Raw genomic sequence first — 57,671 nt, 5'->3', positions numbered from 1 at the left:
TCATGATATTTCTGATCTTAACATGTATGAGCGGGCACGGCTAGGAATTGTGTACCTGCCACAAGAACCGTCTATTTTTAGGGAGCTTACAGTTGAAGATAATATTTTAATTGCTCTTGAGAGGCGAGAAGATTTATCTCAAACTGAGCGTAAAATGGAACTTGTAAATCTGCTTAAAGACTTTGAAATCAAGAGAATACAACATCAAAAGGCTTATACTCTCTCTGGTGGAGAGAGAAGGCGGACTGAAATAGCTAGGGCTTTAGCAGTAAGTCCATATTTTTTATTGCTTGATGAGCCTTTTGCAGGTATTGATCCTATTGCTATTGGAGATATAAAAAATATAATAAAAATTTTGAAGAGCAAGAATATTGGAGTTTTAATTACTGATCATAATGTAAGGGATGCTTTTGATATAATAGATAGAGCTTATATTATTTATCAAGGGCAGGTGCTTGATGAGGGAAATGTTGATTATATTATAAGTAGTGAAAAAGCTAAAAAGCTTTATTTAGGTGAAGAATTTAGATTATGAGAGTAATAGAGAGTGAACTTTATTATGAGTTTGAATTAGATCCTAGCATTAAATTGATCTATACTAAAAAGCCTTTTGATTTAAATATAAGAGATATTAGTATTGATAATTTAAGTTTTATTCCTAAAGATAAAAAAGTCAAATATTTAAAACAGTTACATACGAATATTGTTTATGAAGTTTCTGATGATTTTGTTAATTTTCAGGAGGGAGATGGACTTGTCTCTTCTTCCTGCAATGTTGCCCTTCTTGCTTACTATGCAGATTGTCTTCCAATATATATATATGACGAATCAAAAAAATATATCGGACTTGCTCATAGTGGATATAAGGGTAGTTTCAAGCTCATTATTTTGAAAATGTTATTTATGTTTGAGAGTATGGGTTCAAATTTTGAGGATTTGAAAATTGTATTTGGGCCTTATAATAGATTATGTTGTTATGAGGTTTCATCAGATTTTTTATCAGAAATGAATTTAAAATTTAGTAAGAAATTATTAGATATGTCTTTTTATAAAAAGGATGATAAAATATATTTTGACAATGCCAATTTTAATTTGGGATTGATTTCTAATTTTAATTTAGATGTTGAGGATTCAGGGTTGTGTACTTATTGTAATTGTAATCTTTATTCCCATAGAAAATTTAAGGGCAAGAGAAGTTACGCTGTAATTTGGAGAACTTAATTTGACTGTTAAAGAATTATCGTTTAATTTGGATGAAATGTTTAAAGTAAAGGATTACAGGAATATTGATAAGAGTCTTAATGGACTTCAAGTGGGTAATTTAGAAGTTGAGGTTAAAAGAGTTGCTTTTGCTGTTGATGCAAGTATGGCAACTTTAAGAGAAGCAAAAGATTATGATTTTTTAATAACTCATCATGGTATTTTTTGGTCAAAATCGGAAAGAATTGTTTCTGGGATACATGAAAAAGTTAAATGGCTTATTGATAATGATTTATCACTTTACTGTGTTCATTTACCGATGGATGCTCATCCTGTTTATTCTCATAGTAGAGTATTATCTGATTTTTTTGGGTTTCATAGTCCTATTCCCTTTGCAAATTATAAGGGGATTAATTTAGGGATTATTTCTATTGCTGGTTTTAATTTTTCTGAGATTTTAAAAAAAATTGAAATTCATAATAAACATATTCTTTATTACAAAAAATTTAAGGAATATGTTGAAAAGGTAGCTATTGTTAGTGGTTCTGGGTATTCTTTTTTTGAAGAATCATTAGAACATGGTGTTGATTTGTTTATAACAGGGGATACCTCTCATCAGATATATTCTTTAGCTGAAGAGTATGGTGTGAATTTGATATTTGCTGGTCATTATTTTACCGAAACATTTGGCTTAATAAAATTGATGGAATATTTTAAAAGTCAGGAAAAATTAGAGGTTAATTTTATTTTGAAAAATACTAATTTATAAGGATTTCATATGAATATAAATAGAAACAGATTAATTAACAATTTTATATTTATCTCTATTTTGGTTTTTTTTGATCAATGGTCTAAGTATTTAGTTGTTAAATATATCAAAATTGGAACTGAATATTTATCTTTTTTTGGAGATTTTTTTAAGATAATACATGTAAGAAATACTGGTGTTTTATTTTCAATAGGTTCTAATATTGATCCTAGCTTGAAGAGTTTGTTTTTTCTTATAATTCCTATTATTGTTTTGATTTTTGTTTTTTCTTTTGCTTTGAAAGAAATTAATAAAATAGTTAGAATTGCTCTTGTATTGATTTTATCTGGTGGTATTGGGAATATTATCGATAGACTTTTTAGACCGTTAGGGGTTGTAGATTTTTTGGATGTGAAATTTTTTGGTATTTTTGGACTTCAAAGATGGCCAACTTTTAACTTTGCAGACAGTTATGTTGTTATAGGAATAACTTTATTTATAATTTACGACTTGTTTGCTAAAAATCAAAGTACTAAAAATCAAAGTACCAATTTATGAAGATTTTATACTTTATTTTATGTTCATTAATTAATTTGTCTTTAATGTTTTTGGTTTTTTTTCTTGAATTTCTTTTTATTGCTAAACTAAATATTATTGTTTCGTCTGTTTTTCAGCTTATTTTAGTTTTTTTTATGATTATTATTGCAATTGTGATAAGCTATTTTTTATCAAGTATTATTTTAAAAAATATTATTTCTAAGTTTTTTAATCTGGATAAATAAAGAGAGAGGGTTTCGTGGGTTTGCGGATTTTGATTGCTGGGGAGGTTGTAGGTAAGCCTGGCATTGTTGTGATAAAGAACTTTTTATCTTCTTTTAAACAAAAAAAGGGAATTGATTTTGTGATATCTGGTAATAATTTTACTACAGGGTTTCGTGGTCTTTGTAAGAGACATGCATTTTTGCTAAAGAAGTATGGTGTAGACGTTTTAACTTTAGGAGAAAATGCGTTTGTAAGAGCTGGACTGAGTGATGAACTTGATAAATATAATTTTATTTTAAAACCTTTAAATTGTCCTACTAAATTAAAAGGTTACTCTTATTTTATTTACAGTGTTAGTGGTAGTAAGATTGCCGTAATTAGACTTGTTGGACAGACGGGAATTACAAAATATAATTTTAATAATCCTTTTTTTGCTTTTGATTATTTTTACGAAAAAATTAAGTTGCACACTAATAATATAATTGTGCTTTTTGATTCAAATACTACAGCTGAGGTTAACGCTATGTTTTTTTATCTAAAATCCAGAGTTAGTGCTTGTTTAGGTATTGGTAAGAGGATATTAACAGCAGATCTTAGGATTTTTGATGCTACTGCAGTTATTACTGATCTTGGTAGAGTTGGTAGTCTAAATAGTGTTATTGGATACGAGCCTAAATTTGAGATAGATAAATTTTTAAGAGGTTTTTTGAATAATCGATTTACTGAATCCTGGGATGGACTTGGCTTTAATGGTGTTATAGTTGAGATTGATAATGGTAAAGCTGTTATGGTTGAAATTGTAAGAGAATATATCGATTTTGATGGTCATCTTAAGAATAGTAATGATCTTTAAAGAGATACTTTTGATTTTCTAAAATGTGTTTTATGTATACAAGTTTTGTTTAGTGTGGAGGTAATAATGTATAGCTATCTTGTGGAGGGTGGTCTTAAAATAGGTGGAAAGATAACAGCTAGTGGAAATAAGAATGCGGCTTTGCCTTGCATTACAGCGACATTACTTACAGATGAGGAAGTTATTTTAGAAAATATTCCAGATATTAAAGATGTAGAAGTTATTTTAAGCATTTTAAAGGACATAGGGGCTGAAGTATTAAGGGAAGGTGATATTCTTAAAATTAAGGCTTTAAATGTTGTTAAGACTGAGATAGATTCTTCTTTGACGGATTTAATTAGGGCCTCGATTTTGTTTTTGGGCCCTATGCTTGCTAGATGTGGTAGAATCGATATTGCTCCTCCTGGTGGAGATGTTATTGGTAAGAGACGTCTTGATACTCATTTTTATGGACTTGGCAAGCTTGGTGCTAGGTTAATAGAGAGTGAACGTATTGTTTTAGAAATAGATAAGTTGGTTGGTGCTTGTATGTTTTTAGATGAGGCATCAGTCACTGCTACTGAAAATATTATTATGACTGCTGTTCTTGCTTTTGGTGAGACTGTGATAATTAATGCTGCATGTGAACCGCATGTGCAAGATTTGTGTAACATGTTGAATTCTATGGGTGCTGATATTTCTGGTATTGGTTCTAATATTATTAGAATAAAGGGTGTAAAAAAATTAAGTGGTACTAGATTTCGCATAGGTGCTGATTTCATGCAGGTGGGTTCTTTAATTAGCCTTTCTGCATTAACGGGTGGTGAGCTTGAGATTAATAAAGCTGATCCTAAAAATTTTGTTTTAATAAGACATGTATATTCAAGGCTTGGCATTAATTTTGAGTATGACAACGAAAATATATATGTTAAAGAAAAGCAGGATTTGAAGGTAAAATTGGATTTTGGGGGACATATTCCCAAAATTGATGATGGGCCTTGGCCAGCCTTCCCAACAGATCTTATGAGTATAATGATAGTAACTGCGACTCAAGTTCACGGAACTGTTCTTATTTTTGAGAAAATGTTTGAATCAAGAATGTTTTTTGTAGACAAGCTTATTAAAATGGGTGCTCAGATCGTCCTTTGTGATCCCCATCGTGTGGTGGTCACAGGAAAAACCATTCTTAAGGGAAATAATGTATCTTCTCCTGATGTTAGAGCTGGCATGTCTTTGCTTATTGCAGCTCTTTGTGCTGAAGGTGAGAGTCGTATTCAAAATGTTTATCAAATTGAAAGAGGATATGAGGATGTTGTTGTCAAGTTAGGTGCTTTAGGAGCAAAGATTACGAAAGTTGAAGAGAGGTGAAAATTTTATTTTTATTTGATTATAAGCAAGCTTGCTTTTTTAAGAAAGGCAAGATAAAAAAATGTTATTGTTAATATTATTCAGATTTATGGATTAGTCTATATGTTTTGCATTACAAAACATGGTGTTTCATGCATTTGTATATCTTTAGTATTTATTGAAGAAAAAAATTTTTCATAATTTTTTAATCTGTTTTATTTATTTTTTTAGAGTTCAATAAAAGCATTTTTTTTATATAATTTGAAAATTTATCAGTATAATAGAATTCAAGGTGTGTTTTTTATGTTATTAAGTAGAACTAAAACGAGGGAATTAATACTAGAAGGCAATTTATATCGAGTATTTTTAGTTATTAGTTTTCCTATTGTGATAACTAATTTTCTTCAGGCTTTTTATGAGCTTGTAGATATGTTTTATGTTGGGAAGCTTGGAGCTATGCCACTTTCTGCGTTATCTCTTACTGGTCCTATTAATTTCTTTATTATGGTTTTTGCTATGGGAATAGCTATAGGAAGTGTATCATTAATGTCTAGATGTATTGGAGAAGAGACTTTTGCTAAGTTTTCAAAATATGCAGGGCAATTAATATTTTTGAATTTTGTATTGTCTTTGTTTGTTGCAGTTTTGGTTTTAATCTTTATAGATTCAATTTTAGATATTATGAGTGTAAGTGGTGAACTTAGAGAACTTACAAAATCTTATTTTTATGTCGTAATTTATGCAATACCAGTAATATTTTTAAGTGTTTCCGTTGTGTATATATTAAATGCTCAAGGAGAGACTGTTATTGCAATGATGCTGATTTTGGTTGCGAATGTTATTAATTTTATTCTTGATCCAATTTTAATGTTTACTTTTGGTTTAGGTATTGCTGGTGCTGCTTGGTCTACTCTTTTTTCAAAATTAATGACAGTTTTTTCTTATTTTTTTTTTACTTATAGATTAAATTGTGGACTTAAAGTGCGTTTAAGAGACATCGTTCCAGATATTATTATAATAAAAAATATTATTAATTTGGGATTTCCGGCGATTTTTGGACAGATGATGGCGTCACTGTCTTTTTTTATTTTTAATTACATTGTAATTCAAATCAGCTCAAAGTTTTTAGCTGCTTATGGTATAGTTAATAATATTATTTCTTTTTTACTTCTTCCTGGAATGAGTATTGGTACTGGAATTATTGCGATTGTTGGGCAAAATCTTGGTGCAAAGAATATTGGCAGGGTAAAAGATATTTTAAAAAAGGGATTTTTTGTTACCTTGATAATAATGATCACAGTTGCATCATTTTTAATATCTTTTAAAGAGATTATAATAAAAACTTTTACAAATGATTTGGAAGTTGTTGGTTATGCTAATAGTTATTTTTTATTGGCATCGATTGGAGCTGTTGGATTTGGATTGCAACAAGTTTTTTTTGGAGGATTGATAGGAGCAGGCTTTACAAAGCTTGTTATGATTGTTATCTGTATTCGTCTTTGGATTATTCGTTTACCAGCTGTGTTTATTTTGCAATATTTTGGATTTATGGAAAATTCGTTGGGATATGCTTTTATAATTTCAAATTATGTGGCTTTGATTATTTTGTTATGTTTGATTTTTACTAAATATTGGGCAAAGACACAATAAGATCGATGTGCAAATTCGGATTGGTTCATTTTACGTTAGTTTGATGTTAATCTTATTGGAAACCAAAAGTAGATAAATTGGTTTTAGTAAATAAAGAAATCATACAAAATTGACCATTAATAGATCTTGATAAATTAATCTTGTTTTAGAAATATATAAAATGTGTTTTTTTGTCTCTTATTGATGTTAATTTTTAATTTAAAGGTTTTTTCTTCTCCTGCTTTAAGGGCTTCTTTAATTATATGACCAGTTTTATTTCCTTTCTTAAAAATTGCTAATGAGTTTTGTTTTATAGCTATTTTTTTATTGTTTTTAAGAGTAATGATTAATTCATTTTTATTATTAGTATGAAATTTTACGATTTCAATCTTTTCTGTATTTTTCTTTATACTAATAATGTGGGTAAGCTCTCTGCTAATTTCTTTTGATTTGATAGAATTATTTTTTATACATGATGTAGTTATGGATACAACGAATATTATAAAAATGTTTAATAGTCTTTGTTTCAAATTGTGTTGTGACATATTGTTATTTTATTGTAACCTTTTTAATGATAAGCATAAAATGATTGATAGATTTTAATATTCATATTATTTTTTCTTAAAATTTAAATTATTTTTATGATTGTCAATTGTGTATTTGTGAAATGTTGCTTATTTTTAATATTTTTATATTAAAATATTAAATGTATTGACTATATTCTAAATAATATGTAAACTAATGGAGTTATTAAGGATTCTTTTAGAAAAACACGAAAATCGGGTCAATTTCTAAAAAGTTATGTTTTTGTAAATATAGTAGTTTTACTTAGTGTGTAATTATTGTATCTTTCTATAAAGAAACAAAATAAAGTTCTTAACAATAAGAGTTTTGAAGAATAGATAAAGATTTAGATTACAAATTTTGGGAGGTGATTCATGGCTAAGGAAGTCTTTCAGAGAACAAAACCGCATATGAATGTGGGCACAATAGGGCATGTTGACCATGGTAAAACAACATTAACCGCTGCTATTAGTATTTATTGCTCAAAGGTAAATAAAGATGCTAAGGCGCTTAAATATGAAGATATTGATAATGCGCCTGAAGAGAAAGCAAGAGGAATAACAATAAATGCCAGACATATTGAGTATGAAACTGCAGGAAGGCATTATGCTCATGTTGATTGTCCTGGCCACGCTGACTATATTAAAAATATGATTACAGGTGCAGCTCAGATGGATGCTGCGGTATTGTTGGTTGCTGCTGATAGTGGAGCAGAGCCGCAGACAAAAGAGCATTTACTTCTTGCTCAGCGAATGGGAATAAATAAAATAATAGTTTTTTTAAATAAACTAGATTTGGCAGATCCTGAACTTGTTGAACTTGTTGAAGTTGAAGTTTTAGAGCTTGTTGAAAAATATGGATTTCCTGGTGATACGCCAATAGTAAAGGGTTCAGCTTTTGGAGCTATGTCAAATCCTGATGATCCTGAAGCTACAAAATGCATAAAGGAACTTCTTGAAACTATGGATAATTATTTCGATCTTCCTCAAAGAGATATTGATAAACCATTTTTACTTGCTGTTGAAGATGTTTTCTCTATCTCTGGACGTGGTACTGTTGCTACTGGTCGTATTGAGAGGGGTGTTATTAAGGTTGGACAAGAAGTTGAAATCGTTGGGATTAGAGAAACTAGGAAGACAACCGTTACTGGTGTTGAAATGTTTCAAAAGATTCTTGAGCAAGGTCAAGCAGGGGATAATGTTGGTCTTTTATTAAGAGGTGTTGATAAAAAGGATATTGAAAGAGGTCAGGTTATTGCTGCTATTGGTACAATTACTCCTCATAAGAAGTTTAAAGCTTCTATATATTGTCTAACTAAGGAAGAAGGCGGAAGACACAAACCATTCTTTTCAGGATATAGACCACAGTTTTTCTTTAGAACAACAGATGTTACAGGTATGGTTAGCTTAGAGGGTAAAGAAATGGTTATGCCTGGGGATAATGTTGACATTGTTGTTGAACTTATATCTTCAATAGCTATGGATAAGAATGTTGAATTTGCTGTTAGAGAAGGCGGTAGAACTGTTGCTTCAGGAAGGATTCTTGAAATATTGGAATAGTGTAGGGTTAGAGGTTTGTGTATCTCTAAAGTTTAGGAGAATAAATTGATTACTAAAGATAAGATACGGGTAAGACTTTTTAGTTTTGATGTTAAGATATTAGATCAAAGTGCTGAGTCTATTGTTAGGGCTGTTCAAAAATCTAAGGCACAAATTAAAGGTCCTATTCCTTTGCCGACAAAGATAAAAAAATATACTGTTTTGCGTTCTCCTCATGTTAATAAAAAATCAAGAGAACAGTTTGAAATGAGAACTCATAAGAGGCTTATTGATATTTTAGAACCTACTTCTGCTTTGATGGACTCTTTAATGAAATTAGAGCTTCCTGCAGGAGTGGAGGTTGATATTAAGCAGTAAATAGATTTTTTAAGTTATGAATTTGAGGTGTTTTAATGTTGGGATTGATTGGAAAAAAAGTTGGCATGACGCAGGTCTTTCAAGGCAATGGAGTTGTGGTGCCTGTTACGGTGATAGAATTTGAGCCCAATTATGTTATAGGAAAAAAAACGGTAGAAAGAGATGGATATGATGCTTTGATAATGGGTTCTGTCGATCTTAGGAGTTCTAAAATTTCAAAGCCTGTAAGAGGTCAGTATAAAAATTTAAAGAATGTTGAACCTAAAAGATATGTGGTAGAATTTAAGGGTCTTAAAGGTTATGATTCTGGCGATGAAATCGGACTTGATGCTTTCAGGGAGATTAAGTATGTGGACATTACTGGTACTACTAAGAGTAAAGGTTTTCAAGGGGCTATGAAGAGGCATAATTTTAGCGGTGGTCCATCTTCGCATGGTTCTAAGTTTCATAGACATCTTGGTGGTACGGGTCAAGCTACTACACCTGCTAGAACCTTTAAGGGAACTAAAATGGCTGGTAGAATGGGTGGAGAGCAACAGACTATTCAAAATCTTGAAGTTGTTTTTATTGATGAAGAAAAAAGAGCCATTTTGGTAAAAGGAGCTGTGCCAGGCGTTAAGGGTTCTTTTGTTATTGTTAAAAAGGCAAAAAAAGTGGGTGTTTAGTATGGAAAGAAAAGTTTTTTCTAAGGATGGACAAGAACTTCGAACTATAAATTTAGAGGATGGAGTTTTTGATATAGATATTAGTTATGGTTCTATATATAATGCTATTAATAATGAACTAGCCAATCTTAGGGTCGGAACAGCTTCAACTAAAACTAGGTCTGAGGTTAGGGGTAGTTCAAAGAAGCCTTGGAAACAAAAGGGTACAGGACGTGCAAGGGTTGGTACGAAGAGAAATCCCGTTTGGGTTGGTGGAGGTGTAGCTTTAGGGCCAAAACCAAGGGACTATAGTTATAGGCTTCCAAAGAAAGTTAAACGACTTGCTTTTAGATCTGTTCTTAGTCTGTGTGTGTCTGTAGAAGATAGATTAAAGATTGTTGAAAATTTTACTATTGAATCAGGAAAAACAAAAGATCTTGCTTTAATAATGAAAAATTTTATAAAGATTAATGGTAAAACAGTAATTTTATTGGGTAATGATGATCAAATGGTTAAAAGAGCAGGAAGAAATATAAGAGATTTAAAGATTTTATCTTTTAATAGACTTAGAGTTGTTGATTTATTTTATGCTAAAAATTTAATAGCACTTGAGTCTGCTATTAATGGGCTTAATGAGCTTTATGTTAAATAAAAGGGATAGTAAGGATGAGTTATGAAAGCTTATGATATAATAATTTCGCCTATGCTTACTGAGAAAACTAATATTCAAAGAGAGAATATGAATGTTTATGCTTTTAAGGTTAGGAAGCAAGCAAATAAGAAAGAGATTGGCGTTGCGATTAAAGAGCTTTTTAATGTTACTCCAATATCATGTAATTTGCTTAATGTTAAGAGCAAGGTTAAAATGGTTGTGTCAAGGAAAGGTTATCCTATTGGTAAGGGAAAAACTTCTTCATGGAAAAAGGCGTATGTTTATCTTAAAAAAGAAGATAAGATAGATATTTTTTAGTGGTTTTGGAGAAAAATATGGGTATTAAGACTTATAAGCCAAAAACTTCATCTTTACGTTATAAGACAACTTTATCTTTTGATGAGTTAAGTAAGGGTAATAGTCCTTTGAAGTCTTTAACTAGAGGGAAGGTATCTAGGGCTGGAAGAGATTCTTCTGGAAGAATTAGTGTTAGAAGAAAAGGTGGGGGACATAAAAGACGGTATAGAGAGATTGACTTTGGCAGAAGGGATAAGTTTGGTATACCTGCTCGAGTTGTGTCTATTGAGTATGATCCAAATAGAAGTTCTAATATAGCTTTGCTTGTATATAGAGATGGGGATAAAAGATATATTATTGCTCCTAAAGGAATTAAAGTTGGTGATATTTTAGAGAGTGGTCCAAATGCTCCAATAAGGATTGGCAATGCTTTACCATTTGAGGACATTCCTGTTGGTAAAGCAGTGCATAACATTGAGCTTAATGTTGGAAAAGGTGGACAGCTTGTAAGAGGTGCTGGAGGATATGCGATGGTGCTTGCTTCTAAGGGAGATTATGTAACGGTTAAGCTTCCATCAGGTGAAATGCGCATGATCTTTAAAAAATGCATAGCGACTCTTGGAGAAGTTGGCAATGAAGATTATATAAATGTTTCTATTGGTAAAGCTGGTAAGAATAGATGGCTTGGTAAAAGGCCTAAGGTAAGAGGTGTTGCGATGAATCCTATCGACCATCCACATGGAGGTGGTGAGGGTAAGACTTCTGGGGGTCGTCATCCTGTATCTCCTTGGGGACAGCCAACTAAGGGATATAAGACTCGTAAGAAAAATAAGTATTCAGATAAATTTATCATTAAAAGAAGAAATAATTAGGAGTGTGTAGTGGCAAGATCTATTAAAAAAGGACCTTTTATAGAAAAGAGTCTTTATCAAAAAGTTTTAGCCTCTTCTGGCAGAGAGAAAAGGGTGGTAATTAAAACCTATTCTAGAGCCTCAACAATAATTCCTGAGATGGTAAGTCTTACTATATCTGTTTACAATGGAAAATCTTTTATTCCTGTATATATTACTGAAGATCTTGTTGGGCATAAGCTCGGGGAATTTTCACCTACAAGAATTTTTAGGGGACATGCTAAATCAGATAAGAAGGGAAGGAAGTAGAGTTTATGTTTGTAAATAGAAGATATACTGCAAGAGGCAAAAATTTGCCATCTTCTCCAAAAAAAGTAAGGCCTATAGCTGATAATATACGAGGGAAGCCTTACAGTGAAGCTATTGCGATACTTTGTTCTATGCCCAATAAATGTGCTAAACTTTTAGGTAAGGTGGTCAAATCGGCTGCATCGAATGCTATGTATCATAACAGAAATCTTTCTGAAGATATGATATTTATAAAAACAGTCATGGTAGACGATGGGCAAAGGCGTAGGAGCATTTGGCCTAGAGCTAGGGGTAGAGCAGATAGGCTTGTTAACAGAAGTTGTCATATTTTTGTTGAAGTTTATGAAAAGATGTATGGTGGAGAATAAGATATGGGTCAAAAAGTACATCCTTACAGTTTAAGAATTAAGATCAATAGGGATTGGAAATCAAAGTGGTATTTTGATAAAAAATTATATTCTGAGATTCTTCACGAAGATTTTTTAATAAGACGGGAAATTATGAAGTTCCTTAAAGGAATTAGGTTCGATATTTCTGACATAGAGATTATTAGAAATAATCTTCAAAGAGTAACAGTAGTAATTTCCACTCCAAGACCTGGTTCTGTTATTGGTGTTAAGGGCGCCAATCTTGAAAAAATTGGACAATTATTAACTAGAAAAATATCTAAAAAAATTAATATTAAAATAAAAGAGATTAAGAAGCCAGAATTTGATGCACAAATTGTTGCTAATGGGATAGCAAAGCAACTAGAAAATAGAGCTTCTTATAGAAAACTTTTAAAGTCTTCACTTTTATCTTCTATTTCTAAAGGTGTTCAAGGTGTAAAAATTAAAGTTTCAGGCAGGCTTGGTGGAGCTGAGATTGCCAGAAGTTTTGAAGTTAAAGAAGGAAGGATTCCTTTACATACTCTTAGAGCTAATATAGATTATGGTTTTGCCGAAGCGCAGACAACTTATGGTGTTATTGGTGTTAAAGTTTGGTTGTTTAAGGGAGAAGTTTTAGGAAAACAGACTAATTCAGATGCTGGTCAGGTAATTAATAAAAAAACTTCAAGAGAAAAGAGTGAGCATTTTGACAAAAATAGAGTAGATGATAAGAGTAAAAAAGTTGTCAATGACGATAAATTTTCTAAAAAAAAATTAGAATTTGGATCTAAATCCAATAGTAGTTTTAAAAAGAAAAGTGGTTCTGATGTCTAGAATCTTTAAGGAGCGTTAAATGTTAAGTCCTAGAAAGGTTAAATATAGGAAGAAGCAAAGAGGAAGACTTTCTGGAGAGGCTCAGAAGGGTAACGAGATATCTTTTGGAGAATATGGACTTGTTTCTCTTGATACGTATTTTATTACTGCACGGCAGATTGAAGCAGCTCGTGTTGCTATGACACGTAGAGTTAAGAGGGGCGGTAAGGTTTGGATCAGAATATTCCCAGATGTGCCTTATACTAAAAAGCCGGCTGAAACGAGAATGGGTAAAGGTAAGGGAGGCGTTGATCATTGGAATGCTCCTGTTAAGCTTGGAACCGTTATGTTTGAGATGGCTGGAGTGCCTAGAGAACTTGCTGAGGCAGCTATGATGCTTGCTAGTTCTAAGCTCCCGGTTAAGACTACGTTTGTGGTAAGGCGAGATTTGAGGTGAGTTATGTTGAAAAAATTTAGGGATCTTACTCTTGAAGATATGAAAGCTAAGAGATTGGCTTTAAAAAAAGAATATATGGACTTAAGATTTAAGGCTGTGGTTGGTCATGTTGAGAATTCTTTAAAAAAAAGAGAGCTGAGGCGAGATATTGCAAGGCTTAATACAATAGTTCATGAATATGAAATAGGTATTAGAAAGGTTTGAGTTTTATGGCAAAGGAAAATAAGAAAGAGTTGATTGGAAAGGTTGTTAGTGATAAGATGAGTAAAACAATAGTTGTTGAAATTGTTCAAAGGAAAATGCATCCTATCTATCATAAGTACTTAAAAGTTAGCAGAAGAGTGAAAGCTCATGATGAGAGAGAAGAATCAAAACTTGGAGATAAGGTAAAGATTATTGAGTCCAGGCCTATTAGTAAAGAAAAAAGATGGATGCTTGTTGAAGTCTTGGAGAAGTCAAAATAATTTCAGTTATTTTTGTAGAGGAGATTAATTATGGTACAGATGCAGACACATTTAACGGTTGCTGACAATACAGGCGGTAAGATAGCAGAGTGTATAAAAGTTCTTGGTGGAAGTAAAAAACGATCTGCTAGGGTTGGAGACATAATAGTTATTGCTGTGAAGCAAGCAATTCCCAATTCACCTATTAAGAAAGGAGAGGTGCATAAAGCAGTAGTTGTTAGGACCTCAAAAGAAATAAGACGGAAGAATGGGACTTATGTTAGATTTGATGATAATGCATGTGTTATACTTGATGCTAATTTGAATCCAAGAGGTAAAAGAGTTTTTGGACCTGTTGCAAGAGAGCTAAGGGATGCTAACTTTATGAAAGTTGTCTCATTAGCTTCAGAGGTAATATAAGGGGCTATTTATGAAGACGAAGTTGAAAGTAGGCGATAATGTAAAAATTCTTTGTGGTAAGGATAGAGGTAAAACAGGTGAAGTTGTTAGCATAGATAGGAAAAATCTTAAGGTTATTGTTAAGTCTTGTAATATGGTTCAGAAGGTTGTCAAGGCAAGAACTCCTCAAGAGAAGAGCAAGATAATTGATAAGGAAGCACCTATAGATATTTCAAATGTAATGTTATTTTCAAGTGGTATAGCTTCAAGAATAGGGTTTAAATTTGAAAATAATGAAAAAAAGAGATACCTTAAAAAGAATGGGGAGAATGTTTAGCTTATGAGTTATGTTCCTGTGTTAAAGAAGCATTATAAAGATAATATTATAAAAGAGCTTGTTAGTGAGTTCCAATATAAATCTATTATGCAAGCTCCAAAAATAGAAAAAATTATTGTTTCTATGGGAGTTGGTGATGCTGTTAAAAATAAAAAGCTTTTAGATTCAGCTGTTTATGAGCTTAGTCAAATCACTGGTCAACGAGCTGTTAAAACAAAGGCCAAAAAAGCCATTGCTGGATTTAAGATTAGACAAGGTCAAGAGATAGGCGCTAAGGTTACTCTTCGCGGTAATATTATGTATGAGTTTTTATATAAACTTATTAATTTGGCGTTACCTCGTGTTAAAGATTTTAGAGGTGTAAATGGCAATGCATTTGATGGTAATGGTAATTACTCTTTTGGAATAGCAGAGCAAATAATATTTTCTGAGATAGATTATGATAAAATAGAGAGGATATCTGGCTTGAATGTTACAATAGTAACTACGGCTTTAAACGACAGAGAGGGTAAAGCTTTGCTTTCGAAGTTTGGTATGCCATTTAGTAATTAGAGGAGTTTTTATTTATGGCTAAAAAATCAATGATAGTTAAGGCCTTACGAAAGCCAAAATATAAAACGAGACAAAAAAATAGATGTAAGTTATGTGGTCGTCCAAAGGGGTATATGAGAGATTTTGGTATGTGTCGTATATGCTTTAGGAATCATGCATCTGCAGGATTAATTCCTGGGGTCTCAAAATCAAGCTGGTAAGGAGAATTTATGGCTGTTACGCATTCAGTGGGAGACATGTTAACTAAGATAAGAAATGCAAGTAGGGTTAAGCATGAGTCTGTAGACTTAAAGATGTCTAAAATAAATAAGTCTATCTTAGGCATTTTGAAAGAAGAAGGATATATTAAGAATTATAATGTTTTTGATAAGCAAGGCATTTCTTTTATTAAGGCCATACTAAATTATGATAATAAGAGAAATCCGGCTATAAATAGAATAGATGTTATTTCGACTCCTGGTAGAAAAGTTTATTCTTCATACAAAAATATGCCAAGGATAAAGAATGGGTATGGCATATTAATAGTGTCTTCTTCAAAAGGTGTTATTACTGGCAAGCAAGCCAAAGATAATAAAGTAGGTGGTGAGCTAATTTGCTCAGTTTGGTAAGGTTAAGAGGTAGGTAAATATGTCACGTATTGGTAAACTTCCTATAAAGATAGTTGATTCTGTTAAGGTTGATATTAAAGACAACATAGTAACAGTTGAGGGTAAGAGAGGCAAATTAAGCCAAGAAATAAAGAGTAGCATTAAGGTTAGAGTTGAGAATAGTAATATTATTGTTGAGCGTTCTTTTGACGATAAACGGACAAGAGCTTTTCATGGACTTTATAGAAGTTTAATTTCTAATATGGTTAAGGGAGTATCTGATGGATTTTCAAAATCTCTTACTATTAGTGGTATAGGGTACAGGGTTGAACAACAAGGCGCAAGTCTTTTTTTTAACTTAGGATATTCAACTCAATTTGAGTATGTGATTCCCGAGGGAATTAATATTCGACTTGATGGTAATACCAAAATTGCTGTTGAGGGTATAGATAAGTGTAGAGTTGGACAAGTTGCTGCTGAGATTAGAGGTTTGAGGGTTCCTGAACCATATAAGGGTAAAGGAATTAAATATGATAATGAAGTAAGCAGACGCAAAGTAGGGAAATCAGGAGTAAAAAAATAGGTTTTAGGTGAGTATTTATGAAAAAAGTAAAAGAAGCTGAAAAAAGAAATATAAAACGTAAAAAGAGAATAAGAGATAGAATTGGATTTGGTGTTGCAGATAGGCCTAGAGTTACAGTTTTTAAGTCCAATAAATATTTTTATGCTCAAGTCATTGATGATGTGGCAGGTCATACTCTTGCAAGTGTTTCTACTCTTGAAAAAGATCTTAAATTGAACAAAAATATTGATGATGTAAAAAAACTTGGCAAAATTTTTGCAAAAAAACTTAAAGATAAAAACATAAATAAACTTATTTTTGATAGAAATGGTTATAAATATCATGGTCTTATTGCAAATTTTGCAACTTCTTTGCGTGAAGCCGGTATTGATGTTTAGGGGGAATTATAGTGGAATCTCAAGTTCATAAAAAGCAAATAGAGAAATTGATATCATTAAGTAGAGTTACTAAAGTTGTAAAGGGTGGGAGAAGGTTTTCTTTTTCTGCTTTTATGGTTGTTGGTGATGGAGAAGGTCAGGTTGGCTGGGGATTTGGTAAGGCCAATGATGCTAGTGATGCAATCAAGAAGAGTTTAGCTAGTGCTAGAAAAAATTTAAGGGTTGTTCCTATTAGAAAGGGTACTTTTCCTCATATGGTCATTGGGGATTTTAAAAAAGCCAAAGTTTTAATTAAGCCAGCAACTCAAGGTACTGGTATTATTGCAGGTGGACCTGTTCGTGCTGTCATGGAAGCTTTGGGAGTCCATGATATTTTAAGTAAATCTCTTGGTTCAAATAATTCTATGAATGTGGTAAAGGCGACTTTTAAAGCATTTGACTTGGTTTTAGATGCTAGAAAAGTAGCAGAAATAAGAGGTAAAACTTTAAGGACTTTATGGGGTTAGTGTATGATTAAGAGAAAATTGCGACTTCAGCTTAAAAAGATTAGGTTTAAAGCCTCAAGATCTAGGTTGAAGAATAAGGCTTTTATTAAAAAGATGAAAAATAATAGAGAAATTCTTACTAAGAGCGACATTAAGATCGAGGTTGAACTTAAGAGAAGTCTTATTGGGAAATTAGACAGTAAAGTTAAGACATTGAGAGCTTTGGGTCTTAAGAGAATAGGAGATAAAAAAGTTCATGTTTTAAACAAATCTCTTCAAGGTATGCTTAATAGTGTAATTAGCATGGTTTTATTAAGTGAGGTAAAGAATGATTAAGTTAAGGAGGCCTTTAGGAGCTAATAAGTCTCGAAAAATTGTTGGTAGGGGTCCAGGTTCTGGTCTTGGAAAAACCTCTGGTAGAGGACAAAAAGGCCAAAAGGCTAGAAATAATTTGCCAAGGATTGGTTTTGAAGGAGGACAAACTCCTCTTTATAGGAGACTTCCAATAAGAGGTTTTTCCAATCATGATTATAAGGTAAGGTATGAAATTGTAGGACTTGGGGATATAGATAAAAATTTTGAAGATGGAAATTTAGTAAATTATAATACTTTGTTACAAAAAGGGCTTATAAGTAAAAATAAAAAAAATATCAAGATTTTGGCTAATGGTAATCTTACTAAAAAGGTAAATTTTGAAGTTTCGCGTATTTCAAAGTCTGCTGAAGAATTGGCAACGAGAATTGGTTGCAGTATTAAATTGGTTTGAAATGGTAGTGAAATGAAAGGTTTGTTTTTTAATTTATTTACAATTGAGGATTTAAGGAGCAAGTTTTTATTTACTCTGTTTATTCTTTTTATTTTTAGAGTTGGCTCTTACTTGCCAATACCAGGGATAGATCCTGTGGCTCTTCGAAGTTATTTTAAATCCCAGTCAGATTTTTCAATTACTAATTATTTTGATTTTTTTTCAGGTGGTGCTTTTAGTAATTTTTCTATATTTATGCTTAGCATAGGTCCTTATATTTCAGCATCAATTATTATTCAGCTTCTCGTTTATTCTTTTCCTTCTCTTAAAAAGATGCAAGAAGGGGATAATGGAAGAAAAAAAATAAAAAAATACACAAAATATCTAACAATTGTTGCGGCTGTAGCCCAAGGATATGCCACTAGTCTTTATGCTAAAAGCATTCCAGGTGCACTTAATATGCCTTTTTATAGATATATTTTTATTGCTATTTTAACAGTTACAACAGGTACTTTTATTCTCTTGTGGCTTGGTGAACAAATTAATCAAAGAGGAATTGGGAATGGTGTATCTTTAATAATTTTTTCAGGAATAGTGGTTAGACTTCAAGCGGCTTTATTTAATCTTTTTCAAAGCATGCGAGATCCATCTCAAAATATTAATCCTGTCTTTGTGATATTGGTATTAAGTGTTTTTATTTTAGTTGTTATATTGATTATATATGAGTATAAGGCACAAAGACGGATTGCTATTCATTATGCTAGAGCAAACTCAAGGAATACAGTTAGTTCATATTTACCAATCAAGCTTAATCCGTCAGGTGTTTTGCCTGTTATTTTTGCATCTGTGCTTATTACCTTGCCTTTGCAAATTTTGAGTGGATTTGCTGGAACTTCTATTCTCTCAAGACAAATTTTATCTTATTTAAGACCTAATGGGCTTTATTATACCTTATTGAATGTAGTCTTAATAATAGGTTTTACATATTTTTATTCAAAGATACAATTGAGTCCAAAAGATATAAGTAATAATATTCGCAAAAATGGGGGAACTATTCCAGGTATAAAGGCGAATGAGATGGAGGGTTATTTAGATAAAATTATGAATAGAACATTATTTTCAGGTTCTATTTTTTTGTCTATTATTGCAATTATTCCGTTTTTAGTGCAGAATATTTTTAGATTTCCTTATGATGTCTCAAGGATTATGGGTAGTTCTTCACTCCTTATTATGGTAGGAGTAGCTCTTGATACATTAATTCAGATTGATGCATATTTAAAGACTCAAGGATTGTCGCGTGGATCTGGCAAAAAGTATGCTTTTTTGCAGAAATTTTAGGAGTAATTTATGAAAGTTAGGGTAAGTGTAAAGCCAATTTGTGAAAAATGTAAAGTGATAAAGAGAAAAGGTGTTTTAAGAATTATTTGTGATAATCTTAAACATAAACAAAGACAAAAATAAGGGGAAAAAATGGCTAGAATAGCAGGAATAGATTTGCCAAATAACAAACAACTTCAAATAGCTCTTACGTCTATTTATGGCATAGGAAGAGCTAGGGCTTTAGAAATTTGCAAAAAAACAGATATTTTACCAGAAAAAAGAGCTAAAGATTTGGATAATGATGAAGTTAATAAGCTTAGGAAAATAATTGAGAGTGATTATGTTGTTGAGGGAAAGCTTAGAAGTGAGTTAGCTATGTCTATTAAGAGGCTTATGGACATTGCATGTTATAGAGGACTTAGACATAGAAAAGGTTTACCCTTAAGAGGGCAGCGAACTAAAACTAATGCAAGAACCAGAAAGGGAAAGAGGAAAACTGTAGCTAATAAGAAGATGGCTGCTAAATAAAGTTATTTTGCTTATGGAGGAGAGATAAGTTTGAGTGCAAAAGTATCAACTAATAAAAAAAAGGTAAAAAAAAATATTGGTGAAGGCAATGTTTATATACAAGCTACTTTTAATAATACCATCGTAACTGTATCAGATATAAGAGGAAATACTTTAGCTTGGGCAAGTGCAGGTGGAATGGGATTTAAGGGTGCTAAAAAATCGACTCCTTATGCTGCTCAGATGACTGCAGAAGCGGCTTTAGGTAAAGTTAAGGATTTTGGTATTAATTATGTTCATGTTTTTGTTAAAGGTCCAGGAATTGGTAGAGAGTCTGCCATACGAACTGTTGGATCAACAGGTATAATTGTTAAATCAATCTCAGATGTTACTCCAATACCGCATAATGGGTGTAGACCTAAGAAAACTAGACGAGTTTAGTTAGAGGAGCTATTGATGTCTTTAGGAAAGCTTTTGAAAGATTTTACTATACCTGATAGGATTGAGTTTTTAAGAGGAGAGGATGATAGTTCTTATGGAAAATTTATAATGTATCCTTTTGAGAAAGGTTTTGGTGTTACTATTGGGAATACTTTAAGGCGAGTTTTGCTATCTTCTATTGAAGGATATGCTATTTCTGCTATGAGGATTCAGTCTAATCAAGGTGGGGCTTTAAAAATCGTTTCAAGTGAATTTGATTTAATACCTGGTGTTGTAGAGGATACTCTTGAAGTAATTGCTAATATTAAGAATATTCACTTAAAGTTAGATGAGGGAGTTAATTGTACTACAATAAGTCTTTCTGTTAATGGAAAAGATACTAATGTTTTAAAGGCAGTTCATCTTGAAAGAGAGGGAGTTGAAGTTTTTAATAAAGATTTAGTTATTGCTACACTTTCAAGTGAGGCAAATTTGGATTTTGAATTTCAAATCAATTACGGGAGAGGTTATGTTTCTTCTGAGCAGAATGCTAAATATTTAGAAGAAGTTAATACCATTGCACTTGATTCTATATTCTCCCCAATAGAAAAGGTGACATATTCTGTTGAAGATACTAGAGTTGGACAGAGATCTGATTATGATAAACTTGTTATGGAAATTTGGACAACAGGTGTAATTAGTGCTAAAGACGCAATTAAAAAAGCGGCTTCTATAGTGAGGGACTTTTTGCTTCCATTGGTTAATTTTGAAGATAAGGTTGTACATTCTGTTGAAAATTCTGAACTTAGAGATTCCGATATACTTAGTATAAATATTGAGAAATTAAATTTATCTGTTAGATCTCTTAATTGTTTAACCAAGGAAAATGTTAAAACTTTAGGAGAACTTATTAGCAAAAGTGCAGAGGACCTTTCTAAGGCAAGGAACTTTGGGAAAAAAAGTTTGGAAGAAATAATTGAAAAGCTTAGCGCTTATGGATTATTTTTGGGAATGTCTAAGGCAGAAGCTCTAAAAATATTGAATAAAAACGATAAAATATCTCATTAAAAAGAAGGGAGACCATTGTTATATGAAAACTAAGGTAGGATTTAATAGGTTAGATAGAAAGTCAAGTCATAGAAAGGCGCTTTTAAGAAATATGGTAATTTCTCTTTTTAGGCATGAAAAAATAACTTCTACTAAAGCAAAATTGAGTGAAGTTAAGAGATTTGCTGAAAAATTAATTACTAGGGCTAAAATTGATAGTGTGCATAACAGAAGAGAAGTATCAAAGTTTATACATGATAAATATATTTTGAATAAATTATTTACTAGAATTTCTCCTATCTTTAAAGAAAGAAAGGGTGGGTATACTAGGGTTATTAAGCTAGGACAAAGGTATGGAGATGCAGCTGAGATGGCAATTCTTGAACTAGTTGATAAAACCTTAGAAGAAAAGCAGTAGTCTTACATATTAAATATATCCTTTTAAAGAATTTATATTTAATTGGTTTGGTAGAATAGGGGGTAAATTGTATGTCATATATTACTTTTTCTTCTATTCTTGCTGGTGTTTTAGGTATTGTATTAGGTTTTTTAATAAGAATTATTTTAGGTAAATTTTCTTTATTAAATTTAGATAAAAAGCTAAAGAAAGTACAAGAAGAGGCAATCGTAGAGATAGAAAATGAAAAAAAACGAGTTATTTCACATGCAAAAGCTCAAATGCTTAAAGAGAAGAACCAGCAGGATAGGGAAATAAGAGAGCGAAAAAATGAGGTTTTTAATTTAGAGAGAAGATTATTACAAAGAGAAGAGACTTTAGATAAAAGAATATCAACTCTTGATAAGCAGCAAAGTAGGATTGATTTTAAGCTTAAGGAATTTGAGCAAAAAGAAAAAATAATACGAGATAAGGAATTATCTCTTGTTAAAAAGTTAGAAAATATTGCTGGTCTTACAAAAGAAGAAGCAAAAAAGATTGTAATTGAAAAAGTTGAAAATGAATCCAAGAGAGATGCTCAAATTATTATTAATAAAAGTGAACAAGAGGCTCAACTTCTAGCAGATAAGGTAGCTAAAGATATATTGGTCTCTACTATGCAACGTATAGTAACAGAAGTCAGCTCTGAGTTTACAGTTACTTCTGTTGAACTGCCTAATGATGAGATGAAAGGTAGAATCATTGGTAAAGAAGGACGTAATATCAGGGTTCTTGAGACATTAATAGGTGCAGATATTATTATTGATGACACTCCTGAGGCTGTTGTTATATCATGTTTTGATCCAGTAAGAAAGGAGATAGCAAAAAGGACCCTTGAAAGACTTGTTGCAGATGGGCGAATTCATCCTGCAAGAATTGAAGAAATTGTTTATAGCGTTACTAATGAGATTAATAATATTATTCTTGAGGAAGGCGAAAAGGCAGTATTTGATTTAAATATACATGGATTTGACAAAAGGCTTATTAGAGGTCTTGGAAGGCTTTACTTTAGAAGTAGTTATGGTCAAAACGTTCTAATTCATTCAAAAGAAACAGCAATAATTGGAGAAATTTTAGCTAAAGAGATGAAGTTAGATCCTGTTGTTGTCAAGAGAGCATGTCTTTTGCATGATATTGGAAAGGGTATGGAGAGTATTTCTGAGAATAGTGAGGGGCATGCTATTACGGGTGCTGAGCTTGCTCAAAGTTGTGGAGAGAGCGATATTGTTGTCAATGCTATTGCTGCACATCATAATGAAATAAAGCCTGAAAGTTTTGAGGCTATCGTCGTTCAAATAGCTGATGCTATTTCTGCATCTCGTCCTGGTGCAAGACGTGAAAGTTTGAACAATTATATAAATAGACTTAAGAGACTTGAAGAGATTGCATATGGATTTGATGGTGTTCAAAAGTGTTATGCAATTCAGGCAGGTCGTGAAGTTAGAATCATCGTTGACAATTTATTGATTAATGATGAGAAAGCTACTATTCTTGCAAGAGATATTGCAAAGAAAATAGAAGTTGAGATGAGATATCCTGGTAAAATAAAAGTTACTATTATTCGTGAAACTAGAGTTATTGAGTATGCAAGATAACGATGTGATTAGAGCGTTAATAATTGGAGATGTCATAGGTAATGGGGGCCTTAAAAAGGTCTTTTTTAATCTTAAAAATCTTAAAGAGAAATATAATATAGATTTGACAATTGTCAACGGGGAAAATTCCTCAAGTGGTTTTGGAATTACTCCAGAGATAGCAGAAAATCTTTTTAAGGCAGGTGTTAATGTTATTACTTCAGGTAATCATGTTTATGCAGATAATAGTATAAGGGAGTATTTGGATAAACAGGAGTATATTTTAAGACCAAATAATTTTTCAGATCTTCTTGAGGGACATGGGTATTGTATTTTAAATGTTAGAAATGAAAAAGTTGCTGTTATAAATGTTCAGGGATTTTTAGGAATGACTTTCATTGTTAAAAATCCTTTTGAAAATATAAAAAAAGTTGTGAACATGATTAAAAATAAAGTTAAAACTATTTTTGTTGATTTTCATGCTGAGAGTAATTATGAGAAAGAGAGTTTTGGATATTTTTTGAATGGATTGGTAACTGGAGTTGTTGGTACTCATACACATATAATGACGCAAGATGAGAGAATCCTAGATAAGGGGACGGCTTATATTAGTGATCTTGGTATGACAGGTAGTTTGAATTCTGTAATAGGGTTTAATCCTGATATTTCTCTTAAAGGATTACTTGAATATGTGGCTTTACGAACAGAGACTGTTGAAGAGGATGTGATTATACAGGGAGTTGTTATTACTTCTCATTTAAAAACAGGACGTGCTTTGAAAATTGAAAGAATACAAAAATAGTTTATTAAATGTGCTTTGCAAGAATTATCCAGGTCTGACAAGAGAAGAACTTAGAATTTTAATTTTGACTGGCAGGGTATATGTCAATTCTCACAAAGAAAGAAATCCTAAAGTTTTGCTGTTAAAGAATAGTAAAATAAACTTAATAGAAACTGAGTCTATGCAATTTGTTTCAAGAGGAGGTCATAAACTTTTTGAATCTTTAAAAACATTTAAAATTACAGTTAAGGATAAAATTTGTATAGATGTTGGTGCTTCAACAGGTGGTTTTACAGATTGTCTTTTGCAAGAAGGTGCAAAGTTAGTCTATACAGTTGATGTTGGATTTAATCAGCTATCTTATAAGTTAAGGGTTGACCCAAGGGTTAAAGTTTGTGAAAAGACTAATATTTTTGATATTAAACAATTTGACATACAGCCTAATTTAGCCGTTATTGATGTTTCTTTTAGATCTGTAATTAGTATATGTGCAAATTTAATTGATAAGCTTTCTGATAAGCTTATCGTTGTTCTTGTTAAACCTCAATTTGAGCTTAAAGGATTAAATTTAGATATAAAAGATTTTAATGGTATAGTTGAAAAGAGATATCTAAATGAAATATTAAATAAGATAATTAAAAAGTTTTATGATAATAATCTACAAATTAAAAGTATATTAAAACTTGCAACCAAAGGACGAAAAGGCAATCAAGAATTTATGTTTTTGGTTGTTAAAGATAATTCAATAAATCTTATGCAATCTCTTGCCCTTCTTGATGATATTAATTTTTAATATTTTGCGAATTTTTTGTTATCTAGTATTTCTGAAAAGTCTAAATTTAAATCTTCAAGTATTATTGGATTGTTTTCAATTTTTAAAGTTATTCCGTTGATGCCCTGAATTTCAAGACATGTTAAAATAATTTGCTTGACTTGATTAATTGTTCCTTCTACTCCAAAACTATTTTCATAAAACTCTTTAGATAAATTTATGTGAGCAATTCCATCATTTATACTTAAGTTTAATACTTTGGTATTGATAGGAATTAAACTTAGGAAATTATTTTTAAGTTCATATTCATTAGGACCGTTAATTAGTGCCTTTAATGTTTCTTTGAGAATATTTTTATCATAGTGAATAGTTCGCTTAATCCATTGTTTTAAAAAATGTCCCTCAGTGGTGACTTTTATGAAATATAGCTTAACTTCTTTTTTGTTTTTTAAATATTTTTGTTCTTGATATTTAAATTTTTCTTCGATTTTTTGTATTTCAGGGGGCTTTATTAGAAATTTTTCATTGTTAAGTATTTTAATAGTTTCACTTTTTGTATTTTCTAGTTTTGCTTCTATCTTATTAGGTTTTGATTGACTAAATTCAAAATTGTCATTATTTTCAATTTGATCATTGAATATATTTTTAATGAATGAATTTTTAATTATTAGTAATAAGCACAGCCCTGTTAAGAATATTGCAAGTAATACTAAAAATATATCTGTTTGATTAAAGCTATTTGTTTTTCGTTTACTATTTCTTTTTTTCTTTATCAATTGGGCGTCCGTTTATAATTGGCATAAAGCTGTAATATTTGATATTATAATAGAAAAACCTACGTAAGGAAAGAGGCAGTTTAGCTTTGATTGGTTCTAAAGTTCAAGATTATAAAAGTGTTCTTATTGTTGGCAGACCAAATGTTGGAAAGTCTACTTTATTTAATAAGCTTTTAAACTCAAATAGAAGTATTACTGATGAAATTTATGGAGTTACTAGGGATTTGATAAAAGAAATTTGTACAGTAGATTCTTATAAATTTTATTTGATTGATGCTGGTGGATTTACCCTTTTAAGGGATGAACTTAGTAGGGTTGTGGTTAATAAAGTTATAAGCTTGCTTGATAGTATTGATTTGATCCTGTTTGTTTTAGATGTAAATGAAATCTTATTAGAAGATTATGAGCTTATTGAGAGGTTAAGAAAATATAGTGATAAGATAGTCTTGGTATTAAATAAAATAGATAGTCATCATAAGGAAGCCTTAACTTATGAATTTCAAAAGTTAGGATTTCAAAAGAGTTTTTTAGTTAGTGCGACTCATGGAAAAGGGGTAAATAGCTTAAGAATTTTTTTGAAAAATTCAGTAGGCAAATTGGCAAGTGATGATAATGTTGATGTTAAGATTGGCATTATAGGGAAGCCAAATTCAGGCAAGTCTACTCTTATTAATTTTTTAGCAGGACGTGAAGTTTCAATTGTGTCTCGGGTTGCTGGGACTACAAGGGATTTTGTTAAAGCAAGATTTCAAAGGAATGGTAAAACATTTGAGCTTATTGATACGGCTGGAATAAGGCGAAGAGCAAGGGTAAATGAACTTATTGAACATTATTCTGTAAGTAGAGCTTTAAGAGTAATTGATATGGTAGATATTGTCTTTTTATTAGTTGATATTAAAGAAGACTTGACGGCTCAAGATAAAAAAATTGCTCATTATGTAACTAAACGAGGTAAAGGGATTATTATTGTGTTTACCAAGTGGGATCTTGTAAAGTCAAAAAACGGTTATTTTGAGGCTTTAAAGAATCGCGTTAAGTTTTTTTTCCCAATTTTAAATTTTTCTCCCATATTAAGAATATCTGCTCATAAAAAAGAGGGAATAGATAATCTTTTTAAAGAGGCAATTAAATTAAAAAAACAACTTGAACTTAAAATAAGTACTTCTGATTTGAATAAGATGTTAAGTTTATGGATTAAGGATTATCATTTGAATGCTTCACATAAAGTGAAATATATAACTCAAATTAGTGTTAATCCTGTTAAGTTTATTTTATTTGCGAATAAAATAACTAATTTTCCAAATTCTTATTATAATTATTTAGTAAATAATATTCGTAAAATTGGTTATTATAATATTCCAATTTTAATAGAATTGAGAGAAAAAACAAGAGACTTAAAGTGAGATATATATTTTTATTTTTGATAGTTGCTAATCTAAATCTCTTTGCATTTGAGAATTTTTTTTATGATTTTAGTGTTAGAGCAAATTATGCAAAATATTTTAATTCGAGGAATACTGCTTTTAAGATAAAACCCCAAAAATATTATATTTCAGATGATTATTATGTTGAAGTATCAAATTCAATATTGGGAGATTATGCTTACTATTCTTTTTTTAATCGAAAAAATGGTGCGTCTTATATTTTTTCAGGCTCTTATGTAATTAAAGTTGGAAGATATGGTATTGAACAGATAAAGATATTTTTTCTAAATAGAGCAGATTCTTTTATTAGAATAAAGGCAGGTGATGTTCATTCAAGTGCTGATTTTTATTTAATTAATACTTTCATTTATAAAGATATTAAATTGCCTTTTAAAATTAATGATATTGCTACTGGTTCTTTTTTAGAAATAGCTAAATATATTAGTAATTTTATTGATTTTGAACTTTTTAGACCTAGATCTCTTGAAGCTTATGATAATATTTCTAATATTGTTGAAAGTTTGAGAGCCTTTTTAAAGGTTTCTCCTTTAATATTTGAAGTACATGATGGAGCAATGAATGAACTGGGTGAAATGGTGTATATTAGAACGGGTGAACCTCAAAGAAAACCTATAGGATTTAATTGCTCTGGATTTGGTAAATGGGTAGCAGATTCAATTTATAAGGCAATGACAGGAAAGCTTTTAAAAATAAAGGATCTTAAAGTTAAGCATATTGGAATTAGAGGTAATAGTTTTACGAAGTATTATGAATTTAGTAGGGATCCATTTTTTGGACTTGATTGGACTCGTAATATTGCCTATAAACTTAAAAATGTTGATGCTAGTCTAGATTTATCTAGGGTTAAGGAATTAGATGTAAATAATATTAGTTTTCTTAAGTATATTGAAAACCGTGGATATAAGATTGATAATTTAGAGTTTATTTTGTATTATTTAGCTGTTAAGGAGCCTGGTCATATGTATTTTGGCTCTTTAAATACAACAATTAATGGATTTCCAGGAAAGGTTTTTCATAAACATGTTGTTGTGTTATTTCCATTTATTGATAGAGAATCTATTTTTAGAGTATCTTTAATGGAAATTAATGATGAAACTTCAATTAAATCACTTAGAGGTAGATATCCAAATTCATATATTCATTTAGTTAGGGCCAAAGTTCCAAAGAATATATCTATAGTGCCAATACCTAAAAGGATAAATCATTAGATATTATGATAAAAGCTGTAGTGTTTGATCTTGATGGAACTCTTTATCCTGAAATTAATATTAATTTGATAATGTTTCCTGAATTTTTAAAAAATATTAAATTTTTTTTAGCTTTTAAAAAGGTAAGAAAGGAAATTAGAGGTTTACAAAAAGGAAAAAGTATTCCTTCTAGTAGAGATGAGTTGATGTCTATTCAGATTAAAATGCTTGCTAATCATCTGGGTTTTGATGAAAATAGGTGTGCGTTTTTATTAAATAAAATATATTATGGTAAATCTTTTAGGAATAAATTTAGAAATCTCAAACCGTATTTTGGTGTTCATGATTTGATTTATTCTCTTAAAGTGAGAGGAATAAAATTAGGAGTGATGTCAGATTTTCCTATTGCAACTCGTGTGAGTAATTTGTTAGGCATTGAAGATAGTTTTTGGGATGTTCTTTATTCATCAGAAGAGACCGGTTACTTAAAGCCAAACAAAATGGCTTTTTTAAGGATTATGGATGAATTAGGTATAGATAGTAATCATATTTTATATGTTGGTAATTCTTATGAATATGATATTTTAGGTGCTAGTGGTGCGTGTATGAGAACGGCTTATCTTTCTAAAAAAAAGTTGCTTAAAGATATGAAATGTGATTTTATCTTTAGTAATTATAAAGACTTGCAAAGATATATACTTTTAAATATATAGAGTGTGGGTAAAAATATTTTATGATAGATTTTGTAACCGTTTTGGTTAATCTTTTATTGGTTTTCGTGATTTTATTTATTTATAGGCAGTATGATAAACGTTCAAGAGCTTTAGATAAGATTAAAAAATTTATTGATATTACTAAGGATAACCTTGAAGATTTTATTGATGAGAAGACAAAAGAGATCAATAATCTTGCTGTTGATATGGAAGCGTATCAACGTTCTAGTATAGAGATCATAAAAAAAATAGATGAGGTTCAGCGAAAGATTAAAGATAAAAGTAATGATTTTGCAGAAGTTGAAAAAAAGATTTCTTATCATGATTCTATGCTTAAAGAGCTAGATGAGATGGCCCTTAAAGTGCAAGATAATATACAACGACTTCAAGTGGATGGAAAAATAGTAGATAAACTTTCAAAAACTTTAAAAAATTTTAATGTTCAAATTGATTCTATTGATTCTAGATTGAGTACAGTTTTTGAAAAATTCGATAAGACAAATAAGGAAAATCTTGAGACTATTAAGATTGAGAGTTGGGATAAGTTTGATAACACTATTAAAGATTTTAGTGTGAGAATGGATAATCTAGATAGAAAGCTTATATCTTATCAAGAATCATTGGTAATGGTTGAAGAGAAAAAAAGAGAAATTTTAGATAAAGGTAATGAAAAGCTTGAGAATGAATTTAAAGAGTTTGTGTTTAAAATTGAATCTAGCATAGATAATTATAATAAATCAATGGAAGATTCTTTTGGTATATATGAAACTAAATATAAATCAATAGAAAATTCTCTTGATCTTATTGTAGAGCAAGTTAGGACTAGAATTAATGATAAGGAAGATTTTATTTTAACTAGATTGAATGAGGAGCTACAGATAAAATTTGATGAAATCTTTATGTACGTTGATGAGCGTTCTCATCAGATGAGAGATAAACTCGAAGGCAAATTAGTATTAATAGACAATGAAATTTCTTCTTTAAGTTCTGTTTTTAAAGATAATGCCTATTCTAGGCTAAATTCTCTTGAAGAGACTATAAGACAAGAGATGAGACAGTATGAAGAGCAATTAGCAGATATTTTGGAACAATTTAGGGTTCAAATCGAATCTGGTGTTGGTAATATTTATAAAGAGTATGATAGTAAGATAAATCAATTTGATAAAGACATAAGAGATAGGATAGAGAGTAGTTTAAAGGATGCTAATTCTAGGATAGAAAGTGTTCAGGGTGGAGTTAGGACTTTGCTTGATGATCTTGAAGAGGATTCTAATAGGATATATGTTGAATTTAAGGAAAGAGTTAAAGGGGATATTGATAGTTTTAGTGAAAATGTATTTTCAAGAATGAATGATGTTGGAAGTGAATTGGAATTGAAATTTTCAAATATTAGTACAGATATTCAAGATAGAATTTTCAAGTTGGACAGTAGCTTGTCTTTAGAGCTTAAAGAAATGAATGAAAAATTTGTTAATGATTGTTCGCGTTTAGATGGTAGCATTAACTTAAAGTATGAAACTCTCTTGGAAGCTTTGAATTTAAAAAGTGGTGAATTAGAAACCCAACTGAAGGATAAGTATAAAAATATTGCAGATAAATTTGAACGTGACATTGATGAGCTTACCATTAAATGTGATGAGAAATTTAGTAAAATTTCTGAAAAATCAGATTATGATTATCAAAGTTTTGAAATTACTAGTACAAAGCTAAAAGAAAGTATAAGTTCTTTAAATGATTTGTTAGTGCAAGACTTTGAGACTTTAAGAGGGGATTTCGAATCCAAGTTGAATAAAATGAGTTCTGATATTAATGATGAAGTGTTTAATTTAAAAAGTCATTATGAAGAGGATATAGGTAAATTTATTAAGCAGATGGAAACTGACAAATTGCAATATGAACATTGGCAAAGGGAAGTAGGTTTGAATTTAGAGGATACTAAGTTTCATTTAAATAAAACTAATGAAGAATTTTTAAATTTGATTGAAACCCAAAGGAGTAAGGGAAAGGAACTTAGTGAAAATATTTTCAATGAACTCTCGGAACATGTTCAAAAAAAAGCAATGGATATGCATACTAATTGGAAAGATGAGCTTATTATTTTAAATAAATCTTTACTTGATATTAAGATTTCAAGCGAAGAGTTACTTTTATCAGCTTCTTCAAAGATCGAGTCTTTTGAAAAAGATGTTAATGAGAGACTTGAATATGTTACATCAAAGACTGAGGACTTTGAAAGTTCAGTATTAGATAAGTATAAAGAATTAAGAAATATGTCATATAGTAACAGTGAAGAGACTTTGTCAAGGATTAAGGAATTTATTGATAATCAAGCCGAAATAATTCATGACAAAATTATTATGATGCTTAATGGACTTAATGAGAACTTTTCTAATAAAGAAGAGCTAATTAAAGGCAATATAGAAGAACTTGATTATAGACTTAAAGATTTCAAAGTTGAATGTGAAGATGCTTTAAATAATCTTAGATCGTATCTTGATGAGTTTATTGAAACTAGGATGCAAAAAGTTTCTGAAATTAAGATAGATAATCAGAAACAGATAGATAATTTTTTAAATAAAATATCGGAAGAGATCTTAAGTAGAAAAGATATGCTTAATAGTGAGATAGATAATAAGCTTAATGATTGGCAAGGTAAGTTAAGTGAAATATCAGTTAATATTGAAAATGTATTATCTTCAGGAAAGATTGATATAAACTTAATTGATTCTGAGATGACTTTAAAGATTGATGAGCTTAAGAGTACTTTTGAAGGGCTTGAGAGTTATTATCTTGAAAAAATAGATGAATTTAGAAATCAAGGAAATGTATATGCAGATGAGCTTTTGAAAAATATTATGAGCCATTTTGATACGGATTCTAAGGATCTTGAGGAAAATTTATCTAAGAAATTTGCTACAGTTTTAGAAAGGTCAGAAGAGTTTGTTAAGGAAGTTGATAGTTTGCTTAAGGATAAAAGGACAGATATTGCTTCATTTCAGGCAAGTATTGATATTACCATTGATTCTCTTAATTCAAGATTTAATGATGTAAATAGAGAAATTAATGAAAAATATAGTAAGGTAGTATCTGATTCTAGAGAATATTCAGAAACCCTTGCAAATAAATTAGAGAATGAGATAGGATATGAGATTGAAAATGTAAATAGAAGGTTAACAGACAAAATAGAGATTCTTAGCAAAAATATGGATGAAAATTTAGAAAATTTTAAGTCATCTTTTGATATATCAAAGTATCAGGTTGAAAATTTTGAAATTAAAATTAAGGATATAATAGAAAAAGAAGAACTAAGACTTGGAGAATTACTTAGAGAAATTGAGCGACAGTATAGAGTTAGACGGGAAGAGGCAATTGATTACAAAAAAGCCATAGATAGTGATATTATTCATTTAAGAGAACAGTTTATAGGGGTAATTAATGAACTTAAGAATAATATTGAGGATAAATCTGAGTTTTTAAATGATCTTTATAAAGAAAGATTCAGGATTATTGAAAATAATTTTGAAGAGAGATATTCAACGTTTTTTATTGAGAGCGAAGGGGCTATTTCAAAGATTAGAGATGAAATATATAAGATACTTACAGATAATGATGAACATTTGAAAGCAAAAATTTCTGAGATGGATCGTAATTTTGAGCTAATCGATAGAAGGTCAAAAGAAATTCTAGAGCTTGAAGAAGATTTAAGAAAGAGAATACAAGAAGATAGTAATAACATACATCATCAATTTGATGTCATTAAGTCTAATCTTGAGAAGGAAATAAAAGATCACTTTGATATGTATATGATGAAAGCCGCTGCTGCAATTAATGAAGAGATTGAAAAATATGAGCATGGGATTAATGAAAAGATATCCGCTCTTAAGTCAATTGAAAATAATTTTGAGATGATAGAGAAGAATTTAAAGGACAAAATTACCGAATGTCATAATGAATTAGACAAGACTCTTGATATGAGATATGCTGAGATTGAAAGTAAATATGATGAGAGGCATTTGCTTGTAGAAGAGAAGATAAATGACAAAACTAATTCAGTTGAAAAGTTGATTGCAAATAAGTATGCTGAGCTTGAAGGTAAGTATGATGAGAAGCATCTGCTTGTAGAGAAGAAGATAAATGACAAGACTAATTCAGTTGAAGAGCTGATTGCAAATAAATATGCTGAGCTTGAAGGTAAGTATGATGAGAAGCATCTGCTTGTAGAGAAGAAGATAAATGACAAGGCTAATTCAGTTGAAGAGCTGATTGCAAATAAATATGCTGAGCTTGAAGGTAAGTATGATGAGAAACATCTGCTTGTAGAGAAGAAGATAAATGACAAAACTAATTCAGTTGAAGATCTGATTGCAAATAAATATGCTGAGCTTGATATCAAATATTCCAATATGCACCTTGACATGGAAAATAGATTAAATGCATGTATTTCTGATTTAGGTATAGAACTTGCTCGTTCAAGTGAAAAGATAGATAAAGAGATTGAAGAACAATTAAAAAATCTTGGTGAACTTAAGTTAAATTTGAGTAATATCGAAGGGGATGTATTAAAACTTAAAGAGGATTCTTATCACAATGTGTCATCCCATCTCAAACTTCTTGAAGAGGATTTTTTTAAAGATTTGAAAGAAAGAAGTGATAATTTAAAAAATTCTTTAGAAAATTTTGTGGCATCCTCAGATCAAAGAATTGAAAATTTAGAGAGATATATAATTAAGAATTTGGAAGATAAAGAAATCCTTATGAAAAATTTTAGAGTTGAAATTGAACAAGAACTTATCTTTAATAAAGAAAGTTTTTGGTCAGAATTTAATAAAGAGTTTGATGTTAAAAAAAGAGATGTAGAGAGTAAGATAGTTGTAATGGAAGCTAATGTTACTAATCGATTAGATGAGTTTATTAAACTTGTAGACAATCGTCAAAATAATGTTGATTCTTGGTTTTTTAAAGTTAAAGATGATATGATAAATTGGCAAGAGAATGCTTACAAAGAGCTTGAAGAAAGAGTGGGTATTACAAAAAGAAGTTTAGATGAAATTAAAAGTGATGTTTCTGCTATTGAGAGTGGCTTGGAAGTTGTTAAAGATGATGTTAATCAAAGAGCAAAAGAAATTTTTGATCGTTTGCAAGCAGATATTAAGGAATTTGAAAGTAGATCTTATCTTAATTTGAAGAATATTTCAGATGAGGTTCAGGATAAAGTTTTAAATATTGAAGATTGCATGGATTTTAAGATTAAATCTATAAATGATAAGATAGACTTACATGTTGAAGAGCTTGTAACACAGGTAGAAATTAAATTTTTAAGTCAGCAAAAAGATATTGAAGATAAAATTATTGAGGCTAACGAGAAGTTAGAATATGAATTTAATTCAATGACTTCTAGGCTTGATGAGGAAAAACAAAATATTGTAAGTAAATTTTTAAATGACGCAGGTGTTTTTGAATCCCAAGTGCAATTGATGCAAGATGATGTTTTAAAGCTTACTGAAAAAGTGAATGCATATAGAATTGATATTGAGAAAACAATTAAAGAAAATTATGATTCTTTTTCCAGTTCTATAAGAGAGGAATATACTGTCTTTGAGAATGAAATTAAGAATGTTTGGAATTATTCAGAAGAAGAGGTACAAGCTTTAAAGGATAACTTGAAGATTCAACTTAATAGTATAGAATCTGAATTTAAGGATAAATATAATCTAATGATTAAAGGTATTGATGATCATGTGTCACAACTTAAGTTGAAAGTATTAAACTATGATGGTGAGCTTAATCATTTTATAGATGAGGTTAAGGATAATTTAATTGTATACAAGGCTGACTTGAGGGAAGAACTTGATAGTCGTTATGCTGTCATGAGTTCTAAGCTTGAAAATTTTAAGAGACTTGAAATTGAGTTAGATAAAAATAATGAGCTGATGAAAGAGGTTTATTATTTCAAGAATAACTTAGAAGAATTACGGGAAACTTTAGCAAGTGAAATAAATCTTATTCAAGTATATAAGGATGACTTTGAAGGTATTACTAGAGAAATTGGAGACATTAAGTCTAAATCATCAGATATTATTGAGGTATTTAATGATTTAAAGGTTCATCAGATGGATATTGAGGGAATTAAAAAAGATCTTACTCAATTCCTTGAATTTTATACTTCTTTTAAGGAGAGGTATAAGAAATTTACAGAATCTTATGATGAAATGCAGATTTATAAAACTAAACTTAAAGAGATAAAAGAAGCACAAAGTAATATTCTTGATAATTATGATAGGATTAGTAATAAAGATAGCGTATTAAAGTCTACATTAGAATCTGTTGATAAAAATTTTGATTTGATAAATGAAATAGAGAGTAGGATGAATATATTATTTAAAGAGAGTTCTGAGTTTCAGCAGAGTCTTGGTGAGTTTAAAGGCATTATATCAGAATTATTGGTAAATAAAGATTTATCACAGGAAGTGCTAAGTAATGTTCAAACGCTCAAAGAAATGCTAGGTGAGATTGAGAGTAAGTTGGAATATACTAAAAATATAAGAGAAAAGGTTGCAAAATCTGAGACTCGGTTAGAGAATTTAAATATTGCTGCGGAAGAGAGGATCAAAACCCTTGGAATTCTTGTAAAGACAGAATCTAAGTACAAAGATAATGTTGGTCTTAATAACGAAACAGTTAGAGATTCTGTCATTAAGCTTATGAGACAAGGTTGGAGTGCCTTGGAAATTTCTAGAGCTACTAAATTATCTATTGGAGAGGTTGAGCTTATCTTAGAACTTGGAATTATTAGTAAAAGTGATGATTAAAGGGATAATTTTGTGAGGAATATATTTGAGGTGGTAAGGACATTGCATCCTCTTGAGATAAAAGTGATTTTAAATTACAAAGAGGGAGATGAAATTTTTGCCTTAAGGCTTGCTGGGGATTTACTTTATAATGAAGGACAATCAAATAAAACAATTGAATGGCTTGTTTCTAAAGGTATTCTTAGGGAAACTTTTAGAAAGCTTAATGTGTTTTATCGCCTAACTGAAAAAGGTGTTGATGCTTTAACTAATGGTTTAGTTGAAGAGAGAATAATCAATCTTGTATCTAGAAAAACGGTTCTAGTTGCCAATTTGCCATTAGAGTTAGAAATTGATATTAGAGATGCTGGTAAGGCATTTGGTAATTTATCTAAAGAGGGAGTTTTATCTTTGGGATTAGGTAAAGAAATTCTTATTAAAGATTTAAAGCGTTCTAGTTACAAGATAGTTAAAGAATTACTTTTCAAAGCTCAAAACAGCGATCTTTTAGAAGATGATTTATCTCAAGATGAATTGTTAGTCATTTCTAATTATTCTAAGAAAAAAGGCGCTGGTGATGTATTGTTTAAGGTGATAGAGAGTTTGGACCTAAAGTTTGAATTTTCCAAATTTGGGTTAGAAGTAAAATCTGAACTTGGAAGAAGCAATCTGACAGGTGACGAGATTGTAAAGTTGACCCCTGAAATGTTAAAAAATAAAACTTATGAGAATAAAAACTTTAGGGCTTATAATATTCATGTTTCATCTAATAAAACCTTTATTGGGCGTGCAAATCCTTATTCAGAGTATATTGCTAAAGTTAAGGATAAGCTTGTAAGTCTTGGGTTTGAAGAATTTGATGGTCCCTTGGTCGAGAGTGAATTTTTTAATAATGATGCTCTTTTTATGCCTCAGTTTCATCCTGCACGTGATATAAGGGATGTTTATTATATCAAGGAACCAAGCTCACTTAAATTTTTGTCTGAGCCTTATTTTTCTAATGTTAAAGCTGTGCATGAAAATGGGCACACTACAGGTTCAAGAGGTTGGAGGTATGATTTTAGCGAGAGTATTTCAAAAAGATTAGTGCTTAGAACTCAAGGCACGGTGCTTTCAGTAAAGCAATTAATTGATGCAAAAAATCCTGGTAAATATTTTGGAATTGTTAGGTGTTTTAGATATGATCAAGTTGATGCTACTCATGGAGCCGATTTTTATCAAACAGAAGGGATTGTTATTGGAGATGTTAATATTAAAACCTTATTAGGTCTTCTTGAAATTTTTGCTAAAGAATTGGCTGGTGCTACTGAGGTTAAATATGTTCCTGCTTATTTTCCATTTACAGAGCCTTCAATTGAAGTTCATGTGAAACATCCTGTGCTTGGTTGGTTTGAGTTAGGCGGGAGCGGTATTTTTAGACCAGAGGTTACAAAACCTTTTGGAATTGATGTTCCTGTTATTGCTTGGGGTATTGGCATTGATAGAATGGCTTTAATGCATTTAGGTTTAAGTGATTTAAGAGAGCTTTTTACCCATGATATTGGTGATGTTGTATTGAGGCGAGGAAAAGTCAATGCCTAAGGTTGAAATTTATAAGAGTATTTTGTTAGAAAAGATAGGAAAAGATTTAACGAAATCTGAACTTGTATCTGTTCTTGAAATGGCTAAGGCTGAAATTTGTGAATTTGATACGGTTAATGATAAGATAAAGATTGAATTTAATGATACAAATAGGCCCGATTTGTGGTCTTATACAGGACTTGCGCGTCAAATTAAGACATATCTTTTTGGTCATTTACCTTCATTTAAGTTTTTTTCAATGGCAGATAATTTGCAAAAATTTTATGGTGAAATTTTGGTCAGTCCAGAAGTATTTAGTATTAGGCCTTTTATTTTTGGATTTTTGGCCAAAGGTGTGATTTGTGATGAACGGATGCTTGAAACTTTAATTCAGTTGCAGGAAAAGCTTTGTCATAATTATGGACAAAAGCGTAAAAGGGTTGCGATGGGAATATACTCATCAAATTTAATAAAGTTTCCGTTAAGTTATATTGCATGTAATTCTGATTATAGATTTATTCCTCTAGGTATGAATACTGAAATGTCTATTGGGGAGATCAATAGGGTACATCCTAAGGGAATAGAATATGCAGCTATTCTTGCAAGTTTTAATGAATATCCTTTATTGTTAGATTGTAAGGATAAGGTACTCTCTTATCCTCCGATAATCAATTCTCATGATATTGGAGCTTTAAAGGTAGGTGATACCGATTTATTTATTGAAGTTACGGGAACTAATCTCGAGGCTACTTTGTTATCTTTGTCAGTGATTTCTTGTGATTTGCATGATATGGGTTTTGAAATTTTACCAGTAAAGACCATCTTTCCTAACGAGACTTTATTTGGGAGGGAAATAATTTGTCCTTATTATTTTCAAAATACGCTAGAGGTTAATGTTGATAATGTTAATAGGATGCTTGGTAGCAATTTTACGGCAAATAATATGTGTCTTGACTTAAAAAAATTAGGGATATCAGCTTACTTTAAGGAATTAGATAAATTTTATGTTATTCCTCCTGTTTATAGGAATGATTTTCTTCATGAAGTGGATGTTATTGAAGAAATAATGATAGGTATGGGATTAGATAGTTTTAAACCAGAACTTCCCAAAGATTTTACTTTAGGAAGACTGAGTCAGATAGAAGAGTTTTCAAGAAAGATTAAAAATTTAATGATTGGAATGGGTTTTCAGGAAATGATTTATAATTATCTGGGATCTAGGACAGATTTTATTGAAAAGATGAATATTGAAGGGGATGACTTTTTAAGTGTTTCTAATCCAATGACAGAGGGGTATGAATATATTAGGGGCTCAATAGTGTCTGATTTGCTTAAATCTGAGAGTATTAGTTCCAATTTTCCTTATCCGCATAAGATTTTTGAGATTGGGAAGGTAGCTTTAAAAGATTTAAATAGTGTTGATGGTACTATTACTTATGATAATTTGGCTTTTTTGATGGCTGATAAAGAGTTTTCATTTAATGAGATTAATTCTTTAGTTTCATCTCTTTTTTATTATTTAAATATTGAATTTAAGTTAAGGGAATCAAGTAAATCTCTTTATATAGATGGCAGAGGAGCTGACATTTTAATCAATGACACAGTCTTAGGTGGCTTTGGTGAAGTATCACCTTACATATTGAGAAATTTTGGAATTATGGTTCCATGTTGCGTCCTAGAGATTAATCTTAATAAACTTTTACATTAATACAAATAGTTTTTTATTGATGTAACATTTGGATGAAATTATATTTAAATATTTTGTGTAGTGATTTTAATAAGTAAACTGGGAGTTGAGGGATATTTATGTTAAAGTTTGAAGTACTGGATATAAAAAAGAGTAATAAAAAAGTTTTAAGAACAGAGATGAATTCCGTTGAGGATGTAATCATTATTGGTTCAGGACCTGCGGGGCTTACGGCTGGAATCTATACTGTTATGAGTGGATATAAGACAGTTATTTTAGAAGGACCTGAGCCTGGAGGGCAACTTACAACGACTACGGAAGTGTATAATTATCCAGGATTTAAAAACGGTGTAAATGGAAGAGAATTGATGTTAAATATGAAAGAACAGGTGATCAATTTGGGTGCTATTACTTATCTTGAGACTGTAACATCTATAGAAAGAAGAAATAATATTTTTTATCTCTTTACTGATAATTATATTTATAAAAGCAAAGCTGTTATTATTGCAGCGGGATCGGTACCTAAAAAACTTAATACTCTTAAGAATTCAGATTTGTTTTGGAATAAAGGTATTTCTGTGTGTGCAATTTGTGATGGGCATCTTTTTAAGGGAAAAACAGTTGCAGTAATTGGTGGGGGGAACACAGCAATTTCGGAAGCTATTTATTTAAGCAAATTATCAAAAAAGGTATATGTTATTGTAAGAAAGGATTATTTAAAGGCTATTGCTATGTTAAGACATAATGTTGAAAAATTACCTAACGTTGAGATTTTATATAACTGTGAGGCTATAGAAGTTAATGGGGATAATGTTGTATCTAGGGTGCAAATTATTGATATTAAGAATAATTCTACTTTTAAATTGAGTGTAGATGGGATATTTGTGGCTATTGGTTATAATCCAAATACGGAGTTTTTAAAAGGGTTTTTGGAATTGGATGAGGATGGATATATCTCTACTCAAGATCTTGTTAAAACTAGTGTTGAGGGAGTGTTTTCGTGTGGTGATGTTAGTAACAAGCTTTATGCACAAGCTATTACAGCTGCTGCTGAAGGGTTCCTAGCTTCTGTTGAGCTGAGAAATTTTTTGGGATAATTAGATATACATTGATTCTAAAAAATATGTTAGAGTAAGTTAAGTTGTCTTTTTATTTCAAATATTAAAATTCCTGTTGAAACCGATACATTCAATGAATCTATTTTGCCTGTAGTTGGGATTTTTACTAAAAAATCTGAATTTTTTTTTATTAATTTGTGTATTCCTTTGCCCTCATTTCCCATAATAAGTGCAATTTTGGTATCATTTATTTTCATGGTGTTTATTGCTTTTCCTTTGATATCGCTGGCATATATCCAAAATCCATTTTTTTTTAAATCTTTTATTACATTGTTTATATTTGGGATTATCAATTTATTAACATATTGACTTGCGCCAGAGCTAGTGCGTAAGGTGGTTGCGTTGTCTTTTGCACTGCGTCTCTGGCTAGTAATTACAAGGTCAATGTTAAATTGTTCTGATGTTCTAAGAATTGCTCCAAAATTTTGAGGATCTTCTATTCCATCAAGTATTAAGATAAATACATTATTTTTATGTTTAAATTCTTCTAAGAATTCTTCTAAATTTTTATCTTGTTTTTTTGTATTGTTAGGTTTAGAAATCTTTAATTTTAATGCAAAACCCCTATGATTGTTGTTGTCAATTATCTTAGCAAGATCATTCACTTTTATTATTTGAATATTATATTCTCTAGCTATTTTTTCAATATTTATGCTTTTTGGACTTCTTTTTGAAATATATAATTCAAGTCCTTTATTATTTTTTATGCTTTCAATTATTGAATTGGCGTGTGTAATATACATACTAAATTTTATTTAGATTAACTTTATCAATATCATTAATTTCCTTGCTTAAATCTTCCAGTAGACGAATGGCATTATAACTTAGATTTTTAGGAGTTTTGATTTTAATAATCAAAATGAGATTTCCAAATTTTTCTGTATGTAGTATTGGCATGCCCTCATTCTTGATGATGATTTGTTCATCATTTTCTGTTCCCTTTGGAATCTTTATTTCAATCTTTTTTTCTGCTATTGTTTGTATTTTTATCTCCTTCCCAAGTGCTGCTTGAGTAAAACTTATTGGAAGACTTGCGTATAGATCTTTTCCATTTCTTTTAAAAATTTTATGGGGTTTTATTGATACTCTTATGTAGAGATCCCCGTATTGTTGATTATCGGGATTTACGCTGCCTTTTCCTCTCATTTTTATTTGTTGAGAATCATCAATTCCTGCTGGAATCTTAAGTTCGATTGTTTCTTTATATTTAAGGCTACCAGTTCCTTTGCATGATTTGCAAGGATTTGATATTATTTTTCCATTTCCATGGCATTTGGGACATGTAGTTGTTACTCTAAAAAAGCCTCCTCCTTGCATTACTCGGCCACTACCATTACACATGTTGCATATTGAAGGACTGGTTCCTTTTTCAGATTTTTTTCCTAAGCAAGATTCACATAACATATTTCTTGCGATATTAATGTTATTTTTATAACCTAAATAAGCATCCTCAAGTGATATTTCTATTTGATATGTTATATCTTGACCCTGTGCATTTTGCCTATTTTTATCTTGTCCTCGTTTTCCAGTAAAGAATGAATCAAAGATATCTCCAAAATCTTCAAAAATGTCTGAAAATCCATTAAATCCACTAGAAAAACCACTAAATCCCCCTCCACCTTCAAAAGCTGTGTGTCCAAATCGATCGTATTGAGCACGCTTATTGTCATCTCCCAATACCTCATAAGCTTCCGTTGCTTCTTTAAAAATAGATTCAGCTTCTTTGTTATCTTTATTTTTGTCAGGATGATATTTGATTGCTATTTTTCTATATGCTTTTTTGATTTCATCTTTTGAGGCTCCTTTTGAGAGCCCCAAAATTTCATAATAATCTCTTTTCACTATTTTTTATCCTCATCAACAACTTCGTAATCAGCTTCTTTGCTTTCACTACCTGCATTGTTTTGAGCATTGTCTTGATTTGATGAACTAGATTGAGCATCTTTATACATCATTTCAGCTATCTTATAAGAAGCTTGTTGAAGTTCTTCTGTTTTTGATTTAATTAAAGCTATATCTGAGCCTTCTAGTGCGTCTTTAAGTTCTTTTATTTTATTTTCAATAGCTTCTTTATCCTCACTTGTTATTTTTTCTCCATATTCTTTTAGAGATTTTTCTGTCTGATAAATTAAGGAATTAGCTATATTTTTTGCTTCTATACTTTCTTTTAGTTTTTTATCTTCCTCAGCATGAGCCTCAGCATCTTTAACCATTTTCTCAATTTCGTCTTCAGATAGCCCTGATGATGATTCAATTCGAATCTTTTGTTCTTTTCCAGTTCCCATATCTTTAGCAGAAACGTGAACTATTCCATTAGCATCAATGTCAAAGCTAACTTCTATTTGTGGAACTCCTCTTGGTGCTGCTGGTATTCCGTCAAGAATAAAATTACCCAGTACTCTATTTTGTGATGCCATCTCACGTTCACCTTGCAAGACTTTAATGTCTACAGAAGTTTGATTATCTGATGCTGTTGAGAATACCTGACTCTTTTTGGTAGGGATTGTAGTATTTCTCTCAATTAGCTTTGTCATAACTCCACCAAGGGTTTCAATACCTAATGAGAGAGGCGTAACATCAAGGAGTACCATATCTTTAGTTTCTCCTGTCAATATTCCACCTTGAATTGCAGCTCCTATTGCAACAGCTTCATCAGGGTTTACACCTTTATTTGGTTCTTGACCGAATATTTCTTTTACGATTTTTTGAATGGCTGGTATTCTTGTGGAACCTCCAACAAGTATTACTTCGTTGATCTCAGAAGCCTTAAGCCCAGCGTCTTTAATAGCCTTAATGCATGGTTCTTTTGTTTTTTGAACTAAATGATCTACCATTTGTTCGAATTTTGCTCTTGTTAGAGTGTATTGTAGGTGTTTAGGTCCATTTGCATCTGCTGTGATGAATGGAAGATTTATTGATGCTTCTTGAGCACCTGAGAGTTCTATTTTTGCCTTTTCGGCTGCTTCTTTGAGCCTTTGAAGTGCCATTTTGTCGTTTGATAGGTCAATAGCACTGTCTTTTTTGAATTCAGCAATTAAATGTTTGATGATTTCATCATCGAAGTTATCACCACCAAGATGGGTATCTCCATTTGTTGATTTAACTTCAAAAACACCATCCCCAAGTTCAAGTATTGAGATATCAAACGTTCCGCCACCAAGATCATAAACGGCAACTATTTCTTCATTTTTTTTCTCAATTCCATAAGCAAGAGCTGCAGCTGTTGGTTCATTAACTATTCTTTTAACATCAAGTCCTGCAATCTTCCCGGCATCTTTTGTTGCTTGCCTTTGAGCGTCATTAAAATATGCTGGAACCGTGATTACAGCTTCAGTAACCGTTTCTCCTAAATAGGCCTCAGCTGTTTCTTTCATTTTGGTAAGAGTTGCAGCTGATATTTCTGGTGGTGACATTTGTTTTTTTATATTGGAAATGTTTACACGAGCATCTCCATTTTGTCCTTTTTCTACTTTATAAGGAACCATTTTGATTTCACTTGCAACTTCCTCAAATCTTCTTCCCATAAATCTTTTTATTGAGTATATGGTGTTTTCAGGATTTGTAACCATTTGGTTTTTTGCTACTTGTCCTACAAGTCGTTCACCCTTGTTTGTGTAAGCTACAATTGATGGAGTAGTTCTTCCTCCTTCTGAATTTTGTATTACAACAGGTTTTCCGTGTTCCATGATGGCCACACATGAATTTGTTGTTCCAAGGTCAATTCCTATTATCTTTCCCATATAAAACCTCCTTTTGTATTTTTGATTTCTAATATTAGTTTTTGCTTTGTGCAACTTTAACTTTTGCAGTTCTTAATACCCGATTATTGTAGCAGTATCCTTTTTGGTATACTTCTACAATTTCAGGGATTTCAACCTTTTCTTTTTCTTCTATGCTTATTGCTTCATGTTGACTTGGATCAAAGGTTTCTCCCGGTTTGCCAAACTTTTTTAGATTATATTTTTTGTCAAAGCTTGAGAGCATTTCACTTTCAATCATACTAATTCCTGATAATAGAGTATCAAAATCCCTTGATTGTTTTGATGAATCTATTGCTCTTTCTAAATTATCAAGAAAATTAATTATATCTTTCATTATGTTTTCGTTTGCGAATTTAATAAAATTTTCTTTATCTTTTTCAAGTCTTTTCCTAAAGTTTTCAAATTCTGCTTGTTTTCTTAAATATAAATCTTTTAGATTTGAAATTTCGTTTTCTAATTCAGTAACTTTGTTTTCCATGTTAGGACTGTCTTCATTTGGTAGTATGTCATTTTTTTGTTCTTTTATTTTTTCAGGTTCTTCGCATTGTTCCTTTTCTTCCACTTTAGCCTCCTTTTATAAAGCATTTTATCTTTAAAGAAAATATTTTACAAATTTTTTCTTTAAGGAATTTTTTATGAATTTGGTTCGTTTTAATTATCTTTAAAAGAGTCGATTTTGACTATTAAGCCATAATAGTATAATATTGATACATATTTTGAGCTTAGTAAATTTTTATGTGTACTTTTTTGTCAAAATAAAAAAAATACATTGGTTATTTTTTTGTTTAAAGTTATGTCTTAAAATTTGTTTTAAATATGTTTGAGGGAGTTTTTATGATTTTGTGTGGTTTTGGAGTAAAGCTTTCATCAGATTTTGAAATTTCTCTCTCGGATTATATTCTTAAGATATTACTTATAGTTAATGTAGTAAGTTACTGTATTTATACAAAGCAATATCAGGATTTGGAAGTACTTTACAGGATATATAAGCATGGACTGATTTAATATTGGGATTTTTTTGTAATCAGTTTGACTTTTAGGAACTTGGAACAAATGATGAGATTACAAAACTATTAAGTGTGGTTTAGCATTTTCTTGTAATTTTTTCTGTTATTGCTTATTATTTACTTTGTGAAAATATGTATAGCGCAGACAAAATGTAGACTTTTTAAGTTTAAGCATATTTTGGGTGCGTTTAAGAAAAATTATGAGTATGCTCTTCAAAATAAAGTTGATATTTTAGTTTTTCCTTTTATTTTTGTTGGGGGCATTGATTATGCGAATTTGTTTCATAGAGCAGAATATTTGAAAAAAATTCTTGATGCCCTTGATTTTATAAAAGATCAGGTTGATGATAGACTTTGTGTTGTATTTGGACATTATAGTTTTTATGAGGGCAAATTATTAGATTGCGTATCAGTGGTAAATGATCATCACTTTGTTTTGACAACTAGAGAAGTCAATAAGCCGGTCTTATTTAATTATAAGGGTCAAAGTATTGCTGTCTTGAATTTGAACGATGATCTTTTGTTTCAAGGACTTAAGGACAAATTTAATGGGTCTTTCAGTAAAGTTGACTATCTTTTAGTTCCATCAAAATCTTATTTTACTGGCGAGAAGAATAACTTAAGGCTTAAATTTTTCAAAGGAATAGCTATGAAAAATAATTTGGAGGTTGTTTATGCCAATTTATGCGGTGTTTATGGCTCTACTGTATTTGATGGCCTGAGTTTTTTTATTAATGAGTACGGAAAAATAAAACAGGCTAAGAAATTTGAAGACGATATTTTATTTAATGAAGGATTTCATGATTTAGAACTTGACTGTGAGTCTAAAATTTTTGATAAACTTATTGGGGCATTGATAAGTAGTTTAAGAGAATATGTTGATCTTTCTGGTTTTGATAAAGTTCATTTAGGTGTTTCTGGAGGAATTGATTCTGCTGTTGTTGCTTATATTGCATGTGCTGCTTTAGGGGCTCATAGAGTTGTTGGTATTTCTATGCCTAGTAAGTTTTCATCAAAGGGATCTGTTTTTGATGCAAAGGAACTTTCTAGTGAATTGGGATTTAAATTGATTGATATGCCTATTGAGGGCATGTTTCAATCTGCTTTAGAGTTTTTTAATGGGTATTTTAATACAAAGGGTGTTACTGAAGAAAATCTGCAAGCCAGGCTTAGGGGGTTTTTTTTAATGTCTTATAGTAATGCAAATAAGTCTTTGCTTTTAAATACTGGAAATAAAAGTGAAATTGCTGTTGGTTATTTCACTCTTTATGGTGATTCTTGTGGAGGAATTGCTTTGATTGGCGATTTATTTAAACGAGATGTTTATAATCTTGCAAAATATATTAATTTAAAAGAAGGTAGATCCGTTATTTCTGTTAATATTCTTTCAAAAGAACCTTCTGCTGAGTTGAGACCTGATCAAAGAGATAGTGAGTCTCTTCCCAAATATGAAATTCTTGATGAGATATTAAGTCGATATTTGCTTGAAAATGAACCTTTGGAGTTGCTTTATGAATCTTTTGGAAAAGAAGTAGTTGCAAAGGTGTTAGATCTTTATTCTAGTAGTGAGTATAAAAGAAGGCAAGGTTCTATGATAGTTAAAGTTTCTAGAAAAGCTTTTGGTGATGATATTTTACTTCCTATTTCGAAAGTTGCGTTGACTGAGGATGAATAGTAATAATGTTATTAGTATATTAAATGAATTTAGTTTAAAATTAGAAAATATTTTCTTACTTATCAATACTTATTCTTATGAACTTTATAAAGAAACTCCTAGATATTTTTATGATGATATTACAAATTGTCTTGAGTTAACTTTAGAGATTGTTAATAAGTTTCAAGGAGAGTTTGAAGGTTCTCAAGACTTAAGCTTAGGTAAATTTCTAATTAGAAGCATGAAATGTGATTTGGTTTCTTATTTGTATTTATCTTTGGAATTAATAGACAATTCTATGAATTATAGTGGGATTGGGGATGCTGGTATTGCTTTTTTGAAGGCAATTGCTTATAAGATCTCATCGATAATATCTTATATAGAAATTGAGCTTGAAAATATGTTTCTATCTTCTTCTCTTGTAAGTAGACAAGCTTTAAATAAAGATGGACATAAGATATTGATTTTTTCATGTGATAGTTTTTATATTAAAAGACTTACAGATTATTTGGTTTTAAGAGACTATATTGTTGTATCTGCAGATGCTGTTGACTTGTTCAATCAGTTACTTTGTAATGATTTTTATGATTTAATTATTCTTGATTTAAGTTCAGATGAGTATATACAGTTGATTTTAAATTTGCTTAAGAATATTAAAAGTAATAGTCTTTATGAGATGATTTCTGTTATTGTTATTTCTCAAATAAGTGAAAAAGATATTATTCAAATTTTTATTGAAGAGCAAGTTGATGATTATTTTTTGAAAAGCTTAGATTTTTTGGTACTAGATATTAGGATAAATAGTTTTATTGCAAAGAAAAAGATTATAGAGCAAGGACAAAAATATTTAGATCTTGTACTTCGTGGTAGAAAATATTTTGAGAGTGAACTAATAGAAGCTGGAAATTATATTGAGAACTTATTGCCCAAGAAGATGCAAAACGAATTTTTTAATTCTAATTGGATTTTTGTTCCATCAAAAAGAATCGGAGGAGATTTTTTTAATTATCACTTTGTTAATGATGATAATCTAATAATTTATTTGATAGACATTTCAGGTCATGGGATAGGTTCTGCACTTTTATCTCTTAGTGTTTCAAGTGTTATTAATTCTTATATCATGAGTGATAATGATATAAGTCCTTCGGAAGTTTTAAGATATGTTAACAGGTATTTTGTTAAGTTTAAAAGCGATATGTTTATTACATTATGGTATGGTGTTTTAAATGTAAAAACAAGACATCTAAGGTTTGCATCAGCAGGAGCACCGCCTGCTGTTGTTTTAAGTACTAAGGATAATATCTATCTTAAGACAAGAGGAGCAATTCTTGGGATTGAAGAGATGTATTCTTGTGAGGAGAATGAATGTATATTGAGTAAATTTTCACACCTTTTACTTTTTAGTGATGGTGTTTATGAGGTTGAAAATAAGCAAGATGTAATAATGGCTATTGATGATTTTTATAAGATATTGGAAGACAATACATATGATTTAGATGATTTTATTTTAGTGGATCTTTATAAGAAGATGTTAAATTTATCAAGATATAATGTGTTTAGAGATGATTTTTCTATTTTGGAATTTATTCTTAATTGATAAGTAAACTTTCAAAGTTTTGTGGTTTTTGAATTTAATAGCTTAAGCTTTTGCTTGTGTGAAGAACTTTCTTGAAAAATTTTTATTAGTTATTCAAGAAAGTCGGATTATTTTTTTTAGCTTCTTATTTCTTTACATTTTTTTTAGATGTTTGTTTATCTTGTGTTATGTTTGAGCTGTTGATAGATTTTAATAGTTTGTTTAGTGTCCAAGTTGAAAATTTGATATAAAGTTTTTTTATGGGATTTTTTGTATGTTTAAGTACTACTTTTAAAGATTCTATATTCATTATAGTTATTATTTCTTTTAAAATTTTTGACAAGTTGTTAAAAATTTTAGAGCCAACTTTGTGTCCTTCCATGATGAAGTTTTGAAGAATTATTTGCTCTTTTTTTTGTAATCTTCTCATGTATAATTTCAGTATTCTTTCTTGTGAATTCATTATTTCTGCATTTATTTGTTCTTGTTTTTTTGATAATTTTTTTGATTCAATAATAGGTTTTTTGGGAAGAGATTTATATGGATTTGTTCCTGGGATATAGTTTTTTGGAATCTTCATTTATTTTTTTACTCCTATTTTACTATTGACTGTACGTACTTTTATTAAGTTTATTAAGTTTTTTGTTTTTATACAACTGATGTTGATATTTTAATTCTTTATTATTAATATTTAATGACATGAATAAATATTTCAGCTTAAGTTTTTTTTACTTGTTAATTGGTGTTTTATTTTTATTTTTGATTGTTTTTATTCAGTTTAGAGATTTAAATTTAAATGTATTTTTATTAAAGGATTTAAAATTTTTAGTTAGCAATAAGGTTGAAGATAGTCATTATGTTTTAGATAGTCTTACCCTTAGTATAAGGGGTATTAAGATAAATTTATCTAAAACCAAGCCGATTATTATTCCTGAAAATGGGCTTCATCTCTATCCCATTTCTTATAAGATTCAGGATAATGCAATTCATGTTTATTTTGAAAATAATATTTTCTTACTATTTTCATTTGATTTAAATGATAATTTTAATGTTAGTTCAAATCTTTCTAAAAAATTACTAATTAGTTATGAAATTGAGAGTGATTATAAAGTTTTATTTGATGAAAATATTATTATTAAGGGTAGAGATGGTCATTTTGAGGTTGCTTTGGGAAAACGTAGTCAAATGAATGAAAGAGAAATTTCAGTTAGTCCTCAGGAAGTTTTTCAGATCGGAAATTTGGTTGAAGAATCTCAAACCCCAGATGAATTGATCTCTAGAGAACCTTCTAAGAATATTCCTCTAGACATAAATTCACCGTTTGTATATTCATTAATTAAGAAGGTGGATAAAAAAATTTTTGACTCAGCATTGCTTGAATTTAGAAATAAAGCCTATGATGCATGGAGTCATAAGTCAAACTTTAGTGTTGAAAAAGGTGGATGGCGTAGAGGTAATGTATATTTTTTTGATGAGGATATACTTATTTATCTTTTAGCTGAGTCTTTTACAAGACCTAATTATGAAGCTATTTTTTTAAATCTTAAATCTTTAATTGACCTTAATGAAGAGCATTTAACATATTTAAGTGCAAGTTATTATGTTAATGCAGAAAACCTTGATAAATTTTTTCGTTATTTATCTGTAAATAAAACTTTTATTAATTCGCTTGAGTCGGATAAGCTTTTAAGATATTTAAAAGAAGATGCATATCTTTTGGAGAAAATTTTTTTATCTGAAAATATTTCCATTTTAAATGGTGCATTAGATATTTTAAGGAAACCAGAAGTAATATTGACTTCTGGATTTAGTTTGACCCAGGCTTATAATGTGCTTTCTAATTATATTATATTCTTGCAATTTGATAATGATAGTTTTGTGCTTAAAAAACTTAGGGAAGAGTTAACTAAATTTGTGTCTACTTTGTTTTCTGTAACTAGTCATGGAGAAGCGTATGTTTTTGATAATAAGAATGACTTGTCTTGGGATTTTGAATATACACTTAAGATTTCCGGCCTACTTAAAAGACTTGCTTTCCAATTAGGTGATGATTTAATTTTGGAATTTGCTTCTAATGCTGTTTATTATTCTTTACTTAAACCTGATATCGAAAAGATTCCTTATGAAAATTATTATGCTGATATTGTTGATAATGATTATATTCCGAAATTTAGTTTACTTCCAAGTCTTGGGATTGGACATTGGATATATGGTGCGTCAAAGATTGTAAATTTTAATTTTTCTAATGCATTTTATTCTATTGACTTTAATCGTAATTTAAATTCCCCTGGGTATTTCTTTTTTAAAGGTATTTCAAATCCTACTTTGGTTAAGTTTAGGAATATTAATTGGTTTACAGATCCTCGGTTTTATATATATTCTGATGGATGGAGATATTATTCTGATAATAAGATATTGGTTTTAAAAATAACACCTAAGAAGTTAGATGATATGAAAATTCTTTTAAGATTTGATGATATAAAAGTACTTAAGGATATTGATGAGTAAACTTGTTGATGCAGTTCAGTTAATCATTGATATTGGAAACACCAGTATATCTTTTGCGTTATATGGATTGGATAAAATGCAGATATTTTGTAAGCTTAGTACAAAACGTGATTTGAGTTTTGAGGAACTTTATGAGTTTCTTAAATTTAAATTTGACTGCAAGGTTGATCAAGTTTTTGTAAGTAGTGTTGTGCCAGTTATTGATAGAGTACTCATTAATGCAATTGTTGCGCTTTATAAAGTGAATCCTTTATTCATTAGATTTGATTTAAATTATGATTTGAGTTTTGATCTTTATAATACCAATAGATTTGTATTAGGGTCGGATGTTTTTGCAAATCTTGTTGGGGCTATTGAGTATTATAATATTAATGATGCTTTAGTAGTCGATCTTGGAACGGCTTGTACTATTTTTGCGATTAGTAGAAAGGAAGGCATACTTGGTGGTCTTATTAATGGTGGACCTTTCACAAGTTTGAATGCATTAATTGAAAATGCATATCTTTTAACAGATTTTGATCTTGCAGTACCAAAGAAATTGCTAGGCTTATCAACTGTTGATAGTGTAAATAGTGGTGTGATTTATCAGTATAAATATTTAATAGAAGGTGTTTATCATGAGCTTATGCGTAATTATGATAGGAAATTCAAATTGATAATTACAGGTGGAAATTCTTATTTGGTTTTACCTTTAATAAGTTTTGATTTTATATCAAATTTATATTTAACCCTTGAAGGCATTAGGATTTTGGGCAATGCTTTTAAAGGTTTTTATTAATGTTTTTCTTGATAAAGATTTTTGTGCCGTAATTATTAAATACTATTGTACCGTAAGATAAATTTAAGTTTTTTTGTTAAATAAATTTAGAGATTCTTTTGTGTATTGACTTTTGTATTTTATTATCACTGAATTTATTTTCATTGTTTCTTTAGATAAAATCTTCTTGAGTTGTTGTTTAATAACATTTACTTGCAATTAAAATGTTTGCTCTTATTTGAATTTTAATATGTATTTTTTAATTAATTTGAATCTTCTAATATTTTCATAAGTTTTTGCAGTATTAATATTTTAATGCCTAGTATTTAAAGTTTGAAAATGTTTGTAAATAATTCTTCTTTATTAAATTCTTTGTTTATTCCAAACCGGGTTAAAGAAAAATCATATTTTACAGGATCATATTTATTCTCTTTTGCAAAATGTTTTGTTACTTCTATTGCTCTTTTAATACTTACATTTTTTTTGTTTTTGAGATTAAATAGTTTTGATGAGATATTTGTCATGTGCGTATCCATTGGAACTATTAAATTTGATGGGCTAAATTTATTCCAAATTCCTAAATCAACATCATCTTTTCTTATCATCCATCTTAAGAATAGAAATAGCCTTTTACAGGCACTGCCTCTTGAAGGTTTTGGAAGTATTATGCCAAATGAATGTCCATTAATGTTTTCCATTTGTGTTATTAAGTCGTCTATGCTTGATATGAAATTTTTATTTTTTTTGTAAATATTATGAAGTAAATTTTCAATTGATAAGTATTTTTCTTTTATTTTCTTAAAAGACATTAATAGTCTTACAATATCTTCTGTTTTGAAAAATCTATAAGTAAAATCTTTGTATATTGTATCTAATTCTTCTTTTTTAAGTGTTTTAAGTGTTTCTGAAGGTTTGTTTCCAAGTGGTTTTAAGACAGTCTCAATTGCTGTTAATATTTTTTCAACTCTTCCTAGTGCGAGTGAAGAGCTAATAAGACCTGCCAGTTCGATGTCTGCTTTTTCTGTATATTTGTATAAAAATTCTAGTGGATCTGGATGAACAAATTTGCGTTTATTGTATTTATTGTATATCCATTCTAATATGTCTAATGTGGTATCCTTATTTTTTTGCATTATCAGATTCTAATAGTCCAAGCAATATTTTCTTTAACTTTTTGTCATAAAATTTATCTTTGGCCCATTTTCCTGTAAGATCGTATATTGTTGGAGCAGATCCTCTTTGCACGAGATAAAATCTAGGATCAACCATATTGGATTTTATGTTTTGTCTTGAAGCATAAGCTTTTAAATGTTGAATATGAGCTCTTATTCCTTCTTTAATGTTAGAAAAAGAATTTCCTTTTGTAAAATTGTCAGTAGCTCCTATACCTGAGAAGTTGTGTTGTTCTTTAGAGACGATGCCATTGAATTTTAAAATTCCCGTTTCAAGTAGCATTTGAGCATAGGCAATATCATAATTTATTCCTTCAATTATGGCCTCATCTATATAAGTTTGTGCAATTGTTTTAACATATTCCGCTTCAAGGTAAGGATTCATTTTCAATGTGTATTTTACAAGATCTTCTACTTGGCTTATTCCTTTACTTAGTAAAAAAGGAATGTATTTTTCTTTTTGCATTTCAGTGTTTATTTCAATTATTTCTTCAGTGCAGTAACTCTTTACTGTTAGTAATATTAGACATATTGTTAACAGTATAAATTTTTTTTGCATTTTAAGATCCTCTGTCTTCAATAAATTGATTGATTTCGTTAGTTATAAAATCAAATCTTGGTAGCATTAATTTTTTCTCTTTAAAAAAATTGAAACTTTCTAAATAACTTCTACTGAAGATGAAATCAGAAATTTCACCAATATGATTCATGTTTATTACTTTTATGGATGATGGATCTATATCTGTTTTTTGCCATTCATTTTCATCTTGCTTTATTAGTAGTTGTAATGTTTTTATTTTTGAGCTTTGAGGTTTTCCACCGATGTTTATGTATTTTTTTATTTGTTTGTTTTTACTAATGATTTCATTTGCAATATTTGCTTGATTTCCCATTGTAATTAGAATTAATTGATTTAAATCCGTTCTTAGATTTAGGAATTTTAATTTTTGAGTTGATTTAATAAGTTCAAGGATATTTTGAATTTCTGTAACTTTAGATATTTTGTCTTTTCTGTCGCTGAAAATTTTGATAGGCTCTATTAAATACTTAATAATTATGTTTGAAATGTGAGCTAACAATCCTGCATTTTTATTTTTTATAAAATTATGAGTATTTATATATCTGTATTGTGGGGCGTATAGATATACAATGTTTCCTTTTTTAACTAATCTGTTTACAAATGATTTAAACATTGAATCATGAGAATAAAAGGGAAGTATAATTAAGATACTATCATATAGTTTTTGATTGTCACTAATTGGACCATCTTTATATACATTTTCATATTTTGGCAGATAGTTCATTTCATTTATGAAAAATGGATTAAAATCGTAATACAAAAAAGGATTTTGACTTTTAAATCCTAGGGTGAGACTGATTGGATACCAAACTGATAGATTTAAATTATTCTTGTGATCTTTAACTTTTGTAAATCCTATTTTATAGGTAGAATTGACATCTTTTTGATAGTCTGTAAAGAACCCAATGTATGAAAATATTGTTGCAATTAGTATTACCATTATTGATGGTAGTACTACCATTATTTTAAATGGAATAGTAAAAATAATTCTTTTAAGTTTATTATCTTTCTTTTTTGTTTGTCTTCTAAGAATTATTGTCTTTATGGTTTTCATGGTAGTTGCTATTAAGAAGAATAAAAATATGGAGCCTGTATAGAACATTAATGGTCTAATTTCTATGAGGTATAGAGTAATTATAAAGAATATTCCTGGAAAAATTATGAAATAATCTTCGTAAGAAAATTCTCTTTTAAAATTGAAGAAGTTTATTATTAAAAATATACTAAAGCTTAGTAAAAATATTGTTTCATAAGATTGTTCATGCATAAAAAGTAATTTTTCCTTAAATAATTATAAGCATAAAAACTCTATTTGCAAAATAATTTATTGAGTTATAAAGTAGGTTATAATGATATAATGTAATTTATAACTCAATAAGTTAGTGAGTTGACATTTATCCTGTTTAACTTTGAGTGTTGATTATAACTTTTTTAAATTTTTATTTGAAAATATAAAATTGGGGTTATAATTAATTATAATTGATATAATTTATAATTTCTTTTTCTGAATGGTTTATGATATAACACCTTAAAATTTGAACTGTAAATGGTTTGAATTTTGTCTTTTTTTTATTATTTCTTGTTTGATATATTTATTTTCTTTTATCGTTTGGTTTTATTATGGTATAATTAGATTCTTTAAGAGGCAATGGTGGTACATGTTGGGAATCTTTTTAGGAACCGGTTCGTCAAGTGGTGTTCCTATGTTGAGTTGCGATTGTAGAGTATGCAGTTTAAACTTTGGTAAGAACAAGAGGCTTAGGAGTTCATTTTTAATCAATTTATATGGAATGAACTTGTTAATTGATACAGGTCCTGATATTAGATCACAGCTTTTAAGAGAAAATATCGTTAAGTTAGATTTGGTATTGTATACTCATGAGCATTATGATCATATTATGGGTCTTGATGATATTAAATTTTATACAAGAGGTGCTCCTTTGCCTATTTATGCACGAGAGAGTACAATGCAACATATTAAAAATGCTTTTCCGCATAATTTTTCATCAAAAGTGCCTATAAGTGGAAAAGCAGATATTATTCCTAATTTGGCGATGGATTTACAGCAAATTTTTTTTAGAGGAATAAAGATAATACCCATTCCTTTATTACATGGGGACATAATTAGTTTAGGATATAGAATAAACAATCTAGCATATCTTACTGATGTTAAATTTATTCCTGAAATTTCTTACAATTATTTAAAGGGATTGGATGTACTAGTAATAGATGCTTTAAGGCTTAAACCTCATCCTGGACATTTGAATTTTGATGATGCTATTGTTGAGGTTAAAAAAATAGATCCTAAAATTGCTTATTTTACGCATATTTCACATGATATAATGCATGAAGAATTTGATTATCTAAAGAGAGATAATATTTATTTGGCTTATGATGGTCTTCAGATACATGTTTGATTTGATTTGGTAAATAATTATGAATTTGATTTCTTGGAATGTCAATGGAATAAGAGCTATTTTTGGTAAAGGTTTTCTTGAGTTTATTGAGAAGTATAATCCGGATATTTTATGTCTTCAGGAAACTAAGGCTTGCAAAGAACAGTTACCAAAGGAGCTTGTTAATATTGAAGGGTATCATTCATATTTTTCAAAATCTATAATAAAGGGTTATAGCGGGGTTGGTATTTATTCAAAGGTTGAGCCTATTAAATTAGAAAATATGAATATGGAAATATTTGATAGGGAAGGGAGATGCCTTATTGCTCATTATCGTGATTTTATTCTTATTAATGCGTATTTTCCTAATTCTCAATCTTTAAGAAAAAGACTTCCTTATAAGCTTGAATTTTTAATGAATCTTGAGTCTATTGCAAATACGTTTGTAACTTCTGGAAGAAGTATTATCATTTGTGGTGATTTTAATATTGCGCATATGGAGATTGATTTAGCTAATCCTAATACCAGCAGAGAATCTGCTGGTTTTTACGTTGAGGAGACTACTTGGATGGATAACTTTTTAAATGGAGGTTATGTGGATACCTTTAGAATGTTTAACATGGAGCCGGGCAACTATACCTGGTGGGATTATAAAACAAGGGCAAGAGAGCGTAATATAGGCTGGAGAATTGATTATTTTGTTGTAAATGAATTTTTTAAATCAAATGTAAAAGATGCTTTAATTTTGAAAGAAGTCATGGGTAGTGATCATTGTCCTGTCTTTTTAGAGTTAAAGCGGTAAAGTGATATGTATGAGAGATGTATATGGTTAGGTATTTTATAACTATTTTGATTTTTTTTGTTTATGGTTTTAGTTTTGGGATTAATTTAGAGAGTATTGATTTTTATCGCAGTCTTGAAAAGAAAGATCTATTATTTGTGATCCACTTATTGGAGCGAGAGAGATATTTAACTCAAAAGAATGAGCTTTTTACATGTATTGATTTGGCTAAGCAGGTTTTGTCTGAAATGGGTTTTGAGGTTTTAAGTGGTGGTAATAAGTTGGATGGTATTCAACTTATTAATACTCTACAACGTCCAGAAAATTATAATAGTTCGAAGTTTGTCTTAAAGGCTTCAAAAGCTTTAGACATTTTTGTTTACTTTGATGATAATGATGGGTTTTTGAAAACTTTAGATGGGCGTAATGTAGGTATTCAAGATGGTAAGTTTATGATTTTAGATCCAGTATCCTTTAAAAGTTATGATAGCTTATCAAATGAGCATACTACTATTGAAATTTATGAGATGAGTATTGTAAATCCTGATTTCAGTAAGTTTGTTTTAGATAAATTGAAACCTTTTGTTTATGTTGGGGAATTGAATAAGAGAGTTTACCTTGATGATATTTCAAAGTTATCTAAAGGAGAACTTTTATTTTTGTTTTATGAATTGTTTCCCCTTGCTAGGTTAAAGGGTGTCAATGATTGGTATGATTTTGGATTTTCATCTATTCTTAGAGAAATTAAAAAAATTTATAATATAAAAATTAACTCAAGGAAAATAAAATGAAATATGAACATATTGGTAATATTAGCATATTAAAATTTATCTTTTTAATTTTGGTTTTTCTTTTTTTATCTTGTTTATCTCCTAAGTTAAAGGACGATAAAAACTTAGTAACTGGTCAGCTTAAAAATGGACTTAAATATTATATTTATGGCAATCAACTTCCAAGTAAGGCTGTTCATATGGGAATTTTGTTTAATGTTGGCTCTTTAAACGAAGAGGAAAATGAGAGAGGTTTGGCGCATTATCTTGAACATATGGCTTTTAAGGGTACGACGGATTATCCTGGTAGTGAGGGCATTTTGGAAGTTCTTAAAAAATTTGGGATGAAATTTGGGGCTGATGTTAATGCTTATACTAGTTTTGATAAAACTTATTATCATCTTGATTTGCCAGATGGTGGTAATGAGTTAGAGATTGATGAAGCTTTGAATGTGTTAAGGAACTGGGCTTTTCAAGTTAAATTTGATGAAGTAGAAATAGATAAAGAGCGTAATGTTATTCTTGAGGAGAAAAAGCGTAGAGAGAATTATGCTGGTAGGGTAGCTGAAAAAATATTTGGGGTTATTTTTAATAATAGTAAATATGCAGTCAGATTTCCTATTGGACTTGAAGAGAGAATTTTATCTTTCAAATCAGAAGACTTTAAGAAATTTTATAAGA

Annotated in this window: 65 protein-coding genes (2 of these 65 running past the window's edge); 55 read left to right on the top strand and 10 right to left on the bottom strand. The window is 30.0% G+C overall.

Annotated features, from left to right (window positions below):
* From lptB to QMG63_RS02050, 8 genes are all read left to right on the top strand, one after another.
* Positions 1-535, top strand: the 3' portion of a protein-coding gene (gene lptB, locus QMG63_RS02085; protein ID WP_281861295.1) for an LPS export ABC transporter ATP-binding protein. Its footprint begins 257 nt before the window's first position; the window shows 535 of its 792 coding nt (coding positions 258-792); its start codon lies beyond the left edge, outside the window; it ends in the stop codon at positions 533-535.
* Positions 532-1,221: a peptidoglycan editing factor PgeF gene (gene pgeF / locus QMG63_RS02080; protein ID WP_281861292.1), complete on the top strand. Its 690-nt coding sequence runs from the start codon at positions 532-534 to the stop codon at positions 1,219-1,221. The genes lptB and pgeF overlap by 4 nt, the downstream gene beginning before the upstream one ends.
* Before the next feature lies 1 nt (position 1,222).
* Entirely contained in the window at positions 1,223-1,969 is a 747-nt protein-coding gene (locus tag QMG63_RS02075) for a Nif3-like dinuclear metal center hexameric protein (protein ID WP_281861290.1), read from the top strand.
* A gap of 9 nt (positions 1,970-1,978) precedes the next feature.
* Positions 1,979-2,506 carry a signal peptidase II gene (gene lspA, locus QMG63_RS02070; RefSeq protein ID WP_281861288.1) on the top strand — a complete coding sequence of 176 codons (528 nt, stop codon included), beginning with the start codon at positions 1,979-1,981 and terminating at the stop codon, positions 2,504-2,506.
* Positions 2,503-2,730: a hypothetical protein gene (locus tag QMG63_RS02065; RefSeq protein ID WP_281861287.1), complete on the top strand. Its 228-nt coding sequence runs from the start codon at positions 2,503-2,505 to the stop codon at positions 2,728-2,730. The genes lspA and QMG63_RS02065 overlap by 4 nt, the downstream gene beginning before the upstream one ends.
* Positions 2,731-2,744: 14 nt before the next feature.
* Entirely contained in the window at positions 2,745-3,563 is an 819-nt protein-coding gene (locus tag QMG63_RS02060; protein ID WP_281861285.1) for a TIGR00282 family metallophosphoesterase, read from the top strand.
* A 66-nt stretch (positions 3,564-3,629) separates the two neighbouring features.
* Positions 3,630-4,910, top strand: a complete 1,281-nt coding sequence (gene murA, locus QMG63_RS02055; protein ID WP_281861283.1) for a UDP-N-acetylglucosamine 1-carboxyvinyltransferase — start codon at positions 3,630-3,632, stop codon at positions 4,908-4,910.
* Between the two features lie 282 nt (positions 4,911-5,192).
* Positions 5,193-6,539, top strand: a complete 1,347-nt coding sequence (locus QMG63_RS02050) for an MATE family efflux transporter (protein WP_281861281.1) — start codon at positions 5,193-5,195, stop codon at positions 6,537-6,539.
* Between the two features lie 134 nt (positions 6,540-6,673).
* Here the strand turns inward: QMG63_RS02050 and QMG63_RS02045 are convergent, their stop codons facing one another.
* Complete coding sequence (locus tag QMG63_RS02045; RefSeq protein WP_425592799.1) at positions 6,674-7,048, bottom strand: hypothetical protein; 375 nt, start codon at positions 7,046-7,048, stop codon at positions 6,674-6,676.
* A gap of 408 nt (positions 7,049-7,456) precedes the next feature.
* Here QMG63_RS02045 and tuf point away from each other — a divergent pair, with 408 nt between their 5' ends.
* The 31 genes from tuf to QMG63_RS01890 all read left to right on the top strand — a co-directional run bounded on the left by tuf (position 7,457) and on the right by QMG63_RS01890 (position 24,775).
* Complete coding sequence (tuf, locus tag QMG63_RS02040) at positions 7,457-8,641, top strand: elongation factor Tu (RefSeq protein ID WP_025375490.1); 1,185 nt, start codon at positions 7,457-7,459, stop codon at positions 8,639-8,641.
* Positions 8,642-8,686: 45 nt separating this feature from the next.
* Positions 8,687-8,998 (top strand): 30S ribosomal protein S10, encoded by a 312-nt coding sequence (rpsJ, locus tag QMG63_RS02035; protein WP_011772424.1) that lies wholly within the window; start codon positions 8,687-8,689, stop codon positions 8,996-8,998.
* Between the two features lie 35 nt (positions 8,999-9,033).
* The gene (gene rplC, locus QMG63_RS02030; RefSeq protein WP_281861277.1) at positions 9,034-9,663 is read left to right on the top strand and encodes a 50S ribosomal protein L3; all 630 of its coding nucleotides are present in this window, start codon (positions 9,034-9,036) and stop codon (positions 9,661-9,663) included.
* Between the two features lies 1 nt (position 9,664).
* Positions 9,665-10,294 (top strand): 50S ribosomal protein L4, encoded by a 630-nt coding sequence (rplD, locus tag QMG63_RS02025; RefSeq protein ID WP_281861275.1) that lies wholly within the window; start codon positions 9,665-9,667, stop codon positions 10,292-10,294.
* Between the two features lie 21 nt (positions 10,295-10,315).
* Complete coding sequence (rplW, locus tag QMG63_RS02020) at positions 10,316-10,612, top strand: 50S ribosomal protein L23 (protein WP_281861273.1); 297 nt, start codon at positions 10,316-10,318, stop codon at positions 10,610-10,612.
* A gap of 17 nt (positions 10,613-10,629) precedes the next feature.
* Positions 10,630-11,463, top strand: coding sequence for a 50S ribosomal protein L2 (gene rplB / locus QMG63_RS02015; protein ID WP_281861271.1), 834 nt, complete (start codon positions 10,630-10,632; stop codon positions 11,461-11,463).
* Positions 11,464-11,472: 9 nt separating this feature from the next.
* The gene (gene rpsS / locus QMG63_RS02010) at positions 11,473-11,751 is read left to right on the top strand and encodes a 30S ribosomal protein S19 (protein WP_011772429.1); all 279 of its coding nucleotides are present in this window, start codon (positions 11,473-11,475) and stop codon (positions 11,749-11,751) included.
* A gap of 5 nt (positions 11,752-11,756) precedes the next feature.
* Complete coding sequence (gene rplV / locus QMG63_RS02005; protein WP_281861268.1) at positions 11,757-12,119, top strand: 50S ribosomal protein L22; 363 nt, start codon at positions 11,757-11,759, stop codon at positions 12,117-12,119.
* A gap of 3 nt (positions 12,120-12,122) precedes the next feature.
* Positions 12,123-12,953 carry a 30S ribosomal protein S3 gene (gene rpsC, locus QMG63_RS02000; protein WP_281861266.1) on the top strand — a complete coding sequence of 277 codons (831 nt, stop codon included), beginning with the start codon at positions 12,123-12,125 and terminating at the stop codon, positions 12,951-12,953.
* 19 nt (positions 12,954-12,972) lie between these two features.
* Complete coding sequence (gene rplP, locus QMG63_RS01995; RefSeq protein ID WP_281861264.1) at positions 12,973-13,389, top strand: 50S ribosomal protein L16; 417 nt, start codon at positions 12,973-12,975, stop codon at positions 13,387-13,389.
* A gap of 3 nt (positions 13,390-13,392) precedes the next feature.
* Entirely contained in the window at positions 13,393-13,593 is a 201-nt protein-coding gene (rpmC, locus tag QMG63_RS01990) for a 50S ribosomal protein L29 (RefSeq protein ID WP_281861262.1), read from the top strand.
* A 5-nt stretch (positions 13,594-13,598) separates the two neighbouring features.
* The gene (rpsQ, locus tag QMG63_RS01985) at positions 13,599-13,853 is read left to right on the top strand and encodes a 30S ribosomal protein S17 (RefSeq protein WP_281861260.1); all 255 of its coding nucleotides are present in this window, start codon (positions 13,599-13,601) and stop codon (positions 13,851-13,853) included.
* Between the two features lie 30 nt (positions 13,854-13,883).
* On the top strand, positions 13,884-14,252 hold the full coding sequence (gene rplN / locus QMG63_RS01980) for a 50S ribosomal protein L14 (RefSeq protein ID WP_281861258.1): 369 nt from the start codon (positions 13,884-13,886) through the stop codon (positions 14,250-14,252).
* Between the two features lie 10 nt (positions 14,253-14,262).
* Positions 14,263-14,568, top strand: coding sequence for a 50S ribosomal protein L24 (rplX, locus tag QMG63_RS01975; RefSeq protein WP_281861256.1), 306 nt, complete (start codon positions 14,263-14,265; stop codon positions 14,566-14,568).
* A 3-nt stretch (positions 14,569-14,571) separates the two neighbouring features.
* Positions 14,572-15,120: a 50S ribosomal protein L5 gene (gene rplE / locus QMG63_RS01970; protein WP_281861254.1), complete on the top strand. Its 549-nt coding sequence runs from the start codon at positions 14,572-14,574 to the stop codon at positions 15,118-15,120.
* A gap of 14 nt (positions 15,121-15,134) precedes the next feature.
* Complete coding sequence (locus QMG63_RS01965; RefSeq protein WP_011772438.1) at positions 15,135-15,320, top strand: type Z 30S ribosomal protein S14; 186 nt, start codon at positions 15,135-15,137, stop codon at positions 15,318-15,320.
* 9 nt (positions 15,321-15,329) lie between these two features.
* A complete protein-coding gene (rpsH, locus tag QMG63_RS01960) occupies positions 15,330-15,728 on the top strand; it encodes a 30S ribosomal protein S8 (protein WP_281861250.1) in 399 nt (132 codons plus the stop codon).
* Between the two features lie 19 nt (positions 15,729-15,747).
* Positions 15,748-16,290, top strand: a complete 543-nt coding sequence (gene rplF, locus QMG63_RS01955; protein WP_281861248.1) for a 50S ribosomal protein L6 — start codon at positions 15,748-15,750, stop codon at positions 16,288-16,290.
* Positions 16,291-16,307: 17 nt separating this feature from the next.
* Positions 16,308-16,667, top strand: a complete 360-nt coding sequence (gene rplR, locus QMG63_RS01950; protein ID WP_281861247.1) for a 50S ribosomal protein L18 — start codon at positions 16,308-16,310, stop codon at positions 16,665-16,667.
* Between the two features lie 11 nt (positions 16,668-16,678).
* Complete coding sequence (gene rpsE / locus QMG63_RS01945) at positions 16,679-17,173, top strand: 30S ribosomal protein S5 (RefSeq protein WP_281861245.1); 495 nt, start codon at positions 16,679-16,681, stop codon at positions 17,171-17,173.
* A gap of 3 nt (positions 17,174-17,176) precedes the next feature.
* Positions 17,177-17,488 (top strand): 50S ribosomal protein L30, encoded by a 312-nt coding sequence (gene rpmD, locus QMG63_RS01940; RefSeq protein ID WP_281861243.1) that lies wholly within the window; start codon positions 17,177-17,179, stop codon positions 17,486-17,488.
* A complete protein-coding gene (rplO, locus tag QMG63_RS01935; protein ID WP_281861242.1) occupies positions 17,481-17,918 on the top strand; it encodes a 50S ribosomal protein L15 in 438 nt (145 codons plus the stop codon). The genes rpmD and rplO overlap by 8 nt, the downstream gene beginning before the upstream one ends.
* A gap of 12 nt (positions 17,919-17,930) precedes the next feature.
* The gene (secY, locus tag QMG63_RS01930; RefSeq protein ID WP_281861241.1) at positions 17,931-19,235 is read left to right on the top strand and encodes a preprotein translocase subunit SecY; all 1,305 of its coding nucleotides are present in this window, start codon (positions 17,931-17,933) and stop codon (positions 19,233-19,235) included.
* Positions 19,236-19,244: 9 nt separating this feature from the next.
* The gene (rpmJ, locus tag QMG63_RS01925; RefSeq protein WP_002557090.1) at positions 19,245-19,358 is read left to right on the top strand and encodes a 50S ribosomal protein L36; all 114 of its coding nucleotides are present in this window, start codon (positions 19,245-19,247) and stop codon (positions 19,356-19,358) included.
* Positions 19,359-19,367: 9 nt separating this feature from the next.
* Positions 19,368-19,745, top strand: coding sequence for a 30S ribosomal protein S13 (gene rpsM / locus QMG63_RS01920; protein ID WP_281861205.1), 378 nt, complete (start codon positions 19,368-19,370; stop codon positions 19,743-19,745).
* Between the two features lie 30 nt (positions 19,746-19,775).
* Positions 19,776-20,165, top strand: a complete 390-nt coding sequence (rpsK, locus tag QMG63_RS01915) for a 30S ribosomal protein S11 (RefSeq protein ID WP_247065649.1) — start codon at positions 19,776-19,778, stop codon at positions 20,163-20,165.
* Between the two features lie 15 nt (positions 20,166-20,180).
* Positions 20,181-21,212, top strand: a complete 1,032-nt coding sequence (locus QMG63_RS01910) for a DNA-directed RNA polymerase subunit alpha (RefSeq protein WP_281861202.1) — start codon at positions 20,181-20,183, stop codon at positions 21,210-21,212.
* Between the two features lie 22 nt (positions 21,213-21,234).
* Positions 21,235-21,609, top strand: coding sequence for a 50S ribosomal protein L17 (gene rplQ, locus QMG63_RS01905; protein ID WP_281861200.1), 375 nt, complete (start codon positions 21,235-21,237; stop codon positions 21,607-21,609).
* Between the two features lie 71 nt (positions 21,610-21,680).
* Positions 21,681-23,222, top strand: a complete 1,542-nt coding sequence (gene rny / locus QMG63_RS01900; protein ID WP_281861198.1) for a ribonuclease Y — start codon at positions 21,681-21,683, stop codon at positions 23,220-23,222.
* Complete coding sequence (locus QMG63_RS01895; RefSeq protein WP_281861197.1) at positions 23,212-24,003, top strand: TIGR00282 family metallophosphoesterase; 792 nt, start codon at positions 23,212-23,214, stop codon at positions 24,001-24,003. Before rny ends, QMG63_RS01895 begins: the two co-directional genes overlap by 11 nt.
* Positions 23,984-24,775, top strand: a complete 792-nt coding sequence (locus QMG63_RS01890) for a TlyA family RNA methyltransferase (protein WP_281861195.1) — start codon at positions 23,984-23,986, stop codon at positions 24,773-24,775. Before QMG63_RS01895 ends, QMG63_RS01890 begins: the two co-directional genes overlap by 20 nt.
* Here QMG63_RS01890 and QMG63_RS01885 read toward each other — a convergent pair.
* The gene (locus QMG63_RS01885; protein ID WP_281861193.1) at positions 24,772-25,530 is read right to left on the bottom strand and encodes a GerMN domain-containing protein; all 759 of its coding nucleotides are present in this window, start codon (positions 25,528-25,530) and stop codon (positions 24,772-24,774) included. The two genes, QMG63_RS01890 and QMG63_RS01885, sit on opposite strands and share 4 nt — an antisense overlap.
* 86 nt (positions 25,531-25,616) lie before the next feature.
* Between QMG63_RS01885 and der the strand changes: the two genes are divergently transcribed.
* The 7 genes from der (at position 25,617) to trxB (ending at position 40,007) form a co-directional block, all read left to right on the top strand.
* On the top strand, positions 25,617-26,933 hold the full coding sequence (gene der, locus QMG63_RS01880; RefSeq protein ID WP_281861192.1) for a ribosome biogenesis GTPase Der: 1,317 nt from the start codon (positions 25,617-25,619) through the stop codon (positions 26,931-26,933).
* Positions 26,930-28,183: a hypothetical protein gene (locus QMG63_RS01875; protein ID WP_281861190.1), complete on the top strand. Its 1,254-nt coding sequence runs from the start codon at positions 26,930-26,932 to the stop codon at positions 28,181-28,183. Before der ends, QMG63_RS01875 begins: the two co-directional genes overlap by 4 nt.
* Positions 28,184-28,188: 5 nt before the next feature.
* Positions 28,189-28,875: an HAD family hydrolase gene (locus tag QMG63_RS01870; protein WP_281861189.1), complete on the top strand. Its 687-nt coding sequence runs from the start codon at positions 28,189-28,191 to the stop codon at positions 28,873-28,875.
* A gap of 20 nt (positions 28,876-28,895) precedes the next feature.
* On the top strand, positions 28,896-35,684 hold the full coding sequence (locus tag QMG63_RS01865) for a SpiroCoCo family coiled-coil protein (RefSeq protein WP_281861188.1): 6,789 nt from the start codon (positions 28,896-28,898) through the stop codon (positions 35,682-35,684).
* Positions 35,685-35,696: 12 nt separating this feature from the next.
* A complete protein-coding gene (gene pheS, locus QMG63_RS01860; RefSeq protein WP_281861186.1) occupies positions 35,697-37,244 on the top strand; it encodes a phenylalanine--tRNA ligase subunit alpha in 1,548 nt (515 codons plus the stop codon).
* Positions 37,237-38,931 carry a phenylalanine--tRNA ligase subunit beta gene (pheT, locus tag QMG63_RS01855; protein ID WP_281861184.1) on the top strand — a complete coding sequence of 565 codons (1,695 nt, stop codon included), beginning with the start codon at positions 37,237-37,239 and terminating at the stop codon, positions 38,929-38,931. Before pheS ends, pheT begins: the two co-directional genes overlap by 8 nt.
* Positions 38,932-39,029: 98 nt before the next feature.
* On the top strand, positions 39,030-40,007 hold the full coding sequence (trxB, locus tag QMG63_RS01850; RefSeq protein WP_281861183.1) for a thioredoxin-disulfide reductase: 978 nt from the start codon (positions 39,030-39,032) through the stop codon (positions 40,005-40,007).
* 29 nt (positions 40,008-40,036) lie between these two features.
* Here the strand turns inward: trxB and rlmB are convergent, their stop codons facing one another.
* The 4 genes from rlmB to QMG63_RS01830 are packed head-to-tail and all read right to left on the bottom strand — an operon-like array spanning position 40,037 to position 44,315.
* A complete protein-coding gene (rlmB, locus tag QMG63_RS01845) occupies positions 40,037-40,771 on the bottom strand; it encodes a 23S rRNA (guanosine(2251)-2'-O)-methyltransferase RlmB (RefSeq protein WP_281861181.1) in 735 nt (244 codons plus the stop codon).
* A 1-nt stretch (position 40,772) separates the two neighbouring features.
* Positions 40,773-41,870: a molecular chaperone DnaJ gene (gene dnaJ / locus QMG63_RS01840; RefSeq protein WP_281861179.1), complete on the bottom strand. Its 1,098-nt coding sequence runs from the start codon at positions 41,868-41,870 to the stop codon at positions 40,773-40,775.
* Positions 41,870-43,768: a molecular chaperone DnaK gene (dnaK, locus tag QMG63_RS01835; protein WP_281861177.1), complete on the bottom strand. Its 1,899-nt coding sequence runs from the start codon at positions 43,766-43,768 to the stop codon at positions 41,870-41,872. The genes dnaJ and dnaK overlap by 1 nt, the downstream gene beginning before the upstream one ends.
* Positions 43,769-43,802: 34 nt before the next feature.
* Positions 43,803-44,315, bottom strand: coding sequence for a nucleotide exchange factor GrpE (locus QMG63_RS01830; protein WP_281862079.1), 513 nt, complete (start codon positions 44,313-44,315; stop codon positions 43,803-43,805).
* Between the two features lie 290 nt (positions 44,316-44,605).
* Between QMG63_RS01830 and QMG63_RS05740 the strand changes: the two genes are divergently transcribed.
* The 3 genes from QMG63_RS05740 (at position 44,606) to QMG63_RS01820 (ending at position 48,047) form a co-directional block, all read left to right on the top strand.
* On the top strand, positions 44,606-44,794 hold the full coding sequence (locus QMG63_RS05740) for a hypothetical protein (RefSeq protein WP_425592798.1): 189 nt from the start codon (positions 44,606-44,608) through the stop codon (positions 44,792-44,794).
* 126 nt (positions 44,795-44,920) lie between these two features.
* On the top strand, positions 44,921-46,471 hold the full coding sequence (gene nadE, locus QMG63_RS01825) for an NAD(+) synthase (RefSeq protein ID WP_281861175.1): 1,551 nt from the start codon (positions 44,921-44,923) through the stop codon (positions 46,469-46,471).
* Positions 46,464-48,047, top strand: a complete 1,584-nt coding sequence (locus QMG63_RS01820) for a PP2C family protein-serine/threonine phosphatase (RefSeq protein ID WP_281861173.1) — start codon at positions 46,464-46,466, stop codon at positions 48,045-48,047. Before nadE ends, QMG63_RS01820 begins: the two co-directional genes overlap by 8 nt.
* 124 nt (positions 48,048-48,171) lie before the next feature.
* On the opposite strand, the gene QMG63_RS01815 is transcribed toward QMG63_RS01820, so the two are convergent.
* Positions 48,172-48,606 carry a hypothetical protein gene (locus tag QMG63_RS01815; RefSeq protein ID WP_281861171.1) on the bottom strand — a complete coding sequence of 145 codons (435 nt, stop codon included), beginning with the start codon at positions 48,604-48,606 and terminating at the stop codon, positions 48,172-48,174.
* A gap of 119 nt (positions 48,607-48,725) precedes the next feature.
* Between QMG63_RS01815 and QMG63_RS01810 the strand changes: the two genes are divergently transcribed.
* Together QMG63_RS01810 and QMG63_RS01805 are read left to right on the top strand one after the other, a co-directional pair.
* Positions 48,726-50,534, top strand: a complete 1,809-nt coding sequence (locus QMG63_RS01810) for a hypothetical protein (RefSeq protein ID WP_281861169.1) — start codon at positions 48,726-48,728, stop codon at positions 50,532-50,534.
* Positions 50,527-51,312: a type III pantothenate kinase gene (locus tag QMG63_RS01805; RefSeq protein WP_281861168.1), complete on the top strand. Its 786-nt coding sequence runs from the start codon at positions 50,527-50,529 to the stop codon at positions 51,310-51,312. Before QMG63_RS01810 ends, QMG63_RS01805 begins: the two co-directional genes overlap by 8 nt.
* Before the next feature lie 305 nt (positions 51,313-51,617).
* Here the strand turns inward: QMG63_RS01805 and QMG63_RS01800 are convergent, their stop codons facing one another.
* The 3 genes from QMG63_RS01800 to QMG63_RS01790 are packed head-to-tail and all read right to left on the bottom strand — an operon-like array spanning position 51,618 to position 54,310.
* Entirely contained in the window at positions 51,618-52,424 is an 807-nt protein-coding gene (locus tag QMG63_RS01800) for a TIGR02757 family protein (protein ID WP_281861167.1), read from the bottom strand.
* Complete coding sequence (locus QMG63_RS01795) at positions 52,411-53,022, bottom strand: glucosaminidase domain-containing protein (protein ID WP_281861165.1); 612 nt, start codon at positions 53,020-53,022, stop codon at positions 52,411-52,413. Before QMG63_RS01795 ends, QMG63_RS01800 begins: the two co-directional genes overlap by 14 nt.
* 1 nt (position 53,023) lies before the next feature.
* Positions 53,024-54,310, bottom strand: coding sequence for a hypothetical protein (locus QMG63_RS01790; protein ID WP_281861163.1), 1,287 nt, complete (start codon positions 54,308-54,310; stop codon positions 53,024-53,026).
* Positions 54,311-54,701: 391 nt separating this feature from the next.
* On the opposite strand from QMG63_RS01790, the gene QMG63_RS01785 reads away from it, so the two are divergent.
* The 4 genes in view from QMG63_RS01785 to QMG63_RS01770 are tightly spaced (at most 23 nt apart) and all read left to right on the top strand, a layout consistent with a single transcriptional unit that may run on beyond the window.
* Positions 54,702-55,460 (top strand): MBL fold metallo-hydrolase, encoded by a 759-nt coding sequence (locus tag QMG63_RS01785; protein ID WP_281861161.1) that lies wholly within the window; start codon positions 54,702-54,704, stop codon positions 55,458-55,460.
* Between the two features lie 19 nt (positions 55,461-55,479).
* Complete coding sequence (gene xth / locus QMG63_RS01780) at positions 55,480-56,241, top strand: exodeoxyribonuclease III (protein WP_281861159.1); 762 nt, start codon at positions 55,480-55,482, stop codon at positions 56,239-56,241.
* A 23-nt stretch (positions 56,242-56,264) separates the two neighbouring features.
* Positions 56,265-57,011: a hypothetical protein gene (locus QMG63_RS01775; RefSeq protein WP_281861158.1), complete on the top strand. Its 747-nt coding sequence runs from the start codon at positions 56,265-56,267 to the stop codon at positions 57,009-57,011.
* A protein-coding gene (locus QMG63_RS01770; RefSeq protein ID WP_281861157.1) for a M16 family metallopeptidase crosses the window boundary here: on the top strand, positions 57,008-57,671 show its start. 2,159 nt of this gene lie beyond the right edge of the window; the window shows 664 of its 2,823 coding nt (coding positions 1-664); the start codon lies at positions 57,008-57,010; its stop codon lies off the right edge, out of view. Before QMG63_RS01775 ends, QMG63_RS01770 begins: the two co-directional genes overlap by 4 nt.

Source organism: Candidatus Borrelia fainii (assembly GCF_027925085.1).
GTDB classification, from domain to species: domain Bacteria; phylum Spirochaetota; class Spirochaetia; order Borreliales; family Borreliaceae; genus Borrelia; species Borrelia turicatae.
Note: the sequence above shows the minus strand (reverse complement) of the source record. Positions and strands in the feature narration are given on the sequence as shown.

Coding starts and splice junctions, on each gene's coding strand:
- tuf (WP_025375490.1), top strand. CDS start 7,457: ATGGCTAAGGAAGTCTTTCAGAGAACAAAACCGCATATGAATGTGGGC.
- rplD (WP_281861275.1), top strand. CDS start 9,665: ATGGAAAGAAAAGTTTTTTCTAAGGATGGACAAGAACTTCGAACTATA.
- trxB (WP_281861183.1), top strand. CDS start 39,030: ATGTTAAAGTTTGAAGTACTGGATATAAAAAAGAGTAATAAAAAAGTT.
- QMG63_RS01775 (WP_281861158.1), top strand. CDS start 56,265: ATGGTTAGGTATTTTATAACTATTTTGATTTTTTTTGTTTATGGTTTT.
- QMG63_RS01795 (WP_281861165.1), bottom strand. CDS start 53,022: ATGCAAAAAAAATTTATACTGTTAACAATATGTCTAATATTACTAACA.
- QMG63_RS01785 (WP_281861161.1), top strand. CDS start 54,702: ATGTTGGGAATCTTTTTAGGAACCGGTTCGTCAAGTGGTGTTCCTATG.
- dnaK (WP_281861177.1), bottom strand. CDS start 43,768: ATGGGAAAGATAATAGGAATTGACCTTGGAACAACAAATTCATGTGTG.
- QMG63_RS02065 (WP_281861287.1), top strand. CDS start 2,503: ATGAAGATTTTATACTTTATTTTATGTTCATTAATTAATTTGTCTTTA.
- rpsH (WP_281861250.1), top strand. CDS start 15,330: ATGGCTGTTACGCATTCAGTGGGAGACATGTTAACTAAGATAAGAAAT.
- rplX (WP_281861256.1), top strand. CDS start 14,263: ATGAAGACGAAGTTGAAAGTAGGCGATAATGTAAAAATTCTTTGTGGT.
- murA (WP_281861283.1), top strand. CDS start 3,630: ATGTATAGCTATCTTGTGGAGGGTGGTCTTAAAATAGGTGGAAAGATA.
- secY (WP_281861241.1), top strand. CDS start 17,931: ATGAAAGGTTTGTTTTTTAATTTATTTACAATTGAGGATTTAAGGAGC.
- rplR (WP_281861247.1), top strand. CDS start 16,308: ATGAAAAAAGTAAAAGAAGCTGAAAAAAGAAATATAAAACGTAAAAAG.
- QMG63_RS01965 (WP_011772438.1), top strand. CDS start 15,135: ATGGCTAAAAAATCAATGATAGTTAAGGCCTTACGAAAGCCAAAATAT.
- QMG63_RS01910 (WP_281861202.1), top strand. CDS start 20,181: ATGTCTTTAGGAAAGCTTTTGAAAGATTTTACTATACCTGATAGGATT.
- rplQ (WP_281861200.1), top strand. CDS start 21,235: ATGAAAACTAAGGTAGGATTTAATAGGTTAGATAGAAAGTCAAGTCAT.
- pgeF (WP_281861292.1), top strand. CDS start 532: ATGAGAGTAATAGAGAGTGAACTTTATTATGAGTTTGAATTAGATCCT.
- QMG63_RS01820 (WP_281861173.1), top strand. CDS start 46,464: ATGAATAGTAATAATGTTATTAGTATATTAAATGAATTTAGTTTAAAA.
- rplO (WP_281861242.1), top strand. CDS start 17,481: ATGATTAAGTTAAGGAGGCCTTTAGGAGCTAATAAGTCTCGAAAAATT.
- rpmD (WP_281861243.1), top strand. CDS start 17,177: ATGATTAAGAGAAAATTGCGACTTCAGCTTAAAAAGATTAGGTTTAAA.
- rplN (WP_281861258.1), top strand. CDS start 13,884: ATGGTACAGATGCAGACACATTTAACGGTTGCTGACAATACAGGCGGT.
- rplE (WP_281861254.1), top strand. CDS start 14,572: ATGAGTTATGTTCCTGTGTTAAAGAAGCATTATAAAGATAATATTATA.
- QMG63_RS01805 (WP_281861168.1), top strand. CDS start 50,527: ATGAGTAAACTTGTTGATGCAGTTCAGTTAATCATTGATATTGGAAAC.
- rpsC (WP_281861266.1), top strand. CDS start 12,123: ATGGGTCAAAAAGTACATCCTTACAGTTTAAGAATTAAGATCAATAGG.
- rny (WP_281861198.1), top strand. CDS start 21,681: ATGTCATATATTACTTTTTCTTCTATTCTTGCTGGTGTTTTAGGTATT.
- QMG63_RS01815 (WP_281861171.1), bottom strand. CDS start 48,606: ATGAAGATTCCAAAAAACTATATCCCAGGAACAAATCCATATAAATCT.
- QMG63_RS01800 (WP_281861167.1), bottom strand. CDS start 52,424: ATGCAAAAAAATAAGGATACCACATTAGACATATTAGAATGGATATAC.
- rplB (WP_281861271.1), top strand. CDS start 10,630: ATGGGTATTAAGACTTATAAGCCAAAAACTTCATCTTTACGTTATAAG.
- QMG63_RS01865 (WP_281861188.1), top strand. CDS start 28,896: ATGATAGATTTTGTAACCGTTTTGGTTAATCTTTTATTGGTTTTCGTG.
- QMG63_RS01810 (WP_281861169.1), top strand. CDS start 48,726: ATGAATAAATATTTCAGCTTAAGTTTTTTTTACTTGTTAATTGGTGTT.
- rlmB (WP_281861181.1), bottom strand. CDS start 40,771: ATGTATATTACACACGCCAATTCAATAATTGAAAGCATAAAAAATAAT.
- rpmC (WP_281861262.1), top strand. CDS start 13,393: ATGTTGAAAAAATTTAGGGATCTTACTCTTGAAGATATGAAAGCTAAG.
- xth (WP_281861159.1), top strand. CDS start 55,480: ATGAATTTGATTTCTTGGAATGTCAATGGAATAAGAGCTATTTTTGGT.
- QMG63_RS01895 (WP_281861197.1), top strand. CDS start 23,212: ATGCAAGATAACGATGTGATTAGAGCGTTAATAATTGGAGATGTCATA.
- rplC (WP_281861277.1), top strand. CDS start 9,034: ATGTTGGGATTGATTGGAAAAAAAGTTGGCATGACGCAGGTCTTTCAA.
- QMG63_RS01790 (WP_281861163.1), bottom strand. CDS start 54,310: ATGCATGAACAATCTTATGAAACAATATTTTTACTAAGCTTTAGTATA.
- rplV (WP_281861268.1), top strand. CDS start 11,757: ATGTTTGTAAATAGAAGATATACTGCAAGAGGCAAAAATTTGCCATCT.
- rplF (WP_281861248.1), top strand. CDS start 15,748: ATGTCACGTATTGGTAAACTTCCTATAAAGATAGTTGATTCTGTTAAG.
- QMG63_RS01870 (WP_281861189.1), top strand. CDS start 28,189: ATGATAAAAGCTGTAGTGTTTGATCTTGATGGAACTCTTTATCCTGAA.
- pheT (WP_281861184.1), top strand. CDS start 37,237: ATGCCTAAGGTTGAAATTTATAAGAGTATTTTGTTAGAAAAGATAGGA.
- rpsM (WP_281861205.1), top strand. CDS start 19,368: ATGGCTAGAATAGCAGGAATAGATTTGCCAAATAACAAACAACTTCAA.
- QMG63_RS05740 (WP_425592798.1), top strand. CDS start 44,606: ATGTTTGAGGGAGTTTTTATGATTTTGTGTGGTTTTGGAGTAAAGCTT.
- rpmJ (WP_002557090.1), top strand. CDS start 19,245: ATGAAAGTTAGGGTAAGTGTAAAGCCAATTTGTGAAAAATGTAAAGTG.
- rplW (WP_281861273.1), top strand. CDS start 10,316: ATGAAAGCTTATGATATAATAATTTCGCCTATGCTTACTGAGAAAACT.
- QMG63_RS02050 (WP_281861281.1), top strand. CDS start 5,193: ATGTTATTAAGTAGAACTAAAACGAGGGAATTAATACTAGAAGGCAAT.
- lspA (WP_281861288.1), top strand. CDS start 1,979: ATGAATATAAATAGAAACAGATTAATTAACAATTTTATATTTATCTCT.
- rplP (WP_281861264.1), top strand. CDS start 12,973: ATGTTAAGTCCTAGAAAGGTTAAATATAGGAAGAAGCAAAGAGGAAGA.
- rpsQ (WP_281861260.1), top strand. CDS start 13,599: ATGGCAAAGGAAAATAAGAAAGAGTTGATTGGAAAGGTTGTTAGTGAT.